General features: G+C 60.8%; 48 protein-coding genes (1 of these 48 running past the window's edge). 30 read left to right on the top strand and 18 right to left on the bottom strand.

Annotated elements, in window-relative coordinates; translation table 11 throughout:
• The 10 genes from rlmN to HX793_RS03280 all read left to right on the top strand — a co-directional run.
• Positions 1–975 carry the 3' portion of a dual-specificity RNA methyltransferase RlmN gene (gene rlmN / locus HX793_RS03325; RefSeq protein WP_016977668.1) on the top strand. The gene continues 174 nt to the left of window position 1, outside the view, so only the last 975 of its 1,149 coding nucleotides appear in the window; its start codon lies beyond the left edge, outside the window; its stop codon occupies positions 973–975.
• 12 nt (positions 976–987) lie between these two features.
• Positions 988–1,746, top strand: coding sequence for a type IV pilus biogenesis/stability protein PilW (gene pilW, locus HX793_RS03320; protein WP_177094102.1), 759 nt, complete (start codon positions 988–990; stop codon positions 1,744–1,746).
• Entirely contained in the window at positions 1,746–2,726 is a 981-nt protein-coding gene (locus HX793_RS03315) for a RodZ domain-containing protein (protein ID WP_177094104.1), read from the top strand. Before pilW ends, HX793_RS03315 begins: the two co-directional genes overlap by 1 nt.
• A gap of 2 nt (positions 2,727–2,728) precedes the next feature.
• Positions 2,729–3,838 carry a flavodoxin-dependent (E)-4-hydroxy-3-methylbut-2-enyl-diphosphate synthase gene (ispG, locus tag HX793_RS03310; RefSeq protein WP_016977671.1) on the top strand — a complete coding sequence of 370 codons (1,110 nt, stop codon included), beginning with the start codon at positions 2,729–2,731 and terminating at the stop codon, positions 3,836–3,838.
• A 23-nt stretch (positions 3,839–3,861) separates the two neighbouring features.
• Positions 3,862–5,151, top strand: coding sequence for a histidine--tRNA ligase (gene hisS / locus HX793_RS03305; RefSeq protein WP_027605419.1), 1,290 nt, complete (start codon positions 3,862–3,864; stop codon positions 5,149–5,151).
• A 41-nt stretch (positions 5,152–5,192) separates the two neighbouring features.
• Entirely contained in the window at positions 5,193–5,834 is a 642-nt protein-coding gene (locus HX793_RS03300) for a YfgM family protein (RefSeq protein WP_016977673.1), read from the top strand.
• Positions 5,827–6,978: an outer membrane protein assembly factor BamB gene (gene bamB, locus HX793_RS03295; protein WP_016977674.1), complete on the top strand. Its 1,152-nt coding sequence runs from the start codon at positions 5,827–5,829 to the stop codon at positions 6,976–6,978. The genes HX793_RS03300 and bamB overlap by 8 nt, the downstream gene beginning before the upstream one ends.
• Before the next feature lie 134 nt (positions 6,979–7,112).
• Entirely contained in the window at positions 7,113–8,582 is a 1,470-nt protein-coding gene (gene der, locus HX793_RS03290) for a ribosome biogenesis GTPase Der (protein WP_016977675.1), read from the top strand.
• A 121-nt stretch (positions 8,583–8,703) separates the two neighbouring features.
• Positions 8,704–9,852, top strand: a complete 1,149-nt coding sequence (locus HX793_RS03285; RefSeq protein WP_177053429.1) for a pyridoxal phosphate-dependent aminotransferase — start codon at positions 8,704–8,706, stop codon at positions 9,850–9,852.
• Positions 9,840–10,631, top strand: coding sequence for an amidohydrolase (locus HX793_RS03280; protein ID WP_177053428.1), 792 nt, complete (start codon positions 9,840–9,842; stop codon positions 10,629–10,631). The genes HX793_RS03285 and HX793_RS03280 overlap by 13 nt, the downstream gene beginning before the upstream one ends.
• A gap of 176 nt (positions 10,632–10,807) precedes the next feature.
• Here HX793_RS03280 and leuA read toward each other — a convergent pair whose 3' ends face one another.
• From leuA to HX793_RS03260, 4 genes are all read right to left on the bottom strand, one after another.
• Positions 10,808–12,487: a 2-isopropylmalate synthase gene (gene leuA / locus HX793_RS03275; protein WP_016977678.1), complete on the bottom strand. Its 1,680-nt coding sequence runs from the start codon at positions 12,485–12,487 to the stop codon at positions 10,808–10,810.
• Positions 12,488–12,811: 324 nt separating this feature from the next.
• Positions 12,812–13,633 (bottom strand): M23 family metallopeptidase, encoded by an 822-nt coding sequence (locus tag HX793_RS03270; protein WP_177053427.1) that lies wholly within the window; start codon positions 13,631–13,633, stop codon positions 12,812–12,814.
• 3 nt (positions 13,634–13,636) lie between these two features.
• A complete protein-coding gene (gene xseA, locus HX793_RS03265; protein WP_177053426.1) occupies positions 13,637–15,016 on the bottom strand; it encodes an exodeoxyribonuclease VII large subunit in 1,380 nt (459 codons plus the stop codon).
• Between the two features lie 10 nt (positions 15,017–15,026).
• On the bottom strand, positions 15,027–15,917 hold the full coding sequence (locus HX793_RS03260; protein WP_016977681.1) for a LysR family transcriptional regulator: 891 nt from the start codon (positions 15,915–15,917) through the stop codon (positions 15,027–15,029).
• A 99-nt stretch (positions 15,918–16,016) separates the two neighbouring features.
• Between HX793_RS03260 and HX793_RS03255 the strand changes: the two genes are divergently transcribed.
• The 4 genes from HX793_RS03255 to guaA all read left to right on the top strand — a co-directional run bounded on the left by HX793_RS03255 (position 16,017) and on the right by guaA (position 20,806).
• Positions 16,017–16,784 (top strand): sulfite exporter TauE/SafE family protein, encoded by a 768-nt coding sequence (locus tag HX793_RS03255; protein WP_177053425.1) that lies wholly within the window; start codon positions 16,017–16,019, stop codon positions 16,782–16,784.
• Between the two features lie 116 nt (positions 16,785–16,900).
• Positions 16,901–17,449: a hypothetical protein gene (locus tag HX793_RS03250; RefSeq protein WP_028617835.1), complete on the top strand. Its 549-nt coding sequence runs from the start codon at positions 16,901–16,903 to the stop codon at positions 17,447–17,449.
• Positions 17,450–17,678: 229 nt separating this feature from the next.
• A complete protein-coding gene (guaB, locus tag HX793_RS03245) occupies positions 17,679–19,148 on the top strand; it encodes an IMP dehydrogenase (protein WP_016977684.1) in 1,470 nt (489 codons plus the stop codon).
• A gap of 80 nt (positions 19,149–19,228) precedes the next feature.
• The gene (guaA, locus tag HX793_RS03240) at positions 19,229–20,806 is read left to right on the top strand and encodes a glutamine-hydrolyzing GMP synthase (protein ID WP_016977685.1); all 1,578 of its coding nucleotides are present in this window, start codon (positions 19,229–19,231) and stop codon (positions 20,804–20,806) included.
• A 64-nt stretch (positions 20,807–20,870) separates the two neighbouring features.
• Here guaA and HX793_RS03235 read toward each other — a convergent pair whose 3' ends face one another.
• Both HX793_RS03235 and HX793_RS03230 read right to left on the bottom strand, forming a co-directional pair.
• Complete coding sequence (locus tag HX793_RS03235) at positions 20,871–23,174, bottom strand: autotransporter family protein (protein WP_177094106.1); 2,304 nt, start codon at positions 23,172–23,174, stop codon at positions 20,871–20,873.
• Positions 23,175–23,502: 328 nt separating this feature from the next.
• The gene (locus tag HX793_RS03230; protein WP_177094153.1) at positions 23,503–24,282 is read right to left on the bottom strand and encodes an alpha/beta hydrolase; all 780 of its coding nucleotides are present in this window, start codon (positions 24,280–24,282) and stop codon (positions 23,503–23,505) included.
• Between the two features lie 257 nt (positions 24,283–24,539).
• Between HX793_RS03230 and HX793_RS03225 the strand changes: the two genes are divergently transcribed.
• Both HX793_RS03225 and HX793_RS03220 read left to right on the top strand, forming a co-directional pair.
• On the top strand, positions 24,540–24,794 hold the full coding sequence (locus HX793_RS03225; RefSeq protein ID WP_016977688.1) for a helix-turn-helix domain-containing protein: 255 nt from the start codon (positions 24,540–24,542) through the stop codon (positions 24,792–24,794).
• Positions 24,778–26,013 (top strand): type II toxin-antitoxin system HipA family toxin, encoded by a 1,236-nt coding sequence (locus tag HX793_RS03220; protein WP_177094107.1) that lies wholly within the window; start codon positions 24,778–24,780, stop codon positions 26,011–26,013. The genes HX793_RS03225 and HX793_RS03220 overlap by 17 nt, the downstream gene beginning before the upstream one ends.
• 16 nt (positions 26,014–26,029) lie before the next feature.
• Here HX793_RS03220 and treR read toward each other — a convergent pair whose 3' ends face one another.
• The gene (gene treR, locus HX793_RS03215) at positions 26,030–26,734 is read right to left on the bottom strand and encodes a trehalose operon repressor (RefSeq protein ID WP_093513880.1); all 705 of its coding nucleotides are present in this window, start codon (positions 26,732–26,734) and stop codon (positions 26,030–26,032) included.
• 239 nt (positions 26,735–26,973) lie between these two features.
• Here treR and treP point away from each other — a divergent pair, with 239 nt between their 5' ends.
• From treP to HX793_RS03190, 5 genes are all read left to right on the top strand, one after another.
• Complete coding sequence (gene treP / locus HX793_RS03210; RefSeq protein WP_177094116.1) at positions 26,974–28,416, top strand: PTS system trehalose-specific EIIBC component; 1,443 nt, start codon at positions 26,974–26,976, stop codon at positions 28,414–28,416.
• Positions 28,417–28,446: 30 nt separating this feature from the next.
• Positions 28,447–30,093: an alpha,alpha-phosphotrehalase gene (gene treC, locus HX793_RS03205; RefSeq protein WP_177004699.1), complete on the top strand. Its 1,647-nt coding sequence runs from the start codon at positions 28,447–28,449 to the stop codon at positions 30,091–30,093.
• Between the two features lie 69 nt (positions 30,094–30,162).
• Complete coding sequence (locus HX793_RS03200; RefSeq protein ID WP_016977693.1) at positions 30,163–31,383, top strand: maltoporin; 1,221 nt, start codon at positions 30,163–30,165, stop codon at positions 31,381–31,383.
• A gap of 181 nt (positions 31,384–31,564) precedes the next feature.
• A complete protein-coding gene (gene ptsP, locus HX793_RS03195; RefSeq protein ID WP_177059620.1) occupies positions 31,565–34,081 on the top strand; it encodes a phosphoenolpyruvate--protein phosphotransferase in 2,517 nt (838 codons plus the stop codon).
• A 2-nt stretch (positions 34,082–34,083) separates the two neighbouring features.
• Positions 34,084–34,362, top strand: coding sequence for a PTS sugar transporter subunit IIB (locus HX793_RS03190; RefSeq protein ID WP_016977695.1), 279 nt, complete (start codon positions 34,084–34,086; stop codon positions 34,360–34,362).
• 124 nt (positions 34,363–34,486) lie between these two features.
• On the opposite strand, the gene mltF is transcribed toward HX793_RS03190, so the two are convergent.
• Complete coding sequence (mltF, locus tag HX793_RS03185; protein WP_016977696.1) at positions 34,487–35,947, bottom strand: membrane-bound lytic murein transglycosylase MltF; 1,461 nt, start codon at positions 35,945–35,947, stop codon at positions 34,487–34,489.
• Positions 35,948–36,234: 287 nt separating this feature from the next.
• Here mltF and purL point away from each other — a divergent pair, with 287 nt between their 5' ends.
• The 4 genes from purL to HX793_RS03165 all read left to right on the top strand — a co-directional run bounded on the left by purL (position 36,235) and on the right by HX793_RS03165 (position 41,817).
• Complete coding sequence (gene purL / locus HX793_RS03180; protein ID WP_177059622.1) at positions 36,235–40,131, top strand: phosphoribosylformylglycinamidine synthase; 3,897 nt, start codon at positions 36,235–36,237, stop codon at positions 40,129–40,131.
• A gap of 4 nt (positions 40,132–40,135) precedes the next feature.
• The gene (locus HX793_RS03175; RefSeq protein WP_016977698.1) at positions 40,136–40,447 is read left to right on the top strand and encodes a YqfO family protein; all 312 of its coding nucleotides are present in this window, start codon (positions 40,136–40,138) and stop codon (positions 40,445–40,447) included.
• A 295-nt stretch (positions 40,448–40,742) separates the two neighbouring features.
• Positions 40,743–41,381: a DUF6036 family nucleotidyltransferase gene (locus tag HX793_RS03170; RefSeq protein ID WP_177053419.1), complete on the top strand. Its 639-nt coding sequence runs from the start codon at positions 40,743–40,745 to the stop codon at positions 41,379–41,381.
• Positions 41,365–41,817, top strand: a complete 453-nt coding sequence (locus tag HX793_RS03165) for a hypothetical protein (RefSeq protein WP_177094118.1) — start codon at positions 41,365–41,367, stop codon at positions 41,815–41,817. Before HX793_RS03170 ends, HX793_RS03165 begins: the two co-directional genes overlap by 17 nt.
• 86 nt (positions 41,818–41,903) lie before the next feature.
• Here HX793_RS03165 and nagE read toward each other — a convergent pair whose 3' ends face one another.
• The 7 genes from nagE to HX793_RS03130 form a co-directional block, all read right to left on the bottom strand.
• Complete coding sequence (gene nagE / locus HX793_RS03160; RefSeq protein WP_177059626.1) at positions 41,904–43,601, bottom strand: N-acetylglucosamine-specific PTS transporter subunit IIBC; 1,698 nt, start codon at positions 43,599–43,601, stop codon at positions 41,904–41,906.
• Between the two features lie 27 nt (positions 43,602–43,628).
• The gene (gene ptsP, locus HX793_RS03155) at positions 43,629–46,139 is read right to left on the bottom strand and encodes a phosphoenolpyruvate--protein phosphotransferase (RefSeq protein WP_177059768.1); all 2,511 of its coding nucleotides are present in this window, start codon (positions 46,137–46,139) and stop codon (positions 43,629–43,631) included.
• A 29-nt stretch (positions 46,140–46,168) separates the two neighbouring features.
• On the bottom strand, positions 46,169–47,191 hold the full coding sequence (locus tag HX793_RS03150) for an SIS domain-containing protein (protein WP_177059627.1): 1,023 nt from the start codon (positions 47,189–47,191) through the stop codon (positions 46,169–46,171).
• Entirely contained in the window at positions 47,172–48,278 is a 1,107-nt protein-coding gene (nagA, locus tag HX793_RS03145) for an N-acetylglucosamine-6-phosphate deacetylase (protein ID WP_177059629.1), read from the bottom strand. Before nagA ends, HX793_RS03150 begins: the two co-directional genes overlap by 20 nt.
• A 10-nt stretch (positions 48,279–48,288) precedes the next feature.
• On the bottom strand, positions 48,289–49,047 hold the full coding sequence (locus HX793_RS03140) for a GntR family transcriptional regulator (RefSeq protein ID WP_016977704.1): 759 nt from the start codon (positions 49,045–49,047) through the stop codon (positions 48,289–48,291).
• A gap of 263 nt (positions 49,048–49,310) precedes the next feature.
• The gene (locus tag HX793_RS03135; RefSeq protein ID WP_178905453.1) at positions 49,311–49,814 is read right to left on the bottom strand and encodes a L,D-transpeptidase family protein; all 504 of its coding nucleotides are present in this window, start codon (positions 49,812–49,814) and stop codon (positions 49,311–49,313) included.
• A gap of 20 nt (positions 49,815–49,834) precedes the next feature.
• Positions 49,835–50,383: an NUDIX hydrolase gene (locus HX793_RS03130; protein ID WP_177059631.1), complete on the bottom strand. Its 549-nt coding sequence runs from the start codon at positions 50,381–50,383 to the stop codon at positions 49,835–49,837.
• A gap of 149 nt (positions 50,384–50,532) precedes the next feature.
• Here HX793_RS03130 and HX793_RS03125 point away from each other — a divergent pair, with 149 nt between their 5' ends.
• The 5 genes from HX793_RS03125 to purT all read left to right on the top strand — a co-directional run bounded on the left by HX793_RS03125 (position 50,533) and on the right by purT (position 53,750).
• Entirely contained in the window at positions 50,533–51,135 is a 603-nt protein-coding gene (locus HX793_RS03125) for a CoA pyrophosphatase (protein WP_016971944.1), read from the top strand.
• Between the two features lie 36 nt (positions 51,136–51,171).
• Positions 51,172–51,696, top strand: a complete 525-nt coding sequence (locus tag HX793_RS03120; RefSeq protein ID WP_177059633.1) for a gamma carbonic anhydrase family protein — start codon at positions 51,172–51,174, stop codon at positions 51,694–51,696.
• Positions 51,693–51,908: a DUF1289 domain-containing protein gene (locus tag HX793_RS03115; protein WP_177059636.1), complete on the top strand. Its 216-nt coding sequence runs from the start codon at positions 51,693–51,695 to the stop codon at positions 51,906–51,908. The genes HX793_RS03120 and HX793_RS03115 overlap by 4 nt, the downstream gene beginning before the upstream one ends.
• Before the next feature lie 123 nt (positions 51,909–52,031).
• On the top strand, positions 52,032–52,499 hold the full coding sequence (locus tag HX793_RS03110; protein WP_015885703.1) for a VUT family protein: 468 nt from the start codon (positions 52,032–52,034) through the stop codon (positions 52,497–52,499).
• A 69-nt stretch (positions 52,500–52,568) separates the two neighbouring features.
• On the top strand, positions 52,569–53,750 hold the full coding sequence (gene purT, locus HX793_RS03105; RefSeq protein WP_017139720.1) for a formate-dependent phosphoribosylglycinamide formyltransferase: 1,182 nt from the start codon (positions 52,569–52,571) through the stop codon (positions 53,748–53,750).
• 108 nt (positions 53,751–53,858) lie between these two features.
• Here purT and HX793_RS03100 read toward each other — a convergent pair whose 3' ends face one another.
• From HX793_RS03100 to HX793_RS03090, 3 genes are all read right to left on the bottom strand, one after another.
• Positions 53,859–55,172, bottom strand: coding sequence for an MFS transporter (locus tag HX793_RS03100; protein ID WP_177059638.1), 1,314 nt, complete (start codon positions 55,170–55,172; stop codon positions 53,859–53,861).
• Positions 55,173–55,394: 222 nt separating this feature from the next.
• Positions 55,395–56,633: a transporter associated domain-containing protein gene (locus HX793_RS03095; protein WP_016977711.1), complete on the bottom strand. Its 1,239-nt coding sequence runs from the start codon at positions 56,631–56,633 to the stop codon at positions 55,395–55,397.
• Between the two features lie 12 nt (positions 56,634–56,645).
• Positions 56,646–57,458, bottom strand: a complete 813-nt coding sequence (locus HX793_RS03090) for a cytochrome C assembly family protein (protein WP_016977712.1) — start codon at positions 57,456–57,458, stop codon at positions 56,646–56,648.
• Positions 57,459–57,671 lie beyond the last annotated feature (213 nt).

Below are 57,671 nucleotides of genomic sequence, written 5' to 3'. Positions count from 1 at the left end.
GACAAGCTCAAGGCCATTGCTGAGGTGCGTGGTCCCGAAGTGGTCAGCGAGGACATCTCCAGCGACGGCACCCGTAAGTGGGTGGTGCGCGTGGCGTCCGGCAGCTGCGTCGAGACCGTGTACATTCCCCAGGGCAAACGCGGCACCTTGTGCGTTTCGTCCCAGGCAGGCTGTGCCCTGGACTGCAGTTTCTGCTCCACCGGCAAGCAAGGCTTCAATAGCAACCTCACCGCCGCCGAAGTGATCGGCCAGGTGTGGATTGCCAACAAATCCTTTGGCAGCGTCCCGGCAACCGTCGACCGTGCCATCACCAACGTGGTGATGATGGGCATGGGTGAGCCGCTGCTGAACTTCGACAACGTCATTTCGGCCATGCACCTGATGATGGACGACCTGGGCTACGGCATCTCCAAGCGCCGCGTGACCCTGTCGACCTCTGGCGTGGTACCGATGATCGATGAGCTGGCCAAGCACATCGACGTCTCCCTGGCGTTGTCGCTGCATGCACCGAATGACGCATTGCGTAACCAATTGGTGCCAATCAACAAGAAGTATCCGCTTAAGATGCTGCTCGAATCTTGCCAGCGTTACATGGCGACCTTGGGCGAAAAACGCGTGTTGACCATTGAGTACACGATGCTCAAGGACATCAACGACAAGGTCGAACACGCGGTCGAGATGATCGAGCTGCTCAAGGATACCCCGTGCAAGATCAACCTGATTCCGTTTAACCCGTTTCCACATTCTGGCTACGAGCGGCCGAGCAACAACGCCATCCGCCGTTTCCAGGATCAACTGCACCAGGCTGGCTACAACGTGACCGTCCGCACCACGCGTGGTGAAGACATCGACGCCGCTTGTGGCCAATTGGTAGGGCAAGTGATGGACCGTACCCGCCGCAGCGAGCGTTATATCGCCGGACGCGAAGTGAAAGCCGCCGACGATTTACCGCTGATTGCTGTGAATCGAATCTGAGAGAGGATCTCTATGCCCTTGCGCCTTGCGCTGCTTTTGCTTGTTACCGGTCTCGCGGCCGGTTGTGTTTCATCGGGTCATGAGAACCCTTTGCAAACCGGTAAAGGCCGTGACGAGGCGCGGGTTGCCTATGTGCAACTGGGCTTGGGTTATCTGCAACAAGGCATGAGCGAGCAGGCCAAGGTGCCGCTGAAGAAGGCCCTGGAGCTGGACAGCGACGATGCCGACGCCAATGGCGCACTGGCCCTGGTGTTACAGGCCCAGGCCGAGCCTGAACTGGCCGAACAGTATTTCCATAAGGCACTGGCCTCCCGGCCTGCCGACCCGCGGCTGCTGAACAATTACGGCAGCTTCCTGTTCGCGCAGAAACGTTATGACCAAGCCGCCCTTTATTTCCAGCAAGCCAGCGCCGATACCCTCTATCCTGAGCGTTCGCGGGTGTTCGAGAACCTTGGGGTGACCTCGATGCGCCTCGGTCAGCGCGACAGCGCCCGCCAGCAACTGGAAAAAGCCCTGCATTTGAACGGTCGCCAGCCTCGGGCGTTGCTCGAAATGGCTGAGTTATCCTTTGATGACAGGCATTATGTGCCGGCACGTGACTATTACGAGCGTTTTAGCCTGCTCAGCGGGCAAAATGCACGTAGTCTATTGCTCGGTGTGCGCCTGGCGACGGTTCATGAAGAACGCGACACGGCCGCACGTTTTGGCCAGCAACTCGAACGACTCTATCCCGGTACGCCGGAATATCAGCAATACCTGTCGGAGCAATGATGAAAGCGGCGCACCCGGAAGTTGTAGCAGCTAATCGCGTAAACCCAGGCGACACCTTGCGTCAGGCCCGCGAAAGCAATGGTTGGTCGCTGGCGGAAGTGGCCCTCAAGCTCAATTTGACCACGACGTCCCTGGGCAACCTGGAAGCCGGCGCGTTCGATAAGCTGCCTGGGCACACCTTTGCCCGCGGCTATATCCGCGCCTATGCCAAATTGCTGGGTATCGACCAGGCCATACTGGTTCAGGAGTTCGACCAATTCACCGGCACCGATTCCCAAGGCAGCAATGTCCACGGCCTGGGGCGTATCGAAGAGCCGGTGCGGGTTTCCCACACGATTTTGCGCATTGTCAGCCTGTTGCTGCTGATCGCGGTCATTGGTGGCGGTTTCGTCTGGTGGCAAGACCAGACCTCCCAGCGCACCAAGGACCTGACCAGCAACGCCATGGAGCACGTCGAAGTCGAGAGCGCTGACGGCACCACCCAGATTCACCCGCTGGATGAGCCGGAAGACCAGGCTGTTGCCGAAAGCCAGGCCGCGCCGGAAGCAGCGGCTGTCACCGAGCAGCCAGCCGCACCGGAAACCGCGCCAGCCGCGACTGCTGCCGCACCGGCTCCTGCAACGCCTGTTGCCCCGGCTCACACGCCGGCCGCTCCAGTGCAGACGCCAGCGACTCCGGCTCCCGCCGCTCCCGCTGCCCCTGCGATTTCGCCGCCCACCACCCCAGCGTTGATCGCCGGTGATGGCCGTGTACAGATTACCTTCATCGCTGACTGCTGGACGCAAGTCACCGATGGCAACGGCAAAGTGCTGTTCAGCGGTCTGAAGCGTAAGGGAGATACGCTCGACCAGGGCGGCAAGCCTCCTTTGACGCTGCGTCTGGGCTTTGCCCGTGGCGCGCAAGTGGCCTACAACGGCCAGCCTGTGGACGTAGCGCCGTTCACCACCGGCGAGACCGCTCGCCTGAAGTTGGGACAATAGTCATGCACGGCGAATCTCCAATCAAACGTCGCGTATCGCGCAAGATCTGGGTCGGCTCGGTGCCGGTGGGTGGCGACGCCCCCATCGCGGTGCAAAGCATGACCAATAGCGACACCAATGATGTGGCCGCCACTGTTGCCCAGATCAATCGTCTGGAAGCGGCCGGCGTGGACATAGTGCGCGTCTCCGTGCCAGACATGGACGCTGCCGAAGCCTTTGGCCGCATCAAGCAACTGGTCAAGGTGCCATTGGTTGCCGACATTCACTTCGACTACAAGATCGCTTTGCGCGTGGCCGAACTGGGTGTGGACTGCCTGCGTATCAACCCGGGCAACATCGGTCGTGAAGACCGTGTGCGTGCGGTGGTTGATGCGGCCCGCGACCGTGGCATTCCAATCCGTATCGGCGTCAACGCCGGTTCCCTGGAAAAAGACCTGCAAAAGAAATACGGCGAACCGACTCCGGCTGCGCTGGTTGAATCGGCGCTGCGCCACGTTGAGCACCTTGAACGCTTGAATTTCCAGGACTTCAAGGTCAGCGTAAAGGCCTCCGACGTGTTCATGGCGGTAGAAGCCTACCGCCTGTTGGCCAAGGAAATCGTGCAGCCGCTGCACCTGGGTATCACTGAAGCAGGCGGTTTACGCTCAGGCACAGTGAAATCTGCGGTAGGTCTCGGTATGCTGCTCGCCGAAGGGATTGGCGATACTATCCGCATCTCGCTGGCAGCAGACCCTGTAGAGGAAGTGAAAGTCGGTTACGACATTCTCAAATCCCTGCGTCTGCGTTCCCGTGGCATCAATTTCATTGCCTGCCCGAGTTGCTCGCGGCAGAACTTCGACGTGGTTAAAACCATGAACGACTTGGAATTGCGCCTTGAAGACCTGCTGGTGCCGCTGGATGTTGCAGTGATCGGTTGCGTGGTCAACGGGCCGGGTGAGGCCAAAGAGGCCCACGTGGGTCTGACCGGTGGTACGCCGAACCTGATCTACATCGACGGCAAGCCGGCGCAGAAGTTAACGAATGACAATCTGGTGGACCAGCTCGAAAGACTGATCCGCGAGAAAGCGGCCGAAAAGGTCGCGGCTGACGCAGCGCTGATCGCGCGCGGCTGATTGAACGAATTTAAGGATTTGATGTGAGCAAGTCTTTGCAAGCCATTCGTGGCATGAACGACATCCTGCCGGAACAGACGCCGCTGTGGCGCTATTTCGAGGGCACTGTCGCGCGCCTGCTGGATAACTACGGTTACAAGCAGATCCGCATGCCGATCGTCGAGTTCACCGAGCTGTTCAAGCGCTCCATCGGTGAAGTGACCGACATCGTCGAAAAAGAGATGTACACCTTTGAAGACCGCAACGGCGACTCCCTGACCCTGCGTCCGGAAGGCACCGCTGCGTGCGTGCGAGCCGTGCTTGAGCATGGTCTCACCGGTGCTGGCCAACCACAGAAATTGTGGTACATCGGCCCGATGTTCCGCCACGAGCGTCCACAGAAAGGTCGTTATCGCCAGTTTCACCAGATCGGCCTGGAAGTGTTCAACATCGACGGCCCGGACATCGACGCCGAGCTGATCGTGCTGACTTGGCGCCTGTGGGGCCTGCTGGGCATCCGCGACGCGGTCAAGCTTGAACTCAACAGCCTGGGCACCAGTGAATCCCGCGGCCGCTACAAAGTGGCCCTGGTCGAGTACCTGTCCGCCCACCTGGACAAGTTGGACGAAGACAGCCAGCGCCGTCTGAAGACCAACCCGTTGCGCGTCCTCGATACCAAGAACGCCGACACCCAGGCCGTGCTGGTCAACGCGCCGAAAATGGCCGACTACCTGGACGACGAGTCCCGTATCCACTTCGAGGGCCTCAAGGCTCGCCTGGATGCGGCCGGTATTCCGTTTGTGATCAACACCAAGCTGGTGCGCGGCCTCGATTACTACAGCAAGACCGTGTTCGAGTGGGTCACCGACAAGCTCGGCGCCCAGGGCACCGTGTGTGCTGGTGGTCGTTACGACGGCCTGGTCGAGCAGATGGGCGGCAAGCCGACCACCGGCGTGGGCTTCGCCATGGGCATCGAGCGGCTGATCCTGCTGCTGGAAACCCTGGAGCAGGTTCCGGAAGAGATCTCCCGTCAGGTGGATGTGTACCTGTGCGCCTTTGGCGAGGCCGCCGAACTGGCTGCCCTGGCCCTGAGCGAAAAGGTCCGTGACCAACTGCCCAACCTGCGCCTGCAAGTCAATGCCGGCGCTGGCAGCTTCAAGAGCCAGTTCAAGAAGGCCGACAAGAGCGGTGCGCTGTATGCATTGATCCTCGGCGATGACGAATTGGCCCAGCAAGTGATAGGTTTCAAACCCCTGCGTGGCCAGGGCGAGCAACAGAACATTGCCTTTGATGCGCTCGCCGCGCACTTGGCCACCTGCGTCGTGCAGGGTTGAAGCTGTCGAACAGCCGAATTTAGCGATTAAGGAGTATTGGGGTGTCGAGTTCTGATGATGATCAACTGGCCGAGTTCAAGGACTGGTGGCAGCGTAACGGCAAGCCCCTGGTTACTGGCGGCCTGCTGGCTTTAGTGGTGGTATTCGGCTGGCAAGCCTGGACCAAGTATCAGGCCAACCAGTCCCAAGGCGCCTCGATCCTCTATCAGCAATTGCTGGAAACCACCCTGACGCCGGACGGCAAGCCTGATCCTGCGCAGGTTGCAGACCTGGCCGGCAAGCTGAAGAACGAATTTGGCGGTAGCACCTACGCCCAATACGGCAGCCTGTTCGTCGCGAAAGTCGCGGTCGATACCGGCAAGCTGGATGACGCTGCCGCTGAGCTGAAGGCCATCGCCGACAAGCCGACCAACCCGACCCTGGGTGAAATCGCACGTCAGCGCCTGGCTCAGGTACTGGCGGCACAGAACAAGGCTGACGAGGCACTCAAACTGCTCGACGGCGATGCTGACAAGGCATTTGTAGCCACTCGCGAAGAGCTCAAGGGCGACCTGTTGGTCCAATTGGGTCGTACCGACGAAGCCAATGCTGCGTACCAAAAAGCCAAGGCGGCGCTGTCTGATGAAGCGGCGGTCGGTGGCTTACAAATCAAGCTGGACGACTTGGCCAAAGGGGATGCGTGACGTGATCCGTTGGAAACATGCAGCATTGCTGGCTCTGGCCGTTCTGGCCGCGGGTTGCAGCAGCAACAGTAAAAAAGAACTGCCTCCGGCCGAGCTGACCAGCTTCAAGGAAGAAGTGGTCCTGCAAAAGCAGTGGAGCCGCTCCATCGGTGACGGTCAGGGCGACACCTACAACATGTTGGTACCGGCAATCGACGGTGACAACATTGTGGCCGCTGACGTGACCGGCGTGGTGATCTCCATGGATCGCATGAACGGCGACGTGAAGTGGAAGAAAGACCTCGAATTGCCAGTCTCCGGCGCCGTCGGCGTGGGTTACGGCATGGTGATGCTCGGCACGCTGAAAGGCGAAGTCGTGGCCCTGGACTCCAGCACCGGTGAAGAGAAATGGCGCGCTCGCGTGACCAGTGAAGTCCTCGCACCGCCTGCCACCAACGGCGATATCGTCGTGGTGCAAACCCAGGACGACCGTGTAATCGGCCTCGACGCCAGCACTGGCGAACAGCGTTGGTTGTACGACAGCACCCCAGCGGTACTGACGTTGCGCGGTACCAGTGGTCCGATTGTGACCAACAATCTGGCCGTTGCAGGCCTGTCGACCGGTAAAGTGGTCGCCCTGGATACCCAGAACGGCGTGCCGGCCTGGGAAACCCGTGTGGCCATCCCGCAAGGTCGTTCCGAGCTGGACCGCGTAGTGGACATCGACGGCGGCCTGCTGCTGTCCGGTGAAACCCTCTACGTCGCTACCTACCAGGGCCGTGTTGCCGCACTGGACCTGCAGAGCGGCCGCGTTAACTGGCAGCGTGATGCTTCCAGCTACGCCGGTGTCGCCCAAGGGTTTGGCAGCGTCTACGTAAGCCTGGCGTCAGGCACCGTTGAAAGTGTCGACGAACGCTCTACTACCGCGCTGTGGAGCAACGACTCCCTGGCTCGCCGTCAACTGTCGGCACCGGAAGTGTTCTCCAGCTACGTCGCAGTCGGTGACTTCGAAGGCTACCTGCACCTGCTGAGCCAGGTGGACGGTCGCTTCGTGGGTCGCGAGCGTATCGACAGCGACGGCCTGCGTGCGCGTCCGCTAGTCGTGGGTAACATGCTTTATGTGTTTGGCAACAGCGGCAAGCTGGAAGCCCTGACCATCAAGTAAGAACTATGCTTGGGGTAACACCCAGGCGGCCCCGCTTCGGCGGGGCATGCGGCATTTAATTATGCTGCCCCGAGCACCAGCCGCTGCCCTGCAGCGGCTTTTGTATTTTCTGAAATAACGAAGTGGAGAGCCGCATGGTTCCCGTAATCGCCCTGGTGGGCCGACCTAACGTCGGCAAGTCCACCTTGTTCAACCGCCTGACCAGGACTCGCGACGCCATCGTCGGCGACTTGTCCGGTCTGACCCGTGATCGCCAATACGGTGAGGCAAAGTGGCAAGGGCGCTCCTACATTATTGTCGACACCGGTGGTATCTCCGGTGACGAGCATGGCATGGACGAAAAGATGGCCGAGCAGTCGCTGCTGGCCATTGAAGAAGCCGATGTCGTGTTGTTCCTGGTGGACGCCCGTGCGGGCTACACCGCTGCTGACCAAATGATTGGCGAGCACCTGCGCAAGCGCAACAAGCGTTCCTATCTGGTCGCGAACAAGATCGACAACATCGATCCTGAAGCGGCCCGTGCCGAATTCAGCCCGATGGGCCTGGGCGATGCGATTCCGGTCGCCGGCGCTCACGGTCGCGGTATCACCCAGATGCTGGAAATTGCCCTGCGCGATTTCCCTAAGGATGATGTCGAGGAAGAAGAGGGCGAAGAGGAAATCGTTGCCGAAGGTGAGGAAGCCAAGCGCATTCCTGGCCCAAGTGAAAAAGACGGTATCAAGATCGCTATCATCGGTCGCCCTAACGTCGGCAAGTCGACCCTGGTCAACCGCATGCTCGGTGAAGACCGGGTTATCGTGTACGACCAACCCGGCACCACCCGCGACAGCATCTACATCCCGTTTGAACGCAACGAGGAAAAGTACACGCTGATCGACACCGCCGGTGTGCGCAAGCGCGGCAAGATCCACGAGGAAGTTGAAAAGTTCTCGGTGGTGAAAACCCTGCAGGCGATCAAAGACGCCAACGTGGTGATCTTTGTGATGGACGCCCGCGAAGGCGTGGTGGACCACGACCTCAACCTGCTGGGCTTTGCCCTGGAGGCCGGTCGGGCACTGGTGATCGCGATCAACAAGTGGGATGGCATGACGCCAAGCGAGCGCGATTTCGTCAAGATCGAGCTGCAACGTCGGTTGTTCTTCGTCGAGTTCGCCGATATCCACTTTATCTCGGCTCTGCACGGCACCGGCGTGGGCAACCTCTACGCGTCCGTACAGAACTCGTTCAAGTCCGCGGTCACCCGCTGGCCGACCAACCGCCTGACCCAGATCCTGGAAGACGCGGTTGGCGAGCACGCGCCACCGATGGTCAACAACCGCCGGATCAAACTGCGTTACGCCCACTTGGGTGGTGCCAACCCGCCGATTATCGTGATCCACGGTAACCAGATCGAGAAGGTGCCGAAGTCCTACGTGCGTTACCTGGAAAACACCTACCGCCGTGTCTTGAAACTGGTCGGTACGCCGATCCGTATCGAGTTCAAGGGTGGCGAGAACCCATACGAAGGCAACAAGAACACACTGACTGACCGTCAGGTGAACAAGAAGCGTCGTTTGATGACTCACCACAAAAAGGCCGACAAGAAGCGCCGTGACAAGAAGTAACGGCAGCTTCAAGTGGTGAGAGAGGGCTCCTTTGGAGCCCTTTTTTGTGCGCGGTGGTTTGTGCCTTGACCCGGTGCAGTTGGCAGCTTAAAACTTGGGGCTCACCTGCAGGGGCCTTTCGATGATCACCAGCAAGCTGCCGAATGTCGGCACGACCATTTTTACCACCATGTCGCAACTCGCTGCCGAAACCGGCGCGCTCAACCTGTCCCAGGGTTTCCCGGACTTCAATGGCCCCCAGGCTTTGCTCGATGCGGTGGGCAAGCACATCGCCCTCGGGCATAACCAATATGCGCCAATGACCGGGTTGCCGGTGCTGCGTCAGCAAGTGGCCGCCAAGATCGCCCGCAGTTACGGCGCCACGGTCAATGCCGACAGTGAAGTGACCATCACCCCTGGCGCCACCGAGGCGATCTTCTGCGCGATCCAGGCCGTGATTCGCACGGGCGATGAAGTGATCGTGTTCGACCCCAGCTACGACAGCTATGAGCCTTCGGTGGAGTTGGCTGGCGGTCGCTGCGTGCATGTGCAACTGACCCTGGACGGCTTTGCCCTCGACTTCGAGAAGATCAAGGCGGCGCTGTCACCGCGCACGCGCATGATCATTCTCAATACCCCGCACAACCCGACAGGTGCCTTGATCAGCCGCGCCGAGCTGGACCAATTGGCCGAACTGATCCGTGACCGTGATATCTACCTGGTCAGCGACGAAGTCTACGAACACCTGGTCTTTGACGGCGTGGCCCATGTCAGCGTGTTGGCCCATGAAGAGCTTTATCAGCGCGCGTTCGTGGTCAGCTCTTTCGGCAAGACCTATCACGTCACTGGCTGGAAAACCGGCTATGTCGTCGCGCCGCCAGCCCTCACCGCCGAACTGCGCAAGGTGCACCAATACGTCAATTTCTGCGGCGTGACCCCACTGCAATACGCGCTGGCGGACTTCATGGCCGAACATCCGGAGCATGTCGATGAGCTGCCAGCTTTCTACCAGGCCAAGCGTGACCTGTTCTGTGATCTGCTGGCGCCGTCCCGTTTCAGCTTTACCCGAGTGACCGGCACCTACTTCCAACTGGTGGATTACTCACAGATCCGCCCGGATCTGGATGACGTCGCCATGTCCCTGTGGATGACCCGCGAACACGGCGTGGCCACCATCCCGGTCTCGGTGTTCTACCAGACCCCACCCCAAGGCCAGCGCCTGGTGCGCCTGTGCTTTGCCAAACGCGAGGAAACGCTGCGCCAAGCGGCGGGAAAACTATGCGTGATCTGAGTGCACTGCCGAACCTGAACATCGCCCTGGTGCAGACCAGCCTGGCCTGGCATGACCGCCAGGCCAACCTCGAACATTTCGAGCTGCTGTTGGAGCAAGCCAAAGGCGCCGACCTGATCGTGTTGCCGGAGATGTTCACCACCGGCTTCTCGATGGAGTCGCAAGCCCTTGCAGAGCCTGAAAACGGCCCGACCCATCATTGGCTCCAGGCCCAGGCGGCGAAGCACAACGCGGTGATCACCGGCAGTGTGATCATCCAGGCCGCCGATGGCAGCCACCGCAATCGCCTGCTGTGGGCGCGTCCGGATGGTGAGGTGCTGCACTACGATAAGCGCCACCTGTTCCGCATGGCCGGTGAGCACAATCACTACACGCCGGGCGAACGCCAGGTGCAGTTCGAATTGAAGGGCTGGCGTATTCGCCCGTTGATTTGCTACGACCTGCGTTTCCCGGTGTGGAGCCGCGATGCCCAGGACACCGACCTGCTGCTGTACACCGCCAACTGGCCGGGGGCGCGGCGTTCACACTGGAACCGATTGCTGCCGGCGCGGGCTATTGAAAACCTTTGCTATGTGGCCGCAGTGAATCGGGTGGGCACGGATGGGAAGGGCTTTGCCTACACCGGGGATAGCCAGGTGCTGGACTTCCAGGGTGAGACCTTGCTGAGTGCGGGGGAGGCGGATGGGGTGTTTCAGGTGAGCCTGGATGCGGCGGAACTGGCTGCGTATCGCAGCCGGTTTCCAGCCAACCTGGATGCCGATAGTTTCCAGTTCGTCTGACAGATCGCTTTCGCGGTCAAGCCCGCTCCCACATTCGACCGTGTTCCTCCAGGCAATACACGGGCCAACTGTGGGAGCGGGCTTGCCCGCGAAGAGGCCATCAGCATCACCCAAGATCCAAAGCAAAAAAGGCCCCTGGATTCACACCCAGGGGCCTTTCTCATTTCAGCAGCCAGTTACGCCGCTTTCGCTTCCTGCTGGCTCAACGAGCGGTTCAGCGCACTGAACAGCGCCTTGAAGCTGGCAGTGGTGATGTTTTCATCAATACCCACGCCATGCACCGGACGCTCACCGTTCACACGCAGCTCGATGTAGGCCGCCGCCTTGGCGTTGGTGCCTGCACCAATCGCATGTTCGTTGTAGTCCATGATCTCCACACCGATCGGCAGGCCAGCCACCAGCGCTTCCAGCGCACCGTTGCCTTTGCCTTTCCAGTGCAGGTTGGTTTCGCCCTGGCCCTTGCCGGAGACTTCCACCTCAACAAAACTGTTGCCGTTCTCTTCCTGCAAGCGATGGCTGACCAGCGCGTACGGGGTGTTGGCTTGCAGGTACTCACGCTGCAGCAAGGCGTAGATCTGTGGCGCAGTCATCTCAAGGCCCACACGGTCGGTTTCGGCCTGCACGACTTGGCTGAACTCGATCTGCATGCGACGCGGCAAGCTGATGTCGTATTCCTGCTCCAGCAGGTAGGCGATGCCGCCTTTGCCCGACTGGCTGTTAACGCGGATCACCGCCTCGTAGCTGCGGCCGATGTCGGCTGGGTCGATCGGCAAGTACGGCACTTCCCACAGCGCATCGTCTTTCTGCTGGGAGAAACCTTTGCGGATCGCGTCTTGGTGAGAGCCGGAGAACGCGGTGTGAACCAGGTCGCCGACGTAAGGGTGACGTGGGTGCACCTGGATCTGGTTGCATTCCTCGACGACCTTGCGCACGCCGTCGATGTCGGAGAAGTCCAGCTGCGGGTCGAGGCCCTGGGTGTACATGTTCAGGGCCACGGTGACGAGGTCGACGTTACCGGTGCGCTCGCCGTTGCCGAACAGGCAGCCTTCGACACGGTCGGCGCCGGCCATCAGGCCCAGCTCGGTGGCGGCCACGCCAGTGCCACGGTCGTTGTGGGTGTGCAGGCTGATGATCACGCTGTCACGACGGTTGATATGGCGACCGAACCATTCGATCTGGTCGGCATAGATGTTCGGCGTGGCGCATTCCACGGTGGCTGGCAGGTTGAGGATCATCTTGTGCTCAGGCGTCGGGTTCCACACCTCGATCACTGCGTCACAGACTTCCTTGGCGAACTCCAGCTCAGTGGCGCTGAAGGTCTCCGGGGAGTATTCGAAGGTCCACTGGGTTTCCGGCTGCTGGGCGGCGTATTTGACGAACAGCTTGGCGGCGTTGACCGCGATGGCCTTGATGCCGTCCTTGTCCTGGTTGAACACGATGCGGCGGAAGGACGGCGACGTGGCGTTGTACAAGTGCACGATGGCTTTCTTGGCACCGCGCAGGGACTCGAAGGTGCGTGCGATCAAGTCTTCACGGCCCTGGGTCAGCACCTGGATGGTGGTGTCCTCGGGGATGTGGTTGTCTTCGATCAGGGTACGTACGAAGTCGAAGTCGGTTTGCGAGGCGGCTGGGAACGACGCTTCGATTTCCTTCACGCCAACGGCAACCAGGGTCTTCCAGAAACGCAGCTTTTTCACCGCGTCCATCGGCTCGATCAGCGACTGGTTGCCATCACGCAGGTCGGAGCTGCACCAGATCGGCGCTTCGGTGATGGTCTTCGACGGCCAGGTGCGGTCCGGGATGTCGATGGTCGGGAACGCGCGGTACTTCGAAGACGGGTCTTTGAGCATGCTCATCGGGAAATCCTTTGTTGTAGGGGCCGAGAAAAGGCGGCCTGCCGTAGAACTGTTTTTGGGGATAAAACGTGAAGACGAGGCAGATCGATTCAGCCTGGCAGTCGTGCGCTGACGAGGCACAGGCTGCGGTGCTGGCGGAGCTGAATGAGGGTGTGAGAGGTTTTCATAAGCCCAACCCTAACCGTCGGGGTGAAAGATGGCAAGCAGTCGCGGAAAATTGAGATAAGTTCTGCTATCTACGTAGGAAACGAGATCTTGTGCCTGGGAATTTGTCTAGGGCTTGTTTTAATTGCGCGCCTATTATCAGGCGCGCAATCGAGCGTTTCAGGGCTGGAACGCGCCAATGAAGATCGCCGGATCGACCCGCGCGTCGTTCAGGCTGACGTTCCAGTGCATGTGCGGCCCGGTCGCACGGCCCGTGGCACCGACTTTACCCACCACCGCACCACGCGTGAGCTGGTCACCGACTTTCACATCGATCTTCGACATATGGCAGAACATGCTGATAAAGCCCTGGCCGTGGTCGACGAACACGGTATTGCCGTTGAAGAAGTAGTTGCCCACCAGAATCACTTTGCCGTTGGCCGGCGTCTTGATCGGCGTACCGGCCGGCACGGCAAAGTCCAGGCCCGAATGGGGATTGCGCTCTTCACCGTTGAAGAAACGTCGCACGCCAAACTTGCTCGACAACGGCCCGTTCACCGGTTTGTCCAACACCAGGTTGCTCGGCAGGTTCGGGCTGAAGCTGCGGTAGGCCTTGATCTGCACCGCCAGCTCCGTCTCGATGCGTTTCAGCTGTGCCGGGTCGGGGTTCACCTGGCTTTTGTTTTTCAGGGTGATGCGCTGTTCCGGGTACTTCTTGTAGCCGACGATAAACGGCAGGTTGCGCCCGCCGCTGCTGATGCGTTCGTTGCCGGGCTTGACCGTTAAAGGGATGCCGACAATCGCCAGCCAGTTGTCCGCTTCCTTCACCACCAGCACTGGCTTGCCCAGGTACGTGGCCTTGGGCGCGGCGGCGGAAGGGCCCAGTTCGACCACGGCAACGCCGCCCGGCACCGGCTTGTTCAAGGTGCGGGTGATGTAGCTATCGGCATGGGCATTAAAGGCAAGGCACAGCAGCATCAACACACTAAAAAGACGTGGCATCAATCAATCCAATAACGAAAGGGTGACGGGTGTCAGGTGGTTGTCTTCCACCCGCACTTGCAATTGGCCCTCACCGAGACGCGCGGTGAGGCGCTGGCCGGTGTGGGTCTGCGCGGCGTTGCGAATGGCCTGGCCGCGCTCGTCCAGCAAGATGCTGTAGCCACGGCCCAGGGTCGCCAATGGGCTGACCACGTGCAGCGTCTGCATCTGGCTTTGCAGTTGCAGGCGTCGTGCCTTGAGGCCTTCGCGCATGGCACGGGGCAGACGTTCGGCAAGGCTGTCCAGGCGTTGGCGCAGCAGCGCCAGCTGGCGGCCGGGGTGTTGGCCGGCGAGGCGGGTTTCCAGGCGGATCAGGCGCTCGCGGCGGGTATTGAGGCTACGTTCGAAGGCGCGGCGCAGGCGCATGTCCAGGTCGTCCAGGCGCTGGGCTTGCTGGCGCAGACGTTCGCCAGGGTGGCGCAGACGTCGCGCCATGCCTTCCAGGCGCAGGCGGTCATGGCTCAGGCGATTGCGCATCAGCATCACCAGGCGGCGGTGCAGGTTCTCTACCTGACGCACCCAATGGCTGGCGTCCGGCGCGAGCAATTCGGCTGCGGCGGAGGGGGTAGGGGCGCGCACGTCGGCCACGAAGTCGCTGATGGATACATCGGTTTCATGGCCAACAGCGCTGACGATTGGCGTGACGCACGCATCCACCGCTCGGGCTACGGCTTCTTCGTTGAAGCACCAGAGGTCTTCCAGCGAGCCGCCACCACGGGCCAGGATCAGCGCATCGAAGCCGCGTGCATCTGCCAGTTTCAGTGCGCGCACAATCTGCGGGATGGCTTCGCGGCCTTGCACGGCGGTGGGGATCAGGGTCAGTTCAATGTTTGGCGCGCGGCGACGGAACACACTGATGATGTCGCGGATCACCGCGCCGGTCGGCGAACTGATGATGCCGATGCGCCGAGGGTGTGCCGGCAGCGGCACTTTGCGCTCGGCGCTGAACAGGCCTTCGGCGCTGAGCTTTTCCTTCAGCGCGTCGAACGCCAGGCGCAGTGCCCCATCACCGGCTGGCTCGACGGTATCGAGGATCAGTTGGTAATCACCCCTGCCTTCGAATAGCGAGACCTTGCCGCGTACCTTCACCGCCAGGCCGTCCTTCAGCGCCTGGCGTACCCGCGCGGCGTTGTTGCGAAACAGCGCGCAACGCACCTGGGCGCCACTGTCCTTGAGGGTGAAATACACGTGGCCGGAGGCCGGGCGGGCGAGGTTGGAGATCTCGCCTTCGACCCAGATATTGGTGAACACGTCTTCCAGCAAAACCCGCGCGCGGCCGTTGAGCTGGCTGACAGTCAGGACTTCGCGGTCGAGGCCCAGACGGGCAAAAGGATCTTTAATCATGGGCGGCAGTTTATAGGCATTCGTGCAAGGTTTGGCAGAATTGCTCCACCAGCGCGCTCTGCTTCTGCGCGCAGGCCAGGGCCACGGTGCTGAGGCAGTCCGGGTCGGCCAGAGGCAAAAAACGCACATTAGCCGGAGCAATGTCCTGCATGGATTTTGGTAACAAGGCAATACCGAAGCCGGCCTGGATCAACTGCAATTGGGTGGTCTTGCGTGACATCACCCGCGCGGCCTTGGGGAAAAAACCTGCGCGCATGCACAACTCGGCTGACAGATAACTCAAGCCGCCACGCTGGGGATGAGGGATCGAGATAAACGCTTCGTCCTTCAATTGCCCCAGCTCGATGGGCGCATTGCTGCGCGCCAGCCGATGATTCGGCGGCACCGCGAGCAACAGTTGCTCGCTATATAAAGGCACCACTCGCACGCCTTCGCGCTGGCGCAACACGGGCAGGCGCAACAGCCCGACTTCCTGGCGACCTTCGGCGATTTCTTCCAACTGCGCTTCGGAGGACAGTGTGACGATGTCCATCGACACCCCTGGGCAGCGTTCCAGCCAGGTGCTGATGCCTTGAAGCAATGGGCCGGTCATCGGCACGGTACTTGAGTGGCTCAGGCGCAGCGTACCCAGTTCTCCGTTGCCCACTTGCGTTGCCATTTCACTGGCCTTGATCAGCTCACTCAGCAGGTTGCGTGCTCGCGGGTAGAAGGCTTCACCCGCAGCGGTCAGGCGAGGTTGGCGTGCAGTGCGTTCGAACAGGGGCGTTTGCAGCTGGGTTTCCAGCTCCTTGATCTGCCGGCTCAAGGCGGACTGCGCCACAAACAGGCGCTCGGCGGCGGCGCTGAAGCTGCCGCTGTCGGCGATTTCGACGAAGTAACGCAGTTGGCGGGTGGAAATCACGCGTCATGCCTTTTCGAGATGGGTGGAAGTCTTTGAAGATATTAGTCGCATCTCTCGGCGCTGGCTAAAGTGAAGGCCATCTCTAATAAGGAATGACCCATGAACCCGGTTGAGCTGATGAGCCAGTGGTCGTTTGGCGGTGTGGATTGGCTGGTGATCGGCCTGGGCATCGTCGTGGCCTATATCGTGTTCGGAATCGCGGGCTTTGGCACCGCGTTGGTGGCGGGGCCGCTGCTGATCCTGTTCATGCCGCTGTCGAAGATCATCCCGTTGCTGGTGTTGCTGGATTTTGTCGCGGCGTTTGGCAACCTGCTGCAATCGCGGCGCGATGTGAACAAGCCGGAGTTGCTGCGCTTGCTACCGTGCATGGCGATCGGTTGCACACTGGGCGTGGTGTTTTTGCTCAACCTGCATTCGGACTTGTTGCTGTTGCTGATGGGTTTGTTCATCAGTGCCTACGCCCTCTACAGCCTGGCGGTAAAGGCGCGGCCGACGCAGATGGCGACGGGTTGGTCGGTTCCCATGGGCACCGTCGGTGGTTTATTCGGCGCATTGTTTGGCAGCGGCGGCTTTCTCTATGCGATCTATCTGAATAGCCGCCTGCCCAAGGACGCGGCGCGCGCCACCCAGAGTGCGTTGATCAGTAGCAGCACGGTGGTGCGCCTGAGCCTGTTCCTGATGGCCGGGGTGTATGCTGATTTGCCGCTGTTGATGTTGGCGCTGTGCCTGCTGCCGGCGATGGCTCTGGGGCTGTGGTGTGGGCGCAGGCTGACGATGCGCATGTCCCGTGAGGCGTTTGTCAGATTGGTGACCTGGCTGGTGCTGGCGAGCGGTATTGCACTGATCGGGCGCTACCTGAGCACTTGACCTGTGTGGGGCAGGGATTAAGCTGCCAACCTTTCAGGGCCTCATCGCCGGCAAGCCAGCTCCTACAGGAGTCGGCTTGCCGGCGATGGCGCCAGTGGCCACACCGCAGGACTCTCATGAATTCCCAAAGCATCCTTGTCCCGAAAATCTCCACCTTGCCCGTCCACGAACCCCGCGCCCGGGCAATCGTGCGCTGGCTGGTGCGCAAGAACATCATCAAGGAAGAGCTGACCACCTGTGGCCGCACCGGCAACCGCATGGGCTATGCCCTGGCCGATGGCGCCCGCGCCGTAGTGTTGTACCCCGAGGCGCTGCCGTTCAACGAGCCGATCAACGGCCTGGAGATCATCTACAAGCGCTGCATCTACACGCCGGCCAAGGGTTTTCTCGAAGAAGCCGGTTGCCCGGAATGCCGCAAGGAAGTCGGTGAAGCCCTGTTCGAAAGCCTCGAAGACTGGATGCCCGGCCACACCGACAACTTCACCTGCCCGCTGTGTGGGCATGAAGACGACATCAACGGGTTCCTGTTCCTACAGCAATGCGGGTTTTCCAACCTGGGCTTCATCTTCAACAACTGGGCAGAGGCGGGGTTCAAGCAGAGTTTTATCGACGAATTTGCCGATTGGCTGGACCAGAAGATGAGTTGGGTCAAAGTCGAGTTGTAACCCACCTGTAGGAGCGAGCTTGCTCGCGAAAAAACGTCAGCGATAACGTGGTGGGTTTGCTTTAACGCGGTGCCTTTGCGTTCTTCGCGAGCAAGCTCGCTCCTACAGAAAAGCAGCAGATTTTTTCCATCTATCAGTATTACCAAGTTTGTCAGAGTTTTACATTGAGCCCGGCAGGGTGCATGTATATAATGGCGCGCTTCCATTTTCCCGCTCGGGAGCCCCCGCGATGCTGCGTATCAGCCAAGAAGCTCTGACATTCGACGACATTCTCCTAGTGCCCGGTTATTCCGAGGTGCTTCCTAACGAAGTCAGTCTCAAGACCCGCCTAACCCGTGGCATCGAGCTGAATATTCCCCTTGTTTCCGCTGCCATGGACACCGTCACTGAAGCCCGTCTGGCCATCGCGATGGCTCAGGAAGGCGGCATCGGCATCATCCACAAGAACATGACCATCGAGCAGCAAGCTGCCGAAGTGCGCAAGGTCAAGCGTTACGAAGCCGGTGTGGTGAAAGATCCGATCACCATCGAAGCCGACGCCACCGTGCGTGACCTGTTCGACCTGACCCGCCTGCACAACATCTCCGGCGTTCCGGTGCTGCACGATGGCGACCTGGTCGGCATCGTCACTTCCCGTGACGTGCGTTTCGAGAACCGTCTTGAAGTCACCGTCCGTGAAGTGATGACGCCCAAAGAGCGTTTGGTCACTGTCAAGGAAGGCGCCGACAAGAACGATGTGCGCGAACTGCTGCACAAGCACCGCATCGAGCGCGTGCTGATCGTCGACGACAAGTTCGCCCTCAAAGGCATGATGACCGTCAACGACATCGAAAAAGCCAAGGCTTACCCGCTGGCCAGCAAGGATGACCAAGGTCGTCTGCGCGTTGGTGCTGCCGTTGGTACCGGTAAAGACACCGGTGACCGCGTTTCGGCCCTGGTCGCTGCCGGCGTTGACGTGGTGGTGGTCGACACCGCCCACGGTCACTCTAAAGGCGTGATCGACCGCGTGCGTTGGGTCAAACAGAATTTCCCTGACGTGCAAGTGATCGGCGGCAACATCGCCACCGGCGCTGCCGCCAAGGCCCTGGCCGAAGCGGGCGCGGATGCGGTCAAGGTCGGTATCGGCCCTGGCTCGATCTGCACCACCCGTATCGTTGCTGGTGTAGGCGTGCCGCAAATCAGCGCCATCGCCAATGTTGCCGCTGCCCTTGAAGGCACGGGCGTTCCGTTGATCGCCGATGGCGGCATCCGTTTCTCCGGTGACCTGTCCAAGGCCATCGTAGCCGGTGCTTCCTGCGTGATGATGGGCTCGATGTTCGCCGGTACTGAAGAAGCACCAGGCGAGATCGAACTGTTCCAGGGCCGTTCCTACAAGGCTTACCGCGGCATGGGTTCGCTGGGCGCCATGTCCCAGGCGCAAGGTTCTTCCGATCGTTACTTCCAGGACTCCTCGGCAGGCGCCGAGAAGCTCGTTCCGGAAGGCATCGAAGGCCGTGTGCCTTACAAAGGCACCCTGAGCGCGATCATCCATCAACTGATGGGCGGCCTGCGTTCCTCGATGGGCTACACCGGCAGCGCCGACATCGAAGAAATGCGCACCAAGCCAGAGTTCGTACGGATCACCGGCGCCGGCATGGCTGAATCCCATGTCCACGACGTGCAGATCACCAAGGAAGCGCCAAACTACCGCGTAGGTTGATGCTTCCAGCAAACTGTTAAGTAACCGGGGCTGTTCTTCAGCCCCGAGTTGTTTCTGATTCATTAGACGAGACTGACTTCATGGCCCTCGACATTCACGCCCACCGCATCCTGATCCTCGATTTCGGTTCCCAGTACACCCAACTGATCGCCCGCCGCGTGCGCGAAATCGGTGTGTACTGCGAACTGCATCCGTTCGACATGGACGACGAAGCGATCCGCGAATTCGCACCGAAAGGCGTCATCCTCGCCGGTGGCCCCGAGTCCGTGCACGAAGCCAACAGCCCACGCTGCCCGCAAGCCGTATTCGACCTGGGCGTACCGGTCTTCGGCATTTGCTACGGCATGCAAACCATGGCCGAGCAACTGGGCGGCAAAGTTGAAGGTTCCGAGCTGCGTGAATTCGGTTATGCCCGTGTCGATGTGGTCGGCAAGAGCCGCCTGCTGGACGGCATCGAAGACCACGTCGACGCCGACGGCCTGTTCGGCCTCGACGTGTGGATGAGCCACGGTGACAAGGTCACCAAGATGCCGGAAGACTTCCACATCCTGGCCAGCACCCCGAGCTGCCCGATCGCCGGCATGTTCAGCGACGAGCGTCGTTACTACGGCGTGCAGTTCCACCCGGAAGTGACCCACACCAAGCAAGGCGGCCGCATCCTGTCGCGCTTCATCCTCGACATCTGCGAGTGTGAAGCTCTGTGGACCCCGTCCAAGATTGCTGAAGACGCCATCGCCCAGGTTCGCGCCCAGGTCGGCACCGACAACGTATTGCTCGGCCTGTCCGGCGGCGTTGACTCCTCGGTGGTTGCTGCCCTGCTGCACAAAGCCATCGGCGACCAACTGACCTGCGTCTTCGTCGACAACGGCCTGCTGCGCCTGCACGAAGGTGAGCAAGTGATGGCCATGTTCGCCGAGAACATGGGCGTTAAAGTGATCCGCGCCAATGCCGAGGACCAATTCCTCAACAACCTGGCCGGCGAGTCCGACCCGGAGAAGAAGCGCAAGATCATCGGTCGCACCTTCATCGACGTGTTCGATGCCCAGTCCAACAAACTGGACAACATCAAGTACCTCGCCCAGGGCACCATCTACCCTGACGTGATCGAGTCGGCTGGCGCCAAGAGCGGCAAGGCCCACGTGATCAAGTCCCACCACAACGTGGGTGGCCTGCCTGAGGAAATGAACCTCAAGCTGGTAGAACCGCTGCGCGAACTGTTCAAGGACGAAGTCCGCCGTCTGGGCCTGGAACTCGGCCTGCCGTACGACATGGTCTACCGTCACCCATTCCCAGGCCCAGGCCTGGGCGTGCGGATCCTGGGTGAAGTGAAGAAGGAATACGCCGACCTGCTGCGTCGCGCCGACCACATCTTCATCGAAGAACTACGCAAGGCCGACTGGTACCACAAAGTCAGCCAGGCATTCGTGGTGTTCCAACCGGTGAAATCGGTTGGCGTGGTTGGTGATGGTCGTCGTTACGCCTGGGTCGTGGCCCTGCGTGCGGTAGAAACCATCGACTTCATGACTGCGCGTTGGGCACACCTGCCGTACGAACTGCTGGAGACTGTCAGCGGCCGTATCATCAATGAGATCGAGGGTATCTCGCGCGTGACTTACGACGTGTCGAGCAAGCCGCCAGCGACGATTGAGTGGGAATGATCCCGCAGCGTTGTATGAAAAAACCGGCCTAGGCCGGTTTTTTCATTTCAGGCCAAGACGTTGATCAAAAATCGTAACGCACGTTCGCCGTGAAGGTGTCAGCGTCGAAACCACTGCTGGTCAGGTAGCTGTACGTCCCGCCCACGCTCCAGGCGCCAACGCGGTAGTTTGCGCCCAGTCCCAGCTCGTAGCTGTCGCGCGCCGGCGTTGCGCCAGTGGTGGTGAAGGGGGTGCCGCCGAGCACAAAGGTGGAGGTGGTGCTGGCCTTGTCGCCGATGAAGTCGTGCCAGGCCATCAGCTTGGCTTCCGGTTCGAAGCTGCCCACACCCAGGTCAAAAGCGGCCGCCAGACGGGCGCCCAGGCCCATTTCGCCGATTTCATAGCGCTGGCTGCCGACCTTGAGGGCCGCTGAGCTGCCTTTTTCACGGTACGAATCAATCGAGATGTTGGCATAGCGCGCACCGACCTGTGGTTCGAGCAGCCACTGCTTGTCGAGCTGGAACGTATAGCCTGCCAGGGCGTTGACGCCGAAGATCTCGCTGTCGTAGTCGGCCTTGGCGCGGGTACCGGCGATGTAGCGTTTGGACTCGTTGTCGTTCCAGCCGTACATCAGCGAGGTGTCGACAAAGAAGTTGTCGCGGGCCCAGTTGCCGTACAAGGTCAGTGCATGGCCGCTGACGTCGGTCTTGCTACCCAGGTCGGATTTGACGTCGCTGGTCATGTAGCTGTAAGCCAGGCCCACGGTTGTCTGGGCATTGAGCTTGCCGTCGGCACCCACGGCAATGCCGTTGGTGTTGGCGTCGTAGCCATCGATACCGTGGCGGCTGTCCTGGTTGGCATCGCTGGACAACGCTTGCAGCCATACGCCTTGTTCTGCCAGGACATCACCGGAAGACAGACCGCTCCGCGCTTTGCTGGCCCGGCGGTTGATGGCGCCTGCGACCAGGTTCTGGCTATTGGTCGCGGCGTTGATCGCCCCACGGCTGACGTCCGGGGCCAAGCTTTCGGCCAGTTTGGCCAGCTCTTCGCTGGTGGCGGCGTTGGCGAATTGCTGGAATACCGGGTCGCTTTCGTCCATCTGGGCCATGACGGTGTTCTTGAGCGGCTTGATGGCGCTCACCGCATTGTCCGAACCACGGGCGCCCAACAGGTCTTGCGTGATCACCTCATCACTGCGGGTGGCAACCAGTGCTTTTACGTCCTGGCCTTCAATGCCGAAGTTCTTCACCTCAAGCAGCGCCGAGGAGGACACCACGGACAGGTTCTGCGGGTCTTCCCAAGTACTGGAATTGATGAGGGTGTAGCGGGTGCCTTGGGCCGACGTGCGGAAGTCGTCGGAACGCGCCTGCAGTTCGATCTGGCTGCCTGGAGAGAAGAAGGTATTGCCGGTGACTTTCAGGATTGGTGTGTTGGGCAGTGTGTTGTTATCCAGCAGCAGGCGCAGGCGCGCCGTGTCGCTGTCCATGTCGAGGTCGCCGACAATCGTGGTCTGCGGGCGAAGCAGGGTCAGGCGGCCACCGTCGATATCGACGAAGCCGGCGCGGATGGTCGAGCCATCGAACATCGCGTCCCCTTGCACCAGTACACCGCTGAGGCCCAAGAGGTCACCCTTGACCTGACCACCCTGCCAGTAGAAGTACGAAGGGGAGGCATTGTCGTCCGCCAGAATGGCTGCGGTGCCTCCTTCGATCAGGCCACCTGTCTGCCTGATAGAGAAGATCCTGAAGCCGTCAGTGGTGTCGAGACTGCGAAAGCGGATACCGATCCCGTCGGCGGAAATAGTCCCGCTGTTGTTGATATCACTCAGGAAGGGCGCGCCTGTCATCTGGCCCGTAAAGCGGGCTTTTTCGATGTCGATCCCCTCAGAGTCGATACCCCGCGCGATGATAGTGCCCGAGTTATTGAGGCGCGCCTGGGTCGAGGTGATCAGCATGCCTTCGGCATTTGCGCCCGTCACAGTGATGTTGCCGTTGTTGCTCACTTCACCCGCGATCTTCGCCAGGTAAAGGTCCAGCCCGACGACGGCGTTGCCGCTCACCGTAATGTCGCCATTATTGACCACGTCGCCACCGACGTTGGAGTTGAGGGTCATGGCGATACCAGACGGGAAGTCGGTGGGGCTCGCAGCCGTCAGGTTGATGTTGCCCTGGTTGACCAGGTTGCCGGCCAACGTCACGTTAGTCAGCTCCACACCTGCGTTTTGCGACGTTCCGGTGAAGGTGGCGTTGTTGAAAACATCACCGAAGCTGCTGTAGGCCCCTGTGCTCAGGTCGTAATTGAAGTCGGGTGCGGGTGCGGCATGGGCCGTGGCAGTGGTCGCCGCGACGGACAGCGCCAACAACGAGCGGCGCAGGTGGGAAGTGTTCAAGGCAGTATCCTTACAGGGCAGAAACTGGCAGGGAACAACCCACGCGTCAGCGTCTGTTTTAGGCATCCCTGCCAGCTTGTCAGTGAATGGCTGATTCAAGCGCGTGCAAACTTACACGATGCGTGTAGGACAATTCATCATAAAAAGGATCGGCGAAGGAAAAAAAGCTAAGAAATGCGACGTTACCGTTATTTTTTGTGGCTGTACGGGGTAATCCAGCAATAAATGGAACTTAAAGGTTGTCGTTGTGGTCGCGCCTGGATTGGACGCTAGGGGGAAGGTATTCGGATGTTTTTAAGCGGACCTGCTTGTCGTCAATTTTAGGACCTTAATGGATTAATGGCGTTTTAACCCATCGGCTCCAGGTCGCTTCCCACCCTTTGTCATGGCTTGCTCCCCGTACATGGATGTATTCGTGGAGGGGCGAGTCAAGCGCCTGTTGGTACCTATCAGCCAATCCACTTGGAATAATCAGGTCTGCTTCGCCGATGAGATGGCGCTGGGGTAACAAGGCGAGCCGCTCACGGTAGTCCAGCGGGTCCAGCGAACCGTCGAGTGGCGACAATCCTTTCATCGTTGCCCACAAGCGTGGGCTGAGGTTGCCAGCCAGGGTTTGCACCTGGGTAACATCATTGCGCTGCGCCGCTAACAATAAGGCAAGCGCGGCACCACCTGAATACCCCACCAGTTCAAATTCCCTATTCCCGTACCGCTGTTTTAACTGGTCCAGCGCCAGGCTGAGACGAGTGACCACTCCCTGAGAAAATCGGCGGTTGGTCCAGAGGGCCGATTGGCAGGCTGCGGCCATGACGAACTGGCAGGGACGTGCCAGGTACGCATTCGGTGTCGGGTCATCGACCGCCAGCCTTGGTACCAACATATTGTGCGGGCTCGGATCCAGGCTGGGTTGGGTGGCCGTCGACCAGGCATGGCCATCGCCTTCCAGGTAGACCCGCAGGCGAGTTGTCTTTTCTGCGGTTTGCGGCGCAAGTATGAGGAGGGGGAAGGTGTCCCCAGGCAGGACCTCCACTTGCCGACCGTGCTCTTGCGCCAGTTGTTGCAGTGCCTCGCGCGGCGATTGGCAGGCGATGAGGAGCGTGCTGAACATCAGGAACCAGGTTTTGTGGAAACCAGCCAATATCTGTCGATAGCGCAATTGTCTACTCATCATAGGGAGCTGTCGGCATTGGCGGCGTAGTTCCAGGTTAAGTCTGAGCGGAGACGGCAGCAGGTTTGTATTTCTGGTGTGTGAACGCTCAACTAAGAACCCTGTGCGCATAAAGCGCTATTCACAATGAAGTGCATCATATATGGTGCATTTGTGCGGCATTATTAATTTTTGCATTGTATTGGATGCAATTTGGTATGAACGATTTAGGATTGCTGATCAAAAGCCTCCGCAAAGCCGCAGGCCTCTCACAAACCCAGCTCGCGCTACGGCATGGTATGAGTCGCGCCACCATCTCGGGGATTGAGAACAATACCATCCCGGAAGTGGGGATTCGCAAGGTCGCAGCCATTCTTGAGGGCTTGGGGTATGAGTTGACCGCCATTCCAAAGCGTCGCCGCATGACCCTTGATGAGCTGAAATCGGAGAACATCCATGACCCGTCAAAGTGAGCGGCTCTATATCGGTGCTGGCGGTGTGCCTGCTGGGACGCTCGGGCGGGGCGAGGAGAACCGGCGCGATACGGTTTTCTCGTATAACGAAACGGTCGGCGAAGAGAATGCCGTTTCTCTGACGATGCCGGTGCGCCTGGAGAGCTACAACTGGGAGTACGGAATCCATCCTCTGTTCGAGATGCACATCCCCGAGGGACATCTCAAGAATGAGCTGGTGCGACGCTTCAGCAAGTCAGTGCGCGGCTTTGACGACTTCGCTTTGCTGGGCATTGTAGGCCCACACCAACTGGGACGTATCAGCGTTGCCCATGACGCGGATGGCGAGTCACTGCCTGAGGTCAAGCTCTCCGAGCTGTTGGTCTATGACGGGGCCAAAGACCTGTTTGACGACCTTCTGAAAACCTACGCAGCCTACTCGGGAGTGTCGGGTGTTCAACCCAAGGTTTTGGTGCGCGATGTTGACGACATGGCCCCCGGTATTGAGCGTCTCACCCATCGGGGCGCGACTCACTTGGTGAAGGCGTTCAATGAATCCGACTTTCCGCAATTGGCGGCCAATGAGTTTTTCTGCATGCGTGCGGCATTCCATTGTGGCCTCGACGTGCCTGAGTTTCAGCTCAGCCAGCACGGGAAATTCCTGGTGGTAAAACGGTTCGACATCAGTGAAAGCGCCTATCTCGGGTTTGAGGACATGTGCGTTTTATCGGGATGGGGAACTGCCAAAAAGTACGACGGAAGCTACCAGGGATGCGCGAAGCTGATCAGGTCATTCGTCACGCCCAGCCGTGTCACCAAAACGTTGGAAGACTTCTTCTTGATGGTGGCGCTTTCTGCCGGCATCCAGAATGGTGACGCACACCTGAAAAACTACGGTCTGTTGTACGAGAATTGCGCAGAGGACGCGGACGTTTGGCTGGCACCTGCTTACGATCTGGTGACCACCACCGTGTACAGCAGCAATGACATCATGGGCTTGCTGCTCGGCGGTTCGAAAGCCTGGCCGAAGCGCAAGATGCTGGTCCAGTTCGGACGCAGTGCGTGCAGCTTGACTGAATCTCGCTGCAACGAACTGCTTGCCAGAGTGCAAGACGGCATGACCCGCGGGATGACGGAGCTTTCAGAATACCGAAGCACTCACCCAGAGTTCGAGGTGGTTGGGGAGAAGATGACCGCAGCCTGGTCGGCAGGGCTGGCGAGAAGCATCGCAGTGCAATGATCTTCCCGACTGATGCTTACCGCCGCGCAATATCCGAAAAGTAAAACTTATCCAACGTATGCCGCGACTCGGTGTACTCGAACTGCCGTCCGTCCTGCAAGAATGTCTGGTTACTCACCACGATCACATGGCTCTGGCCTTCGAGGTCGAGGTGTGTCTGGTCGTCCTTGCCGCGTGGCAGGGCTTCGATGGTGCGTTGGGCGTAGGCGATTTGCAGCTGCAACGTCTGTTCGATAAACGCGTAGATCGACTGTTCGGCAATCGAGCGGTCCAACCCCGGAATCACGTCAGCGACGAAGTGGTTGATGTCGAGGATCACGCGCTTGCCGCCGATGCGCCGTACCCGTTTGATGCGGGTGATCAGGGTGCCGGGTTCGGCTTCGATGTGTTGCAGCAGCGAACCTTCCAGCGGGAATTGAGTGAATTCGACCACTTCGGTGCGTACGTCATCGCCCAAGTCGGCGTGGGTTTCGTGGAAGCTGACGATGCCGCCCAATTGGAACTCAATCGGGTTGGGCGACAATACGAAGGTGCCCTTGCCGTGGATCTTTTGCGCAAACCCACGCTCCTGCAGTTGCTCGATAGCCCTGCGCACCGTGCCTCGGCTGGCCTGGTAGCTGTCCATCAGTTCTGTTTCGGAAGGAAGGCGTGTGCCGCGCTGCAGGCGTTCGGTGGTGATGCTGGCAAGCAGATCCGTGTAGATCTGGTTGTATTTACTCATGGGGATGGCTCTTTGCCGGGGTTGCGGTCAAGGCAGGAACCTTAGTGGCAGAGCCGGTGTTTGTCCATTAGACCCTTGGGTTTATGCGGGTTGTAGCGATACGCAGGACTACAAAAAATAAACAATATGTAACTCGTACAGACGAGTTGTTGCTTTAACTCGTACAGACGAGTACTTTTGCCCTCGGCGTGCTGCCAATGACTGCCCCCCAAATAAAAAAATCAAAGTGGAAACCAAGCATGAGCCACGACTATTCGACTATCGCCCGCGAGATTCTCGAGAACCTCGGGGGTAGCGACAACCTTGAGCAAGCTGCCCACTGCGTCACCCGCCTGCGCCTGGCACTCAAGGACCCGAGCCTGGTCAACGGCAGCGCGCTGAACCAGGTGGATCTGGTCAAGGGCTCGTTCTTCACCGGCGGCCTGTTCCAGGTAGTGATCGGCCCCGGTGAAGTGGAAAAGGTCTACGCTGCCCTGCGCGAGCAGACTGGCCTCGCCGCCGCCACCATCGCCGACGTGAAGAAGAAGGGCGCCGACAAGACCAACGCCATGCAGCGGCTGGTGCGGGTGTTCTCCGACGTGTTCATGCCGATCCTGCCCGCGCTGATCATTGCCGGCCTGTTGATGGGCGTGAACAACCTGATGGGCGCCAAGGGCATGTTCATCGAGGGCAAGACGCTGCTGGAGGCCTATCCGAACCTGGATGGCCTGTGGAGCCTGATCAACCTGATGGCCAACACTTCGTTCGTGTTCCTGCCAGCGCTGGTGGGCTGGTCGGCGGCCAAGCGCTTTGGCGGCAGTGAAATCCTCGGCATCGTGCTTGGCCTGATGCTGGTGCACCCGGACCTGCTCAACGCCTGGAACTACGGCAAGGCGGTCGCGGGTCTGGACGGCCAGAGCCTGCCTTACTTCGATATTTTCGGTTGGTTCAAGATTGAGAAAGTGGGGTACCAGGGGCAGATCCTGCCGATCCTGATGGCCGCCTATGTGATGAGCGTGATCGAGAAATGGCTGCGGGCGCGAGTGCCCAACGCGATTCAATTGCTGGTCGTGCCGATCACCACCATCGTCGTCACCGGCGTGCTCGCCCTGGCCATTATCGGCCCGGTGACCCGTCACCTCGGCATCCTCATCACCGAAGGTGTGGTCACCTTGTTCGACCTGGCACCGATGGTCGGCGGTGCGATTTTCGGCCTGCTGTACGCGCCGTTGGTGATCACCGGCATGCACCACATGTTCCTCGCCGTGGACCTGCAGCTTATTTCTACTCAGGGCGGCACTTTCATCTGGCCGATGATCGTCATGTCCAACCTGGCCCAGGGCAGCGCCGCGCTCGGCGTGTTCTACATGACCCGCAACGCGCGGGACAAAAGCATGGCGTCCACTTCCGCGATTTCTGCGTACTTCGGTATCACCGAGCCGGCGATGTTCGGCGTGAACCTGCGCTTCAAGTTCCCGTTCTATGCCGCGCTGCTGGGCTCGGCACTGGGCAGTATTTTCCTCTCGCTGAACAAGGTGCAGGCCTCGGCCATCGGCGTCGGTGGCCTGCCTGGATTCATCTCGATCATTCCGCAGTACATCCCGAGTTTTGTGATCGGGATGGTCATCGCGATCGTGGTGCCGTTTGTTCTGACCTGTGCGTTGAGCATGAAGATTGTTCGACCGGGTTTCCGCGTCGCCTGAGCCAGCGCTTTCACATTGAAGGAGTCCACCATGCAAGACTGGCAACACTCGGTGATCTACCAGATCTACCCCAAAAGCTTCCACAGCCACGCGGGTAACGCCACCGGTGACCTGCTGGGCATCGTGGACAAACTCGACTACCTCAAATGGCTGGGCGTCGACTGCCTATGGATCACTCCGTTCCTGCGCTCGCCGCAACGCGACAACGGCTACGACATCAGCGACTACTACGCCATCGACCCCAGCTACGGGACCATGGCTGACTGCGATCTGCTGATCAGCGAGGCGGCCAAGCGCGGCATCAAGTTAATGCTTGATATCGTGGTCAACCACACCTCCATCGAACACGAATGGTTCCAGCAGGCACGCAGCAGCCTCGACAACCCTTACCGCGACTTCTACATCTGGCGCGACCAGCCGAACAACTGGGAATCCAAGTTCGGCGGTTCGGCCTGGGAGTACGAGGCGCAAACCGGCCAGTATTTCCTGCACCTGTTCGACCACACCCAAGCCGACCTCAATTGGGACAACCCCAAGGTGCGCGCCGAAGTGTTCAAGCTGATGCGCTTCTGGCGTGACAAGGGTGTGGGCGGTTTCCGCCTGGACGTGATCAACCTGATCTCCAAGCCTGCCGACTTCCCCGAAGACAACACCGACGGCCGCCGCTTCTACACCGACGGCCCGAACGTGCACGAATACCTGCAGGAAATGCACCGCGAAGTCTTCGAAGGACATGACCTGATCAACGTCGGCGAGATGTCGTCCACCAGCCTGGAACACTGCATCCGCTACTCGCGGCCGGAGTCGAAAGAGCTGTCGATGACCTTCAACTTTCATCACCTGAAAGTCGATTACCCGAACCTGCAGAAGTGGGTGAAGGCCGATTTTGACTTCCTGCAACTCAAGCAGATCTTTTCCGACTGGCAACTGGGCATGCAGGCCGGTGGTGGCTGGAATGCGCTGTTCTGGTGTAACCACGACCAGCCGCGGGTGGTCTCGCGTTTCGGCAATGACGGCGAGCACCGTGTGGTCTCGGCCAAGATGCTGGCGACTGCGCTGCACTTCCTCCAGGGCACGCCGTATGTGTACCAGGGCGAAGAGCTGGGCATGACCAATCCGGGTTTCGACAGCATCTCGCAATACCGTGATGTGGAGACTTTGAACATCTTCCGTCTCAAGCGCGATGCGGGGGAGTCCGAGGCGTCGAGCATGGCGGCGATCATGCAGAAGTCCCGCGACAACGGCCGTACGCCGATGCAGTGGAGCGCCGGGGAAAACGCCGGTTTCAGCAGCGGTGAGCCGTGGATTGGCATTCCGGCCAACGCGGCGCAGATCAACGTCGAAAGCCAACTGGATGACCCGGATTCAGTGCTGCATCACTACCGCGCGCTGATCGCCTTGCGTCGTCACGAACCGCTGATCCAGGAGGGCGTGTATCGCCAGCTCCTGCAAGACCATTTGCAGGTCTGGGCCTACCTACGCGAGGGCCATGGCGAACGCCTGCTGGTGTTGAACAACTTCTACGGCACGCCCTGCGAAATCCAACTGCCGGACAACGTGATCAACCCGGCCAGCGAACAGCGCCTGCTGATCAGCAACTACCCCGACTGCCCGCAACGTAGCGCCACGGTAACGCTGCGCCCCTACGAATCGTTTGTGCTGCACCTCAAGGACTGAGACCCGCTGCAACCCCGTGTGGGAGCACGGGGCGCTTCAAAAATCATAATAAAAATATCGGAGTGCTTCATGAAAACAACTATAAAGCTGGGCCTCGTTGCGTCTTGTCTAAGTCTGCCGTTTGGCGCGCAAGCCCTGGAATTCGCCGGTTACCTGCGCAGCGGCGCAGGCACCTCGACGGGCAGCGGTCCACAGCAATGTTTCCAACTGCCGGGGGCGCAATCCAAATACCGCCTGGGTAACGAATGTGAACAATACGCCGAACTGGAACTGCGCCAGGACCTGCTCACCCTCGACGACGGTTCGGTGCTCAGCGTCGATGCCATGGCGTCGCTCTACAACAAGTACGACCGTGAGCTGAAGTTCCAGGGCGAGAACAATGGCTCGGCGCGCATGCCGCAGATGTATGCGCAGTGGTCCAACCTGCCCAGCCTCAATGGCGGTTCGCTGTGGGCCGGTCGGCGTTACTACAAACGAAACGACATCCATATCTCCGACTTCTACTACTGGAACCAGAGCGCCACGGGCGGGGGGATCGAGGACGTGCTGATCGGCGACCTCAAGTACAGCTACGCGATTTCCCGCAAGGACAACCTGTACCAGAAGGAATACGCCACCCGTCACGACTTCAACGTCGCGGGCTTCAAGACCAACCCCGGCGGTGAGCTGGAATTGGGCTTGAGCTACATCGAAAAAGCCGGCGGTCGCGACACCAACAGCGGTTGGGCGATCACCGCGCAGCACGTGCAAAAACCTTTCCTCGGCGGCAAGAATAAATTCGCCTTGCAGTACGGCGAGGGCCCCGGCACCGGCCTGGGTTACACCGGCAATACGTTCCTGGACAACAGCAGCAAAAGTTACCGCGCCGTGGAGTTTTTCGACTGGCAGGTGACCCCGCGTTTTGGCGGGCAGATCGAGGCCGTGTATCAGAAAGACATTCGCCCAGGCTCAAGCGACCAGACCTGGATGTCCCTCGGTGTGCGCCCGGCATACGCCATCAGCGAGCAATTCAAACTGGTCACCGAGCTTGGGCATGATCAAGTCGAGGCCACGGGCGGAACGCGCAAGCTGAGCAAATTTACCTTCGCTCCCACATGGTCGCCCAAAGGCCCGGATTTCTGGGCGCGGCCGGAAGTGCGCTTGTACTACACCTATGCAACCTGGAACGAAGCGGCCAAGCGCGCGGCGAATGAATTGGCGGCGGGCTCGGCGTTGTCCGATACCGGCTCCTATGGCACGGCGCGGCATGGGTCGAACTTTGGCGTGCAGGTCGAATACTGGTGGAAATAGCGCGAACTCATGTGAATGCGCTTTATGTGGGAGCTGGCTTGCCTGCGATGCGGGCGACTCGGTCTTACAGGAAACCCGAGGCGATGCTATCGCAGGCAAGCCAGCTCCCACATGAGACCGTTGTCATCTTGGGATCGCATCAGCCCAATGATTTTTACAGAACAAAACAGCAGGTGAAGTCATGACCACAACTCAACCCCTGGAATTGCTGGCGCCCTTGTCGGGTGTGCTGCTGGCGCTGGACAAGGTGCCGGACCCGGTGTTCTCCAGCCGCCTGATCGGCGATGGCCTGTGCATCGACCCCACGTCGCAGACGTTGTGCGCGCCGCTGGCGGGGATGATCAGCAACATCCAGGACAGTGGGCATGCGGTCAGTGTCACCGACGATAACGGCGTCCAGGTGCTGATGCATATCGGCCTGGACACTGTGAACCTGGCGGGCCAGGGCTTCACCCGGTTGGTGCAGGAAGGCCAGCGGGTGGAGGCCGGGCAGCCGTTGATCGAATTCGATGCCGACTACGTGGCGCTCAATGCACGCAGTTTGCTGACCTTGATGCTGGTGGTCAGCGGCGAGCCCTTCAGCCTGTTGGCGGACGGTCTGGTGGAAACGGGCCAGCCGCTGTTGCAGTTATCCCCAAGTGCGGTCGTGGAAGCAGCGGACGAAGAGGAGGGCGATGCATTGTTCTCCAAGCCGCTGACCTTGCCCAACGCGAACGGCCTGCACGCCCGCCCGGCCGCGGTATTTGCCCAGGCGGCGAAAGGTTTCAACGCCAGCATCTACCTGCACAAGCAAACCCAGAGCGCCAACGCCAAATCGCTGGTGGCGATCATGGCGTTGCAAACCGTGCAGGGCGATACCTTGCAAGTGAGCGCGGCGGGCGAGGACGCCGAGGCGGCGATCAAGGCGCTGGTGGTCTTGTTGGCTGAAGGCTGTGGTGAGGCGGTGGCGATTGTTGCCGAACCAGCCGCAACGCAGTCGCCGGTGACCTTGCTGCGGGGCGTGTGTGCATCACCGGGCTCGGCGTTTGGTCAGGTCGTTCAAGTGACCGAACCCGAGCTGGTCATCACGCAGCAAGGCACGGGCGAAGCTGCCGAACGTGCTGCTTTGACCCGCGGCTTGCTCGCCGCCACTGAAGCGTTGCAGGCTTTGCAGGACAAGGCGGCTGGCAGCGCCCAGGCCGAGATTTTCCGCGCCCATCAGGAACTGCTCGAAGACCCGACCTTGCTGGAACACGCCCACCGCCTGCTGGCTGAAGGCAAGAGTGCCGCCTTTGCCTGGAACAGTGCGACGCTCGCGACCGTTAAGCTCTTCCAGGGATTGGGCAACGCCCTGATCGCTGAGCGTGCGGCAGACCTGGCGGACGTCGGCCAGCGCGTGCTGAAACTGATCCTGGGTATCCAAGACAGCGCCTGGGAGTTGCCAGAGCGCGCGATCCTGATCGCCGAACAACTGACCCCTTCACAGACCGCCAGCCTGGACACACGCAAGGTGCTGGGGTTTGTCACGGTCGGCGGTGGCGCGACCAGCCACGTCGCAATCCTCGCCCGCGCCCTGGGCCTGCCGGCTATCTGCGGTGTTTCGGCTCAGGTGTTGGCGGTGGCCAATGGCAAGCAGGTGCTACTCGACGCCGACAAAGGCGAGCTGCACCTCGACCCGAACCTGGCCGAAATCGAGCAACTGGACGCTGCGCGTAAACAACAGGGGCTCCGCCATCAGCGCGATGTGGCGCATGCGTCGTTACCCGCCACTACCCGCGATGGTCATCACGTTGAAGTCACTGCCAACGTGGCTTCGTTGCAGGAAGTCGAGCAATCCCTGACCCTCGGCGGCGAAGGCGTCGGCCTGCTGAGATCGGAGTTCCTGTATTTGGATCGCAACCGTGCCCCAAGTCCCGACGAACAGGCGGCGACCTACACCGCGATCGCCCGTGCCCTGGGCACCGAACGCAACCTGGTGGTGCGCACCCTCGACGTGGGTGGCGACAAACCCTTGGCCTATGTGCCGATGGACGCCGAGACCAACCCCTTCCTCGGTCTGCGCGGCATCCGTTTGTGCCTGGAACGCCCGGAACTGCTGCGCGAACAATTTCGCGCGATCCTCGCCAGCGCCGGTTTTGCGCGGCTGCATATCATGTTGCCGATGGTCAGCCTGCTCTCGGAGCTGCACCTGGCGCGCAAAATCCTTGAAGAGGAAGCGCTGGCGCTGGGGCTCACCGAGTTGCCAAAGCTGGGCATCATGATTGAAGTGCCGTCCGCCGCGCTGATGGCGGATGTGTTCGCGCCCTATGTGGATTTCTTCTCTATTGGCACCAATGACCTGACCCAGTACACGCTTGCCATGGACCGCGACCACCCGCGCCTGGCCAGTCAGGCCGACAGCTTCCACCCGGCGGTGCTGCGCCTGATCGCCACCACGGTCAAGGCTGCCCACGCCCATGGCAAGTGGGTGGGTGTGTGCGGCGCATTGGCGTCCGAGGCGCTGGCGGTACCCGTGCTGATCGGGCTGGGTGTGGACGAGTTGTCGGTCAGCGTGCCGTTGATCCCCACCATCAAGGCCACCGTGCGCGAGCTGGACCTGGCCGACTGCCAGATCATCGCCCGCCAGGTGCTGGGCCTGGAAGAAGCCGCCCAGGTGCGTGAGGCCTTGCGCCAATATCACGCGGCTACCGTTGAAACCTCACCTGTCGTGGAGCACTGAGTATGTTCGAGAAATTACAGCGGGCGTTCTGGAAGGCCCTGACGCCGGATTTGATTGCCGAGACGGTCGTTGCGCCAACGCAGAACCTGCTGTCGGCCGAGGTGCTGAGCGCGTTGGGTGGGGCGGATAACCTCAAGTCGCAGCAGCGTGTGGCGCTGACGCGGGTGAGGGTGCAGTTGCAGGATGGGGCGAAGTTGGATACGGCGGCGTTGAAGGCGGCGGGTGTGCCGGGGGTGATGATGCTGACGGGCGGCGTGGTGCATCTGCTCACCGGCCTCTAAGCCCAATGGAGATTCAAATGTGGGAGCGGGCTTGCTCGCGAATACGGTGTATCAGAAACAGATGAGCTGACTGACCCACCGCTTTCGCGAGCAAGCCCGCTCCCACATAGGTTCGGTAGTACTCTTACAGTTTCGGGTTATCTTCCGGCGGCTTGGTCTTATCCACACCCGGCACATGCAAGTTGCCTTCGACCACCTGGTTGCCCTCCAGCTGCGGCTGGGTCACCCAGGTGAGAATGTCGTAGTAACGCCGGATGTTCGCCACGAAGTGCACCGGCTCACCACCCCGGGCATAACCGTAGCGGGTCTTGCTGTACCACTGCTTCTGCGACAGGCGCGGCAGCATCTTCTTTACGTCCAGCCACTTGTTCGGGTTCAGGCCTTCACGCTTGGCCAAGGTGCGCGCATCTTCCAGGTGGCCGGTGCCGACGTTGTAGGCGGCGAGGGCAAACCAGGTGCGATCCGGCTCGGCAATGCTGTCGTCCAGCTCGTCCTTGATCTTGGCCAGGTACTTGGCGCCGCCCATGATGCTTTGCTTGGGGTCCAGGCGGTTGGACACGCCCATCGCCTGGGCGGTGTTCTGGGTCAGCATCATCAGGCCGCGCACGCCGGTCTTGGAGGTGACGGCGGGTTGCCACAGCGATTCCTGATAGCCGATGGCAGCCAGCAGGCGCCAATCGACCTTTTCTTCCTTGGCATAGGCGCGGAAGTGTTTCTCGTATTTGGGCAAACGCTGCTGCAGGTGCTGGGCGAAGGTGTAGGCGCCCACATAACCCAAAACATCGACATGCCCGTAGTAGCGGTCTTTCAGACGCTGCAACGTGCCATTCTTCTCGACTTTGTCCAGGTAGCTGTTGATCTCGTTGAGCAGGCTGTTGTCTTCACCGGCGGCCACGGCCCAGCTCTGGTTGCTGGCATTGCCCAGGTCGAACGCCACGCGCACGTTGGGGAAGTACACCTGGTTCATCGCCACTTCGTTGGAGTCCACCAAGGTCAGGTCGATTTGCCCTTCGTCCACCATGCGCAACAGGTCGACCACTTCAACGGCGTCGGATTCTTCGTATTCAATCGCTGGATTCTGCTTTTTCAGCGCCGCCAACTGTTCGGCGTGGGTGCTGCCTTTTAGCACCACGATCTTCTTGCCCACCAAATCGGCCGCGTTGGTCGGGCGCGACTGGCCGTTGCGGTAGATGATCTGCGGGGTGACTTCTAAATAAGGGTGGGAGAAACGCACCTGCGTCTGGCGCTGCTCGCTGCTGACCAGGCCGGCCGCCGCGAGGACCGGGCCGTTGGGTTTACCCAGTTGGCCGAACAGGTCGTCGAGGTTGTCGGCGGTCTCAATCTCCAGCTTCACGCCCAGGTCATCGGCAAAGCGCTTGACCAGTTCGTATTCGAAACCGGTTTCACCGTTGCGGTCCTGGAAATAGGTCGCCGGGCTGTTCCGGGTGACCACCCGCAATACGCCATCCTCCTTGATTCGCTCGAGCGTGCTGGGTTTATCAACACAGGCGCTGAGCATCAGGAAGAGTCCGGTGGCGATGAGCCATTTGGCGCATCGCGGGCGCAAAGCAGTTGGGGAGAACATCTGCGCAGTATACGCAAACGGCCCACGGCGCCATATCTCGACAGCGCGGGTCTTGTCTGCTAGCGCCGGCAAAACTGTGCTGCAGCCCGCAGAAACGGGGCTTGGCGCGCGATTGTGACGGTTAAAATAACTGCGCCGAATGCCAGGTATACCCCCTCGAAAGGGGTGTAATCCGGCCAACTGACGTCCGGCAGCAGCCACCGGTAGCGTTTCGGGTGCCGTTGGCGGCGGTTTACGCTAGAATGCACGGCCTCAAAGCACACCCCCTTCCCGAGGCTGTCCCGAAGATGTTGATCCTGCGCGGCGCTCCTGCCCTTTCTGCCTTTCGCCACAGCAAACTCCTTGAGCAACTGAGCCAAAAGGTTCCAGCTGTTACAGGCCTGTACGCTGAATTTGCTCACTTCGCCGACGTTACCGGCGTGTTGACCGCCGACGAACAGCAAGTGCTGGCACGCCTTCTGAAGTACGGCCCAAGCGTTCCGGTTCAAGAGCCTAATGGCCGCTTGTTCCTGGTTCTGCCGCGGTTCGGCACCATCTCGCCCTGGTCGAGCAAGGCCAGCGATATCGCCCGCAACTGCGGCCTGGAAAAAATCCAGCGCCTGGAGCGTGGTATCGCGTTCTATGTCGCCGGCCAGTTCAGCGATGCCGAAGCCGAGCTGATCGCCAGCAGCCTGCACGACCGCATGACCCAGATCATCGTCAGCCAGTTGGAACAGGCTGCCGGCCTGTTCAGCCACGCCGAGCCCAAGCCGCTGACCGCGATTGACGTGCTCGGCGGTGGCCGCGCCGCCCTCGAGAAGGCCAACACCGAGCTGGGCCTTGCCCTGGCCGAAGACGAGATCGACTACCTGGTCAACGCCTTCAACGGCTTGAAGCGCAACCCGCACGACATCGAACTGATGATGTTTGCCCAGGCCAACTCCGAGCACTGCCGTCACAAGATCTTCAACGCCAGTTGGGACATCGACGGCGAAAGCCAGGAAAAAAGCCTGTTCGGCATGATCAAGAACACCTACGTGATGCACAGCGAAGGCGTTCTGTCGGCTTATAAGGACAACGCCTCGGTGATCGTCGGCTCCGTCGCCGGCCGTTTCTTCCCGGACCCTGAGACCCGCCAGTACGGCGCGGTGCAGGAGCCGGTGCACATCCTGATGAAGGTCGAGACCCACAACCACCCGACCGCGATTGCCCCGTTCCCGGGCGCAGCCACCGGTTCCGGCGGCGAAATCCGTGACGAAGGTGCGACCGGCCGTGGCGCCAAGCCAAAGGCAGGCCTGACCGGTTTCACCGTGTCCAACCTGCAGATCCCGGGCTTCGAACAGCCGTGGGAAGTGCCGTACGGCAAACCTGAGCGCATCGTCACCGCGCTGGACATCATGATCGAAGGCCCGCTGGGCGGCGCTGCATTCAACAACGAATTCGGCCGTCCGGCGCTGACCGGCTACTTCCGTACCTTTGAACAGTCCATCACCACCCCGCGTGGCGATGAAGTGCGCGGCTACCACAAGCCGATCATGCTGGCTGGCGGCATGGGCAACATCCGTGAAGAACACGTCAAGAAAGGCGAGATCCTGGTCGGCTCCAAGCTGATCGTCCTCGGCGGCCCGGCGATGCTGATCGGCCTGGGCGGCGGCGCGGCTTCCTCCATGGCCACCGGCACCAGCTCGGCAGACCTGGACTTCGCTTCCGTACAGCGCGAAAACCCAGAGATGGAGCGTCGCTGCCAGGAAGTCATCGACCGTTGCTGGCAGTTGGGTGACAAGAACCCGATCAGCTTCATCCACGACGTCGGCGCGGGTGGTCTGTCCAACGCCTTCCCGGAACTGGTCAACGATGGCGACCGTGGTGGCCGTTTCGAACTGCGCAACATTCCTAACGACGAGCCGGGCATGGCCCCGCACGAAATCTGGAGCAACGAATCCCAGGAACGCTATGTATTGGCGGTTGGCGCAGAAGACTTCGCGCGCTTCCAGGCCATCTGCGAACGCGAGCGTTGCCCGTTTGCAGTAGTTGGCGAAGCCACTGCCGAGCCACAGCTGACGGTTACCGACAGCCACTTCGGCAACAGCCCGGTGGACATGCCGCTGGAAGTGCTGCTGGGCAAAGCCCCGCGTATGCACCGTTCGGCGGTCCGTGAAGCCGAGCTGGGCGATGATTTCGACCCAAGCACGCTGGAACTGGCCGACAGCATCGAGCGTGTGCTGCACCACCCGGCCGTGGCGAGCAAAAGCTTCCTGATCACCATCGGCGACCGCACCATCACCGGCCTGGTTGCCCGTGACCAAATGGTCGGCCCGTGGCAGGTTCCGGTGGCTGACGTTGCCGTCACCGCCACCAGCTTCGACGTCTACACCGGTGAAGCCATGGCCATGGGCGAGCGGACACCGCTGGCCCTGCTCGACGCCCCGGCGTCGGGCCGCATGGCCATTGGTGAAACCCTCACCAACATCGCCGCCTCGCGCATCGGTAAATTGTCCGACATCAAACTGTCGGCCAACTGGATGTCCGCTGCCGGCCACCCGGGTGAAGACGCGCGCCTGTACGACACCGTCAAGGCGGTCGGCATGGAGCTGTGCCCTGAGCTGGGTATCACCATTCCGGTGGGCAAGGACTCCATGTCCATGGCCACCCGTTGGAACGAAGACGGCGTCGACAAGACGGTCACCTCGCCGCTGTCGCTGATCGTCACCGGTTTTGCACCGGTCACCGACATCCGCCAGACCCTGACCCCGCAACTGCGCATGGACAAAGGCACCACCGATCTGATCCTGATCGACCTGGGCCGTGGCCAGAACCGCATGGGCGCGTCCATCCTGGCGCAAACCCATGGCAAGCTCGGCAGCCAGGCACCGGACGTCGATGACGCCGAAGACCTGAAAGCCTTCTTCGCCGTGATCCAGGGTCTGAACGCCGACGGCCACCTGCTGGCTTACCACGACCGTTCCGACGGCGGTTTGCTGACCAGCGTTGTCGAGATGGCCTTCGCCGGTCACTGCGGCCTGAATATCGTGCTCGACAGCGTTGCCGAGGACGCTGCCGAGATCAACGGCATCCTGTTCAACGAAGAGTTGGGCGCGGTGATCCAGGTTCGCCAGGACGCTACCCCGGACGTACTCGCCCAATTCAGCGCCGCTGGCCTGGACGACTGCGTGGCCGTGATCGGCCAGCCGATCAACAACGGCGAGATCAATATCTCGTTCAACGGTGACACGGTGTTTGCCGGTCAGCGCCGCTTGCTGCAACGCCAGTGGGCTGAGACCAGCTACCAGATCCAACGCCTGCGTGACAACGCCGACTGCGCCGAGCAGGAATTCGACGTGATCCTGGAAGAAGACAATCCGGGCCTGAGCACCAAGCTCAGCTTCGACGTCAACCAGGACATCGCCGCGCCTTACATCAAGAAAGGCATCCGCCCACAGGTTGCCGTACTGCGTGAGCAGGGCGTCAACGGCCAGGTGGAAATGGCAGCCGCGTTTGACCGCGCAGGCTTCAATGCGATCGACGTGCACATGAGCGACATCCTCGCCGGTCGCGTTGACCTCAACGAGTTCAAAGGCCTGGTGGCCTGCGGCGGTTTCTCCTACGGCGACGTGCTGGGTGCCGGTGAAGGCTGGGCCAAGTCGGCCCTGTTCAACAGCCGTGCCCGCGATGCGTTCCAAGGCTTCTTCGAGCGCAACGACAGCTTCACCCTGGGTGTGTGCAACGGTTGCCAGATGATGTCCAACCTCAGCGAGCTGATCCCGGGCAGCGAGTTCTGGCCGCACTTCGTGCGTAACCGTTCCGAGCAGTTCGAAGCCCGTGTCGCCATGGTGCAGGTGCAGGAATCCAACTCGATCTTCCTGCAAGGCATGGCCGGTTCGCGCATGCCAATCGCCATCGCCCACGGTGAAGGCCATGCCGAATTCGAAAGCGAAGAAGCGTTGCTGGAAGCCGATCTGTCCGGCACCGTGGCCCTGCGTTTCGTCGACAACCACGGCAAGGTCACCGAGACCTACCCGGCCAACCCGAACGGCTCGCCGCGCGGGATCACCGGCCTCACCAGCCGCGACGGCCGCGTGACCATCATGATGCCGCACCCGGAGCGTGTATTCCGCGCCGTGCAGAACTCGTGGCGCCCGGAAGAGTGGAACGAAGACGGCGCCTGGATGCGCATGTTCCGCAACGCCCGCGTGTGGGTGAACTAAGACGGTGTACAAGCTCGCCTTCTTTGTACCCGCAAGCCATGTGGAGACGGTGAAAACCGCCGTCTTCGCCGCCGGCGGCGGGCGCATCGGCAACTACGACAGCTGCGCCTGGCAAGTGCTGGGCCAGGGCCAATTCCGCGCGTTGGACGGCAGTCAGCCGTTTATTGGGCAGATGGGTCAGGTTGAAGTGGTTGAAGAGTGGAAGGTTGAGCTGGTGGTGGCGGATGAGTTGATTGTGGCTGTAGTGGCTGCGCTCAAACTTAGTCACCCGTATGAGACACCGGCGTATGAGGTGTGGCAGTTGGCGGATTTTTGATTCGCAGGCTGTGAAAACAAGAAACCCGCTGGGCCAGTTTGGTCAGCGGGTTTTTTGTTGGCTGTGAAATCCCATCGCCGGGAAGCCGGCTCCTACAGAGGGAGCGCGTTCAACTGTAGGAGCCGGCTTCCCGGCGATGGCGTCCGTACAGGCGCCGCAGACCTTTCCGACAAACCTTTCAGGTTGTCCCTCGGAACCTGGCTCAATAGCCTTCTTCGGTCGCTGTCGGCTCAGTGATCGGGATCTGATTTCAAGGCCCGTCCAGCAACATTGCTCTCGGGTTTGATATTCAATGATGGAATTGCAAGATACCGTCGCTCCACGCCTAAATACCAGTAGCCCACTAGGGAAAGCCTTGGTTTCAATGTTCAAATCCATCGAAGTGGAATTGATACTTGAAGGGGCTAAACCTGGCTCGGTCAAGGTCATTGTCTTCGGCGGTTGCGCTGTTCATTTGTACACGCACCACCGTATTTCCACGGATGTTGATGCGGAGATTTATTGCGCGAGTTTTCGAAATAAGCTGCGCCTTCAGACACTGTTGGCGGAATTTCCAGAGCAGTTTTTTGATGAGCGATCTGGGCGCATCATGGAACTGAACTACGACCTCCAATACAACACTAGCTTTGGCCCTCTGCACGAAGATTATTGGGAACGAAGTCTTCCCCTGGACGAGTTTCCTGCACAATCCGCATTGCACTTGCATATAGCTGCTCCTATCGACATTGCTATCTCCAAATTGGCCAGAGCTACCGATCAGGATGTAAGCGATATCAAGGCACTGCTCAGGTCGGGCTTCATTGTGACCGCTGAGCTCCGTCGGCTGGCGTTGCAGGCGATTGATATGTATGTTGGCAACAAAGAGCCACCCAGATCCATTCTCAACACTATTTTGCACGATTATCTGGAGACAGCAGATGGCGAAGCCTTTTAGTGCTCCCGTCCTCTCGTCCGCGTTGGACACGTTGGTTAAAAGTCCTTTGGATCAGGCGGATGACGATGCGCTGGTGAGTGCCGCGAAGGCTGTCTGGTACTCGGACGCGAACCTTGTCGGTGAAGTGAAAAACTTTCTAGATGCTCACTCCAGCGAATTGGAGATTCGTCGTGCGGGGTATCTGCTGGAGCGCTTCACACGCTTTTCGTGTGTAACGGATAGCCGGGTTTTAGAAGCGTTGCACGCGATTGAGCTGTTTTCGGCGACCGCTTCCAAACAGGATGTGAAGCCTTTGGGTGTTGTTGCACTGCGCAGCCGCCGTGATGAACTGGCTGTGTCCTGGGGGCTGAGTGAGGGGTTGGGTTTGAAGGTTCAAGCGCTGATGCCTTTTCAGACTCGCCATTACGAAGCGGATCAACGTGGGGCGTCTGCCTAGGCGCTGATTACGATTAAAGAACCCGGCTTAGGCCGGGTTTTTGCTGTGTGCCTGTGGCGAAGGAGCAAGCTCCCTCGCCACAGAGGTCATGCGTTGATTGGGCGGGTAACCAACCGCTCCAACGCTTCACCCAATCCGGAAGCCTTGTCACCAATCAACAGATGCCAAACACCGCTTTCCAGCTGGCTCACACCCTGGCAACCCAGAGCAGTCAGGTCAGCTTCAGACAACACCGAGTCATCCCCTAACTCGACCCGCAACCGCGTCATCGCCACCGCTTCCAACTGGCGAACATTGCCTCGGCCACCCAAGGCATTCAGCCATTTCTCGGCCTCTTGCACATTCACTGCTACGGGCTTATCCACAGGCGCCAGTTGCACGGGGGCACTGGCAATAAACGAAGGCATGGCCAGGCGAATCTCATCAGCAATGCTATCGGCCATCGGCCCCACCACCACCTGCAAGCTGCCGCCGTTACCCGGTCGCACAACCGCCATGGCGCCCAGCGCTTTCAACTCCGCATCCACGGCCTTGTTGCGATCAACCATGTCCAAGCGCAGACGCGTCGTGCATGCCCCCACGCTCAGCAGGTTCTCTGCCCCGCCCAAGGCCTGGATGTAGGCCGTGGCGCGCTGGTTATCCGTCATCACCTCGGCCTGCACCACCTGGATATCTTCACGCCCCGGCGTCTTCAGGTTGAAGCGTCGGATGCAGAAGCTGAACACGCTGTAATAGATCGCGGCGTACGCCAACCCAACCGGGAATACCAGCCAGCCATTGGTGGATTTACCCCAACCCAACACCATGTCGATAAACCCACCGGAGAAGGTAAAGCCCAGGTGGATATTCAACATATTGGTCACCGCCATCGACAGGCCGGTGAGCAGTGCATGGATCAGATACAGGAACGGAGCCAGGAACATGAACGCGAATTCAATCGGCTCGGTCACCCCGGTCAAAAACGAGGTCAGCGCCATCGACAGGAAAATCCCGCCCATCACCTTGCGCCGCTCTGGCAGCGCATTGCGGTACATCGCCAAACACGCCGCCGGCAAACCGAACAACATCACCGGGAACATGCCGGTCATGAACTGGCCGCCTTTAGGGTCGCCGGCGAAGTAACGGGTCAGGTCGCCAGTCACCACAGCGCCGGTCACCGGGTCAGTGAAGGTGCCGAATACAAACCAGGCCATGTTGTTGAGGATGTGGTGCAGACCGGTGACGATCAGCAGACGGTTGAACACGCCAAACACAAACGCACCCAGGCTGCCGCTTTCCATCAACAACACGCCGAAGCTGTTGATGCCGTGCTGGATCGGCGGCCAGATCAAACCAAAGATCACGCCCAATCCGACCGCACTGAACCCGGTGACGATCGGCACAAACCGTCGCCCACCGAAGAACGCCAGGTACTCCGGCAGCTTGATGTCCTTGAAGCGGTTGTACAGCCCGCCCGCCATCAGGCCACTGGCGATACCGGCAAGCATGCCCATGTTGATGGACGTATCCATCACCTTGAGCGTGGAGACCATCACCAGGTAACCAATCGCACCCGCCAAACCGGCCGTGCCGTTGTTGTCGCGAGCAAACCCCACGGCGATGCCGATGGCGAAGATCAGCGCCAGGTTGGCGAAGATCGCCTGCCCGGCGTCGTGCATCACCGCGATGTTCAAAAGATCGGTGTCACCCAGGCGCAGCAGGAGGCCGGCGATCGGCAGGATCGCAATCGGCAGCATCAGTGCACGGCCCAGGCGTTGCAGGCCTTCGATGAAATGTTGGTACATGGCGAGTCTCCTTTTTTCTTGTTGTTGTCAGCTCAGCGGCCAGTGGTGTTGACAGGCTTGGCGAACGGCTTTGGCGCTGCTCAGGTCGAGCAGGCCTTGGCTCAGTTGCCGGCATTGCGCCGCGTCCAGGTGGCGGACGCGGTCCTTGATCTCTCCGATCTGCGGCGGGCTCACCGACAGCTCGCTGACCCCCAGGCCCACCAGGACCGGCGTGGCCAAGGGGTCGGAGGCGAGGGCGCCGCACACGCCGACCCAGCGCCCGTGTTTCGCAGCGCCGGCACAGGTCTGCGCGATCAGCCGCAGCAGCGCCGGGTGCAGCGCATCGACACGCGCGGCGAGGCCAGCGTGGTCGCGGTCCATGGCCAGGGTGTATTGGGACAGGTCATTGGTGCCGATGGACAGGAAGTCCGCGTGCTTGGCCAACTGCTCGGCCATCAGCGCGGCGGCGGGCACTTCGATCATCACGCCCAGTTCGGGGCGCTGGGTCAGTTCCAGCTCCACGCACAACTCATCCAGACGCTGGCGGATCTGCAGCAATTCATCCACTTCACTCACCATCGGCAACAGGATGCGGCAGCGCTCCAGCGGCGACACTTGCAGCAGCGCGCGCAGTTGTTGGTCAAGCACGTCAGGACGCACCTGGGCCAGGCGAATACCGCGCAGGCCCAGCACCGGATTCGCTTCGACTGGCAGTGGCAGGTAGTCGAGTTGCTTGTCGCCGCCCACGTCGATGGTGCGGATGATCACGGACTTGTCGCCCATGGCATCCAGCACGGCCTGATAGGCGTGGCGTTGCTCTTGTTCATCCGGTGCAGTGCGCCGGTCCACGAAGAGAAATTCGGTGCGCAGCAGGCCGACGCCATCGGCGCCGTTTTCAAAGGCCACCTGGGCTTCGGCACTGGACGCAACATTGGCGGCCACTTCGACGGTCACGCCATCAGTGGTACGCGCCGGCTGTTGGGCCTGGGCCTGCTGTTGCTGGCGACGCAGTTTCTGTGCGTCGCGAATCTGGTGGACTTCGGCGTGGCGTGCGTCGCTGGGCGCCAGTTCCAGGCGGCCGTTGGCGGCATCCAGCACCACACGTTGGCCTTGTGGCACATCGAGGACTTCAGCGCCCAACGCGACCACACAGGGCAAGCCTTTGCCGCGCGCCAGGATTGCCACGTGGGAAGTGGCGCCGCCTTCGGCCATGCAAATGCCGACGGCCTGTTGCGCGCTCAGTTGCAGCAGGTCTGAGGGGGTCAGTTCGTGGGCGCTGACAATCGACCCGGCAGGCAATTCGAAATGCCAGGCTTCACCGAGCAGCGCGCGCAGCACCCGTTGTTGCAAATCCCGCAGATCGTTGGCGCGTTCGGCGAACAACGGTTTGCCCAGGGCCAGTAACACCGCGCATTGCGCCTGGATTGCATCGCGCCAGGCATGAGTGGCTGCGCTGCCTTGTTCAATGGAACTGGTCGCGGCTTCGAGCAAGTTAGGGTCTTCCATCAGCGCGAGGTGGGCGGCGAAGATGTCTTCTTCTTCGACGTTCTTGCGCTGGCGCGCTTGATCCAGAGTCATGCGGATTTCACTGCGCACTTGCTCAAGGGCGGTGTCCAGGCGTTGCAGTTGTTCGTCGGCGGCGTGGTGGCCGGTGTCTGCCGGTAGTTCGATACCGGTCAGGCGGAACAGCGGCCCACATACGAGACCCGGAGCAGCACACACACCTTGCAACACGCCGGCTTCGGTATTGGCTCGGCGTGGGGTGGCAACGACAGGTGTGTGGTGTTCCTCCTTGATGGCGGCGGACAACGCCGCGACCAAGGCCTGCAACGCGGCGTCGGCATCTTTGCCGCGACAGCTCACGCGCACCTCGTCCCCTTCGCCAATACCCAGGCCCATCAAGCCAATCAGGCTGTCACACGAAGCTGATTTATCACCGAAATGCAGCCTCGCCTGGCTGCTGAAACCCTGGGCCGTCTTGCGGATCAACGCTGCCGGGCGCGCGTGCAAACCGCCGCGATGGGAGATGCGCACGCTGGCGCTGACTTCAGCGTCCAAGTTATCCACAGCCGTTTGAACCGCTGCCGTCGAACGCGCCACGACCTGCAACAACGGCTCACCGACCTTGACCGATTGCCCGGCCAACGCACGCAATTCGAAACGCTCGCCATTGGTCAGGATGATCAGGCTGACCAGGCTTTTGCACTGGCGTGCAATGCGGTCGAGGTCAAACTGTACCAATGCCTGTCCCTTGCTCACCTTCGCGCCTTCCTTCACCAGCAACGCAAAGCCTTCGCCGTTCAGTTCCACCGTATCGATGCCCACATGCATCAAAACCTCGGCACCGTTCTCGGCGCGAATCGTCAGGGCGTGCCCGGTACGCGCGACATGGATGATCACGCCGTCACAGGGCGCATGCAGGCAATCGTTCAGGGGGTCGATGGCAATACCATCGCCCATGGCGTGGCTGGCGAACACTTCGTCGGGAACGTTGCCCAGGGTCAGCACGGGCCCGCTTAGCGGGGCGCTGAGGGTCAATTCATTATTGTTGTAGGACATGGGCACGGTACTCATCAGGAAAACGCCACTCAGTGAGTGCGGGTAACTTTGCTCAGGTGACGCGGCTGGTCCGGGTCCATGCCCCGGGCCTCTGCCAAACCTGCCGCCATCACGTAGAAACTCTGGATCGCCAGGATCGGGTCCAGGGTCGGGTGTTCGGCGCGGCTCAGGGTCAGGTCGCGCTCGACGATGTCATCCGGTGCCGCCAGCAACACGAGGGCGCCGCGCTGGCGCATGTCGGCGGCCAGGCTCAGCAGGCCGGCTTGCTCGGCGCCGCGCGGGGCGAACACCAGCAGCGGGTAGTTGTCGCCAATCAGGGCCATCGGCCCGTGACGCACCTCGGCGCTGCTGAAGGCTTCGGCCTGGATCGCCGAGGTTTCCTTGAGCTTGAGCGCAGCTTCCTGGGCGATGGCGAAACCGGCGCCGCGACCGATCACCATTAGTTGCTGGCAGTCGCGCAGGGCGTCGATGGCAACCGTCCAATCTTGCTGGGCGGCGGCACGCAGGTCATCGGGCAGGGCGCGGCAGGCTTGCAGCAACGCGGTTTCCTGGTTCCAGTGGCCAATCAACTGCGCGCTGGCGCTGAGGGTGGCGATAAAACTTTTGGTCGCGGCCACACTGTGTTCCGGCCCGGCGCACAGCGGCACATGGAATTCGCAGGCGGCTTCCAAGGGCGAGTCTTCGGCGTTGACCAGCGAAATGCTCAGCGCACCGCGTTTACGCAGCAAGCGCAGGCTGTTGACCAGGTCCGGGCTTTGGCCCGACTGGGAAAACCCAAACGCGACTTGGCCGCTGACTTTCATCGGCGCTTGCAGCAGGGTCACCACCGACATCGGCAACGACGCCACGGGAATGCCGACATGCTGCATGGTCAGGTAGGCGAAATAGCTGGCGGCATGGTCCGAGCTGCCACGGGCGATGGTCATCGCCACCTGCGGCGGCTGACGGCGCAGGCGACCAGCGATTTCTTCCAGCGCCGGGTCCAGGCGTTGCAGTTGGGCGGCGACGGCGTCGCAGGAGGCCAGGGCCTCTTCAAGCATTTTTGAAGTCAATGGTTTCTCCTTCGACCATTACGTCGGTGAGTGTCAGGGAGCGGTCCAGGCGCACGCAGTCGGCAAAGCTGCCGGGTTGCAGGCGACCGCGTTCTTCCAGGCCCAGGTAGTCCGCAGGAAATTGCGACAGGCGTTGTGAGGCTTCGCTGATAGGCAGGCCGATCTTCACCAGGTTGCGCAGCGCCTGGTCCATGGTCAGCGTGCTGCCGGCCAGGGTGCCGTCGGCCAGGCGTACGCCGCCCAGGCATTTGGTCACGGTGTGGCTGCCCAGCTTGTATTCACCGTCGGGCATGCCGGCGGCGGCGGTGGAATCGGTGACGCAGTACAGGCACGGGATCGAGCGCAACGCCACGCGCATGGCGCCGGGGTGAACGTGGAGCAGGTCCGGGATCAATTCGGCGTATTGGGCGTGGGCCAACGCAGCGCCGACGATGCCCGGCTCGCGGTGATGCAACGGGCTCATCGCGTTATACAAATGGGTAAAACTGGTAGCCCCAGCGGCGAGGGCAGCGACGCCTTCTTCGTAGCTACCCAGGGTGTGGCCGATCTGCATGCGCACGCCGCGTTCGCTGAGGGCGCGGATCAGGCCGTCATGGCCGGCGATTTCCGGCGCGATAGTGATCACGCGGATCGGCGCCAGGCGCAGGTAGGCTTCCACTTCGGCCATCAACGCGGTGTGGGCGAAGTTGGGTTGGGCGCCGAGTTTTCCGGGGTTGATGTAGGGCCCTTCCAGGTGCACGCCGAGTACACGGGCGCTGCCGGTAGGACGTTGCTCGCAGAAGGTGCCGAGCTGGCCGAGCACGCTTGAGATTTCCTCCACCGGAGCGGTCATGGTGGTGGCCAGCAACGAGGTCGTACCAAAGCGCACATGGGTGCGAGTGATCGTCTCGAAGGCATCGCGGCCTTCCATGATGTCCGCGCCGCCACCGCCGTGCACATGCAGGTCGATAAAGCCCGGCAGCAAGTAGGGCAGGTCGTTGTCAGCCGGGTCGCAAGGCGTACCTTCAATGGCGACCACTTTGCCGTGTTCGTGCACCAGGCGGCCGCGAATCCAGCCGCTGGGCGTGAGGATGTTGTCTTCGGACATAGGCAGTTCTCTAAATTCGCAGTTCAGCGGAATAGTCGTGGCGACGCAGTTCTGCGACGAAGTCGTAGTAGTCGTTGCGGCAGTAGGTGTCGGTGATTTCGATCGGCGTGTTGTCGGCGGTGTAGCCGACCCGGGTCATCAGCAGCATGGCGGTGCCGGGGGCGATGCCAACCAGCTTGGCGAACTCGTCCGAGGCGTTGATCGCCTGGATATGCTGCAGGGCGCGCACCACCGGTTTGCCGATGCCTTCCAGGTATTCGTACAACGAGTGGCCGATGGCTTGAGGCTGTGGCAGCACCGAGGCGGGCATGGTGGTCATTTCAATTGCCATCACCGTGTCATCCGCCTTACGCAAGCGCTTGAGGCGCGCCACTTTGTCGGCGGGCGACAGGCCCAGGCGGATCATCTCTTCGTGTGTCGGCTGGGTCAGTTCACGCTCCAGCCATTGGGAGCTGGGCACAAAACCCTTGAGCCGCAGCATCTCGCTGAACCCCGACAAGCGCGACAGCGGCTGTTCCAAGCGTGGCGAAATATAGGTGCCGGAACCTTGGTTGCGGCGGATCAGCCCTTGGGCAAACAACACTTCCAACGCCTTGCGTGCGGTGACGCGCGAAATGCTCAATTGCTCGCTGAGTACGCGTTCTGACGGCAGTGCCTGCTCGGACGTCCACTGGCCGGCATGGATCGCCGCTTCCAGTTTGCGCGCCAATTGCAGGTACAGCGGCGTGGATTGTTTGTCGTCGGGGCGCAGGGCCAGGATGGGATTCATCGTTAAGGTTTCCGATGCGGTTATTGGAGTGTTGTCGCCCGGTATGGGGCGGAAATTAATACCACTTAAATACCATGTCAATGCAGTCAAAATGGTGCAGGCATTGGTTTTAGGGCCCTGCAATGGGGCCTGGTATCAAGTGGTATTAGAGAGGTCTTTATCACGCGCAGAACGGCGCAGCCCGCGGGGGTGAACTGGTATTCACCGGCGGACGCGGGGCAGGGCAGGAATTTTTTTCGAATTATTTTACGAACGGTACGAGATTACGGACGAATCTCGATGAGGGTGCCGTCTTTGACCAGGTTCCACACTTCGCGCATGTCCACGTTGCGCATGCCGATGCAGCCGTCGGTCCAGTCCAGGGTGTGGAACCACTGTTCCGGGTAGTCCTCGGTATCGGGGGTGCCGTGGATCATGATCATGCTCCCGGGCTTCACGCCTTCACGGCAGGCGCGGGCGGCGTCGCTGATGTTCGGGTAGGAGATGTGCATGGCCAGGTTGAAGCGGTCACTGGTCTTGCGCCAGTCGATCCAGTAGAGGCCCTCTGGCGTGCGGCGGTCGCCCTCGATCAGCTTGTGGCCCTTGGGGTTCTTGCCCAGGGAAATGCGGTAGGTCTTGAAAGGCTTGCCGTCGTTGATCAACTGCAACTGATGGGCAGACTTGAGCACCAGGACTTTTTCCACAGGCTTGCCGCCCAGGGTTTGTACCGTGGAGGCTGGCGACAGCATGGTGAACGACAGGCAGAGCAGGGCAAGCACCCAACGCATCAAAGACGGTATCCCTAGTGTCATGGCGCGGGCTTGCCCATGGGTGGCACGGCCTCGCTGCGCACCGGGAACGACTGTTGCCTGCGGTCAGCGAAAAAGTATTCCAGGGTACGCCCGACCGTGCGGAAAGCCAGCTCGGACCAAGGGATGTCGGCTTCGTCGAACAGTTGCACTTCCAGGCTCTCGGGGCCGGCGGCGAAGTCCAGGTCGAGCAGGTCGGCGCGGTAGAAGATATGCACCTGGTTGATGTGCGGCACGTCGATCAGCGTATAGATGTTCAGGTTGTGCACGCGGGCGCAGGCTTCTTCCAGGGTTTCGCGCAGGGCGGCCTGTTCCACGGTCTCGCCGTTTTCCATGAAGCCGGCGGGCAGGGTCCAGTAGCCCAGGCGCGGTTCGATGGCGCGGCGGCACAGCAGCACTTTATCGCCCCACACTGGCACGGTGCCGGCGACGATGTTGGGGTTCTGGTAGTGGATGGTCGAGCAGTGATCACACACAAAACGCAGGCGGCCGTCGCCTTCGGGGATGCGTTGGGTAACCGGTTTACCGCACTGGCTGCAGAAATTCATGCTGGGGTTCCTGGAAAGTGCGTCTATCTTGGCGTGACGGGCAGGGCGCTGCAACAAGTTGTCGTTTAGCGACACGGCGCGGGTTTTGGGGTTGGGCACCCGCGAGCTTTGGTGCATGATGCAAGGTAGCCAACAGACCGAGATGACTCATGCTGGACGAGCTACTTCGCCGGGTAAGCAATCACACTCCCCACACCCTGGAGACCGACGGGCGTTTCCCCGAGGCCGCGGTGCTGGTACCGATTACCCGCAGTGACGAACCTGAGCTGATCCTGACCCTGCGCGCCAGCGGCCTGTCGACCCATGGTGGCGAAGTGGCCTTTCCCGGCGGGCGCCGCGACCCCGAAGACCCGGACCTGATCTTCACCGCGCTGCGCGAGGCTGAAGAAGAGATTGGCCTGCCACCTGGCTTGGTGGAAGTCATCGGCCCGCTCAGCCCATTGATCTCCCTGCATGGCATTCGGGTTACGCCGTATGTCGGCGTCATCCCCGATTACGTCGAATACCTGGCCAACGATGCCGAAATTGCTGCCGTCTTCAGCGTGCCTTTGGACTTCTTCCGACAGGACCCGCGCGAACATACCCACAGGATCGATTACCAGGGCCGTAGTTGGTACGTGCCCAGCTATCGGTTCGGCGAATACAAGATCTGGGGGCTGACGGCGATCATGATCGTCGAGTTGATCAACCTGCTCTATGACGATGCCAAGATCAGCCTGCACCAACCACCCAAGAGTTTCATCAACATCTAAGCCATCGCTTGAATGGCAACGCCGTGAGGAAACACCATGAAATACCGCCTGGGCGACGCCCGCGTCGAGACGCATCCACACAGCTGGGTGGCGCCGAATGCCACGCTGGTGGGCAAGGTCAAGCTGGAGGAGGGCGCCAATGTCTGGTTCAACGCGGTGTTGCGTGGCGACAACGAACTGATCCTGATCGGCAAGAACAGCAACGTGCAGGACGGTAGCGTAATGCACACCGACATGGGCTACCCGCTGACCCTGGGCACCGGCGTGACCATTGGCCATAACGCGATGTTGCACGGTTGCACGGTGGATGATTACAGCCTGATCGGTATCAACGCGGTGATCCTCAATGGCGCCAAGATCGGCAAGCATTGCATCATCGGCGCCAATTCGCTGATCGGCGAAGGCAAGGAAATTCCCGATGGTTCGCTGGTGATGGGTTCGCCGGGCAAGGTGGTGCGTGAATTGACCGACGCGCAGAAACGCATGCTTGAAGCCAGCGCCGCGCACTATGTGCACAACTCGCAGCGTTATGCGCGTGACCTGGCTGAGCAGGAAGAATGAGCCCGGTTGAACGCCCCGTCGCCTCGCCGTGCGTGAGCATTTGTGCGCTGGACGATGACGATATTTGCACCGGCTGCCAGCGGACTGTGGATGAGATTACGCGTTGGAGCCGCATGGACAACGCCGAGCGCCGGGTGGTGTTGGGGTTGTGTCATGAGCGGGCGGTGGCGAGTGGGTTGGTGTTTATGGTTTCGGGGAAATCCGGCGCCTGAGTGCTATCCCCTGTAGGAGCGAGCTTGCTCGCGAAAAACTCGATGACACCGCGTATAGTCAGGTACCCCGCGTAATCGTTAATGTTTTTCGCGAGCAAGCTCGCTCCTACAGGTTTTCGCCCCATGCTCTTCCTGATCGCCTACATCAGCAGCGTCGTGCTGATCAACTTCGCCTTCTCCACCGCCCCGCATCTGGATGTCATCTGGTCCGCCTGGGGCGGCCTGGTCTTTATCCTGCGCGACATGGTGCAAACCCGCTTCGGCCACGGTGCGATCATCGCCATGCTGGCTGCGCTGGTGCTGTCGTATGTCACGTCCGACCCAGCCATCGCCCTGGCCAGCGCCACGGCGTTCGCGGTGTCCGAGTGCATCGACTGGCTGGTGTTCAGCATCACCAAGCGCCCGTTGCACGACCGCCTGTGGATAAGCTCGGCGCTGAGTATTCCTCTCGATACCTTCATCTTCTTCGGCTTGATCGGCGCGCTCACTCCAGCGGTAGCGGGCACCGCGCTGGTGTCGAAATTCGCCGGGGTCACGGTGGTGTGGTTGATCATGGCCTGGCGCATCCGCAAGCGGGCCGTCGCCAACTGAGGCCAATTGCTGCAGTTCATGTAAAATGCCGGCCTTTCTCCCAATGATCCGCTCCCCTGAGGACCTGAGATGACCCGAATCGGAACTCCATTGTCGCCAACCGCGACCCGCGTTTTGCTGTGTGGCTGCGGTGAGCTGGGCAAGGAAGTGGTAATCGAACTGCAACGCCTGGGCGTTGAAGTGATTGCCGTGGATCGCTACGCCAACGCGCCGGCCATGCAGGTGGCGCACCGTAGCCACGTAATCAACATGCTCGACGGCGCCGCCCTGCGTGCCGTGATCGAGGCCGAGAAGCCGCACTTCATCGTGCCGGAAATCGAAGCCATCGCCACTGCGACCCTGGTAGAACTGGAAGCCGAAGGCTTCACCGTGATCCCGACCGCCCGCGCCACTTCGCTGACCATGAACCGTGAAGGCATCCGCCGCCTGGCCGCTGAAGAGTTGGACCTGCCGACCTCGCCGTACCACTTCGCCGATACCTTCGAAGACTACAGCAAGGCCGTGCAAGACCTGGGCTTCCCGTGCGTGGTCAAGCCGGTGATGAGTTCGTCGGGCAAGGGCCAGAGCCTGTTGCGCAGCGCTGATGACGTGCAGAAAGCCTGGGACTATGCCCAAGAAGGCGGCCGTGCCGGTAAAGGCCGCGTGATCATCGAAGGCTTTATCGATTTCGACTACGAAATTACCCTGCTGACCGTGCGCCACATCGGCGGCACCACGTTCTGTGCACCAGTCGGCCACCGTCAGGAGAAGGGCGACTACCAGGAATCCTGGCAGCCGCAGGCCATGAGCCCGATTGCCCTGGCCGAATCCGAGCGCGTCGCCAAAGCGGTGACCGAGGCCCTGGGCGGTCGTGGTCTGTTTGGCGTTGAGCTGTTCATCAAGGGTGATCAGGTGTGGTTCAGCGAAGTCTCGCCGCGCCCGCATGACACCGGTTTGGTGACCCTGATTTCCCAGGACCTGTCGCAGTTCGCGCTGCACGCTCGCGCAATCCTGGGCTTGCCGATCCCGTTGATCCGTCAGTTCGGGCCTTCGGCTTCGGCGGTGATTTTGGTGGAAGGGCAGTCGACCCAGACTGCGTTCGCCAACCTCGGCGCTGCGCTGAGCGAGCCGGACACGGCGTTGCGTCTGTTTGGCAAACCAGAAGTGAATGGTCAGCGTCGGATGGGTGTGGCGTTGGCGCGGGATGAGTCGATTGAAGCGGCTCGGGCTAAAGCGACCCGTGCTTCGAAGGCTGTTGTCGTAGAGCTGTAACCCAACCCTTGTAGGAGCGAGCTTGCTCGCGAAGGTATTTCAGGCGCATCGCTGCGTCGGCTGTACCTTCTTCGCGAGCAAGCTCGCTCCTACAGGTGATTGGATCTATCAGGCGACGCGATTCAAGTCGTTATCCCGCGTCTCTTTCAGGCACAGCACAGCAATCAAGCTGAGCAACGCTGCCGCCGACACATACCCGCCGACATAACTCAGCCCACCCATCGCCACCAGTTTGGTCGCGAAAAACGGTGCGGCCGACGCGCCGACAATCCCACCCAGGTTATACGCCGCCGAAGCGCCGGTATATCGCACGCGAGTCGGGAACAGTTCCGGCAGCATGGCGCCCATCGGCGCAAAGGTCACGCCCATCAGGAACAGCTCCAAGGCCAGGAACAGCGCTACGGCCCAGGTCGAACCGTGGGTCAACAGCGGCTCCATGGTGAAGCCCGACAGGATCGCCAGGATAGCGCCGACGATCAGCACCGGCTTACGCCCGTAACGATCACTGGCCAACGCCGCCAATGGTGTCGCCAGCCCCATGAACAGCACCGCAAAGCACAGCAGACCGAGGAAGGTCTCGCGGCTATAGCCCAGGGTTGAAACGCCATAGCTCAGGGAAAACGCGGTGGTGATATAAAACAGCGCGTAACACACCACCATCGAAGCAGCGCCCAACAACACCGGCAGCCAATGCTGACTGAACAATTCCACCAGCGGTACCTTGACCGGCGCTTCCTTGGCGACGGCGTTGGCGAATACCGGCGTTTCATGCAGCTTCAGGCGCGCGTACAGGCCGACCATCACCAGTGCAGCGCTGAGGATGAACGGGATGCGCCAGCCCCAGCTGCGGAACTGCTCGTCGTTCAGGCTCATCGCCAGGATCAGGAACAAGCCGTTGGCGGCCAGGAAGCCGATCGAAGGGCCCAATTGCGGGAACATGCCAAACCAGGCGCGCTTATCCTTGGGCGCATTCTCGGTGGCCAGCAGCGCCGCGCCGCCCCACTCACCGCCCAAGCCCAGGCCCTGGCCGAAACGCAGCACGCACAAGAGGATCGGCGCCCAGGCCCCGATGCTGTCATAGCCGGGCAGCAAGCCAATCAGCGTGGTACATACGCCCATCAGCAGCAAGGACGCCACCAGTGTGGATTTACGCCCGATGCGGTCACCAAAGTGGCCGAACAGCGCCGAACCCAGCGGGCGGGCGATGAAGGCGATACCGAAGGTCAGGAACGACGCCAGCATCTGGGCGGTGCCGGAGGTCTGCGGGAAGAACACCGGGCCGATCACCAGCGCAGCGGCCGTGGCGTAGATATAGAAGTCGTAGAACTCGATGGCGGTGCCGACGATGCTCGCCGTGGCGACCCGTGCGGTCGAGTTGGTCGGGGCGGCGGCAGGCGCGGCCTCGTTATACGTGGTGCTCATGGTGGTGTCCCTGATGGTCATTGCGCGTTTGGACGCGGATTATTATTGGTCGAACACCCATGGATCAGGGTTGTGCGCGGCAAGGCTCGGGATGGGAGCAAACACCGGTCAGACACGATAAAGCGGTGCCTGGACACGCTGGGTGCGGGTAGCACGCGGTCGGGCGCGGCTCTGGTAAGCCGCCCCGATTATAGGAAGGGGTTTGCGGATCCAACAAGGGGGTTAGACGGCGACCGGCATTCGGCTGGTGTGCCAGATCAGCACCTTGCTCACGCGGTTGTCCTCGGTCTCGAGGATTTCCAGGCGATAGCGCCCGATTTTCAGGCACACCGCGCAATCGGGAATGGTCTCCAGCGCTTCGGTGACCAGGCCATTGAGGGTCTTGGGGCCGTCGCTGGGCAGGTGCCAGTTCAGGCTTTTGTTCAGCTCGCGGATCGAGGCGGCGCCATCGATGATGTAGCGGCCGTCTGGCTGGGGCTCGATGTGCGGGTTGTCCGCACTCTGCTCGCTTTCGAATTCGCCGACGATTTCTTCGAGGATGTCCTCCAGGGTCACGATACCCAGCACTTCGCCGTATTCATCCACCACCATGCCCAGTCGCCGCTGCTGCTTGTGGAAGTTCAGCAACTGGAGTTGCAGTGGCGTACTTTCCGGGACGAAGTAGGGTTCGTGGCAGGCGGCGAGCAATGCCTCTTTGGTGAGGCTGGCGTCGGGCAGCAGGTGTTGGATCTGCCGGGTGTTGAGCACCGCCTGGACTTGGTTGATGTCGCTGTGGAACACCGGCAGGCGCGTACGCTGGGAGGTGCGCAGTTGCTCGATGATCTCTTCGATCGAGTCATCCAGGTTGATGCCGTCCACTTCACTGCGCGGCACCAGGATGTCGTTGACGGTGATGTTGTCCAGGGCGTGGATGCCGGGCATGCCTGGGGTACGGCTGTCGTCGGACTCGGCTTCCGGCTCGTCGTCATGATCGGGCAGCGGTTCGTCGCTCTTTTTCACCACGCCGGATTTGCGTGCGAACGGGCGCAGCAGCAACAAGCTGATGCCATTGAGCAGCCAGGCCAGTGGGTAGAGGATTTTCAGCGGCACGCCCAACAGCGTATTACCAAAGCCCAGCACGGCCTGCGGATGGCGGACGGCGAGGGCGCGGGGCAGGTAGTCGGCCAGAATCAACAGGATCGCGCAGGAAATCATCCAGCCCAGCCAAGGCCCATTCTGCGCCCAGGCGTAGATAGCCAGCAGCGTGCAGAGGATCACCACGGCGGCGCGACACAGGCTGTTGCACAAGATCAGGCTGTTACGCGGGAAGCTCAGGCGGGCGGCGGCCTTGTCGCCCTGGCGTGTGCCGGGGCGCAGGGCCAGCAGGTGTTGTTGCGCGGCTTCGATGGCGGTGAACAGTGCGGCCCATAGGACCAGCAGGGCGATTACCGCGAGCATTGGCTCCAGGGGCAAGTTGTCCATGATCGCTGCCCGTCAGATATGCAGGATGTATTCGCGGACCAGCTTGCTGCCGAAATAGGCCAGCATCAGCAGGCAAAAACCGGCCAGGGTCCAGCGGATCGCCTTGTGGCCGCGCCAGCCGAGGCGGTTTCGGCCCCAAAGCAACACGCTGAACACCACCCAGGCCAGGCACGCTAGCAGGGTCTTGTGCACCAGGTGCTGGGCGAACAGGTTTTCGACGAACAGCCAGCCGGAGATCAGCGACAGCGACAGCAGCGTCCAACCAGCCCACAGGAAGCCGAACAGAAGGCTTTCCATGGTTTGCAGCGGCGGGAAGTTCTTGATCAGTCCCGAAGGGTGCTTGTGCTTGAGCTGGTGGTCCTGCAGCAGCAGGAGCAGGGCCTGGAACACCGCGATGGTGAACATGCCATAGGCCAGGATCGACAGCAGGATATGCGCGAGGATGCCCGGTTCTTCATCAATCACCTGCACCGTGCCGGTCGGGGCGAATTGCGCCATCAGCACCGTCAGCATGCCCAGCGGGAATAGCAGCACCAGCAGGTTCTCGACGGGAATCCGGTAGCAGGCCAGCAGGGTCAATGCGATGACGGCCGCCGCGATCAGGCTGGCGGCGCTGAAAAAATCCAGGCCCAGGCCGACGGGCGTCATCAAATGGGTAAACAGGCTGGCAGCATGGGCCAGCAGGGCGAGGACACCAAGGCCGACGAGCAGGCGTTTGTCCGCCTTGGCGCCTTGGGCCAGACGAGTGCCCTGATAAAGAGTCGCAGCGGCATACAAAATGGCGGCGGCGAGGCTGGGTAGCAAACTGGGTGACAAAGGGAGCATAAATCCTGTTAGGCAAGCCCGAAAGGCGCTGAGTTTGGCATACCCCCGCGTAACACGAAAGACTCTCAAGCCAGACAGCGGGTGTGCATGGCGGCAGTCTTCGCTATAATCCGCGACCTGCCCACGCCGCAGGCTCGCCGAGCGCTGTTTTTAATAGCGATTTACCACAGCCTGGGCCGCCATTACCTCGGTCTGAATAGGGCCAGAAAGGAT

It is taken from the genome of Pseudomonas reactans (genome assembly GCF_013387025.1).
In the GTDB taxonomy this organism is placed as follows: Bacteria; Pseudomonadota; Gammaproteobacteria; order Pseudomonadales; family Pseudomonadaceae; genus Aquipseudomonas; species Aquipseudomonas reactans.
This window is presented reverse-complemented; position numbering and strand designations above follow the sequence as displayed.

Coding starts and splice junctions, on each gene's coding strand:
- pilW (WP_177094102.1), top strand. CDS start 988: ATGCCCTTGCGCCTTGCGCTGCTTTTGCTTGTTACCGGTCTCGCGGCC.
- HX793_RS03315 (WP_177094104.1), top strand. CDS start 1,746: ATGAAAGCGGCGCACCCGGAAGTTGTAGCAGCTAATCGCGTAAACCCA.
- ispG (WP_016977671.1), top strand. CDS start 2,729: ATGCACGGCGAATCTCCAATCAAACGTCGCGTATCGCGCAAGATCTGG.
- bamB (WP_016977674.1), top strand. CDS start 5,827: ATGCGTGACGTGATCCGTTGGAAACATGCAGCATTGCTGGCTCTGGCC.
- der (WP_016977675.1), top strand. CDS start 7,113: ATGGTTCCCGTAATCGCCCTGGTGGGCCGACCTAACGTCGGCAAGTCC.
- HX793_RS03285 (WP_177053429.1), top strand. CDS start 8,704: ATGATCACCAGCAAGCTGCCGAATGTCGGCACGACCATTTTTACCACC.
- HX793_RS03280 (WP_177053428.1), top strand. CDS start 9,840: ATGCGTGATCTGAGTGCACTGCCGAACCTGAACATCGCCCTGGTGCAG.
- leuA (WP_016977678.1), bottom strand. CDS start 12,487: ATGAGCATGCTCAAAGACCCGTCTTCGAAGTACCGCGCGTTCCCGACC.
- HX793_RS03270 (WP_177053427.1), bottom strand. CDS start 13,633: ATGCCACGTCTTTTTAGTGTGTTGATGCTGCTGTGCCTTGCCTTTAAT.
- xseA (WP_177053426.1), bottom strand. CDS start 15,016: ATGATTAAAGATCCTTTTGCCCGTCTGGGCCTCGACCGCGAAGTCCTG.
- HX793_RS03255 (WP_177053425.1), top strand. CDS start 16,017: ATGAACCCGGTTGAGCTGATGAGCCAGTGGTCGTTTGGCGGTGTGGAT.
- HX793_RS03250 (WP_028617835.1), top strand. CDS start 16,901: ATGAATTCCCAAAGCATCCTTGTCCCGAAAATCTCCACCTTGCCCGTC.
- guaB (WP_016977684.1), top strand. CDS start 17,679: ATGCTGCGTATCAGCCAAGAAGCTCTGACATTCGACGACATTCTCCTA.
- guaA (WP_016977685.1), top strand. CDS start 19,229: ATGGCCCTCGACATTCACGCCCACCGCATCCTGATCCTCGATTTCGGT.
- HX793_RS03230 (WP_177094153.1), bottom strand. CDS start 24,282: ATGTTCAGCACGCTCCTCATCGCCTGCCAATCGCCGCGCGAGGCACTG.
- HX793_RS03225 (WP_016977688.1), top strand. CDS start 24,540: ATGAACGATTTAGGATTGCTGATCAAAAGCCTCCGCAAAGCCGCAGGC.
- HX793_RS03220 (WP_177094107.1), top strand. CDS start 24,778: ATGACCCGTCAAAGTGAGCGGCTCTATATCGGTGCTGGCGGTGTGCCT.
- treR (WP_093513880.1), bottom strand. CDS start 26,734: ATGAGTAAATACAACCAGATCTACACGGATCTGCTTGCCAGCATCACC.
- treP (WP_177094116.1), top strand. CDS start 26,974: ATGAGCCACGACTATTCGACTATCGCCCGCGAGATTCTCGAGAACCTC.
- treC (WP_177004699.1), top strand. CDS start 28,447: ATGCAAGACTGGCAACACTCGGTGATCTACCAGATCTACCCCAAAAGC.
- HX793_RS03200 (WP_016977693.1), top strand. CDS start 30,163: ATGAAAACAACTATAAAGCTGGGCCTCGTTGCGTCTTGTCTAAGTCTG.
- ptsP (WP_177059620.1), top strand. CDS start 31,565: ATGACCACAACTCAACCCCTGGAATTGCTGGCGCCCTTGTCGGGTGTG.
- HX793_RS03190 (WP_016977695.1), top strand. CDS start 34,084: ATGTTCGAGAAATTACAGCGGGCGTTCTGGAAGGCCCTGACGCCGGAT.
- mltF (WP_016977696.1), bottom strand. CDS start 35,947: ATGTTCTCCCCAACTGCTTTGCGCCCGCGATGCGCCAAATGGCTCATC.
- purL (WP_177059622.1), top strand. CDS start 36,235: ATGTTGATCCTGCGCGGCGCTCCTGCCCTTTCTGCCTTTCGCCACAGC.
- HX793_RS03170 (WP_177053419.1), top strand. CDS start 40,743: ATGGAATTGCAAGATACCGTCGCTCCACGCCTAAATACCAGTAGCCCA.
- HX793_RS03165 (WP_177094118.1), top strand. CDS start 41,365: ATGGCGAAGCCTTTTAGTGCTCCCGTCCTCTCGTCCGCGTTGGACACG.
- nagE (WP_177059626.1), bottom strand. CDS start 43,601: ATGTACCAACATTTCATCGAAGGCCTGCAACGCCTGGGCCGTGCACTG.
- ptsP (WP_177059768.1), bottom strand. CDS start 46,139: ATGTCCTACAACAATAATGAATTGACCCTCAGCGCCCCGCTAAGCGGG.
- nagA (WP_177059629.1), bottom strand. CDS start 48,278: ATGTCCGAAGACAACATCCTCACGCCCAGCGGCTGGATTCGCGGCCGC.
- HX793_RS03140 (WP_016977704.1), bottom strand. CDS start 49,047: ATGAATCCCATCCTGGCCCTGCGCCCCGACGACAAACAATCCACGCCG.
- HX793_RS03135 (WP_178905453.1), bottom strand. CDS start 49,814: ATGCGTTGGGTGCTTGCCCTGCTCTGCCTGTCGTTCACCATGCTGTCG.
- HX793_RS03130 (WP_177059631.1), bottom strand. CDS start 50,383: ATGAATTTCTGCAGCCAGTGCGGTAAACCGGTTACCCAACGCATCCCC.
- HX793_RS03125 (WP_016971944.1), top strand. CDS start 50,533: ATGCTGGACGAGCTACTTCGCCGGGTAAGCAATCACACTCCCCACACC.
- HX793_RS03120 (WP_177059633.1), top strand. CDS start 51,172: ATGAAATACCGCCTGGGCGACGCCCGCGTCGAGACGCATCCACACAGC.
- HX793_RS03115 (WP_177059636.1), top strand. CDS start 51,693: ATGAGCCCGGTTGAACGCCCCGTCGCCTCGCCGTGCGTGAGCATTTGT.
- HX793_RS03110 (WP_015885703.1), top strand. CDS start 52,032: ATGCTCTTCCTGATCGCCTACATCAGCAGCGTCGTGCTGATCAACTTC.
- purT (WP_017139720.1), top strand. CDS start 52,569: ATGACCCGAATCGGAACTCCATTGTCGCCAACCGCGACCCGCGTTTTG.
- HX793_RS03100 (WP_177059638.1), bottom strand. CDS start 55,172: ATGAGCACCACGTATAACGAGGCCGCGCCTGCCGCCGCCCCGACCAAC.
- HX793_RS03095 (WP_016977711.1), bottom strand. CDS start 56,633: ATGGACAACTTGCCCCTGGAGCCAATGCTCGCGGTAATCGCCCTGCTG.
- HX793_RS03090 (WP_016977712.1), bottom strand. CDS start 57,458: ATGCTCCCTTTGTCACCCAGTTTGCTACCCAGCCTCGCCGCCGCCATT.